Annotated in this window: 54 protein-coding genes and 1 tRNA gene (1 of these 55 cut by a window edge); 32 read left to right on the top strand and 23 right to left on the bottom strand. The window is 72.1% G+C overall.

Features of this window, described 5'->3' with window-relative positions:
- The 8 genes from ACZ68P_RS31000 to ACZ68P_RS30965 form a co-directional block, all read left to right on the top strand.
- A protein-coding gene (locus ACZ68P_RS31000) for a transglycosylase family protein (RefSeq protein ID WP_471012032.1) crosses the window boundary here: on the top strand, positions 1-35 show its end. The gene continues 661 nt to the left of window position 1, outside the view; only the last 35 of its 696 coding nucleotides appear in the window; its start codon lies beyond the left edge, outside the window; it ends in the stop codon at positions 33-35.
- A gap of 442 nt (positions 36-477) precedes the next feature.
- Entirely contained in the window at positions 478-1,764 is a 1,287-nt protein-coding gene (gene eno, locus ACZ68P_RS30995; RefSeq protein WP_365715901.1) for a phosphopyruvate hydratase, read from the top strand.
- A gap of 100 nt (positions 1,765-1,864) precedes the next feature.
- The gene (locus tag ACZ68P_RS30990) at positions 1,865-2,356 is read left to right on the top strand and encodes an FtsB family cell division protein (RefSeq protein ID WP_471012031.1); all 492 of its coding nucleotides are present in this window, start codon (positions 1,865-1,867) and stop codon (positions 2,354-2,356) included.
- A gap of 164 nt (positions 2,357-2,520) precedes the next feature.
- A complete protein-coding gene (locus tag ACZ68P_RS30985) occupies positions 2,521-3,057 on the top strand; it encodes a DUF501 domain-containing protein (protein WP_365715903.1) in 537 nt (178 codons plus the stop codon).
- The gene (locus ACZ68P_RS30980) at positions 3,054-3,977 is read left to right on the top strand and encodes a Ppx/GppA phosphatase family protein (protein WP_471012029.1); all 924 of its coding nucleotides are present in this window, start codon (positions 3,054-3,056) and stop codon (positions 3,975-3,977) included. Before ACZ68P_RS30985 ends, ACZ68P_RS30980 begins: the two co-directional genes overlap by 4 nt.
- A gap of 369 nt (positions 3,978-4,346) precedes the next feature.
- On the top strand, positions 4,347-5,735 hold the full coding sequence (locus tag ACZ68P_RS30975) for an NAD(P)/FAD-dependent oxidoreductase (protein ID WP_365715905.1): 1,389 nt from the start codon (positions 4,347-4,349) through the stop codon (positions 5,733-5,735).
- Between the two features lie 229 nt (positions 5,736-5,964).
- Positions 5,965-7,269, top strand: a complete 1,305-nt coding sequence (locus tag ACZ68P_RS30970) for a class I SAM-dependent methyltransferase (RefSeq protein WP_471012027.1) — start codon at positions 5,965-5,967, stop codon at positions 7,267-7,269.
- Positions 7,270-7,410: 141 nt separating this feature from the next.
- Complete coding sequence (locus tag ACZ68P_RS30965; RefSeq protein WP_471012024.1) at positions 7,411-8,655, top strand: phospholipase D-like domain-containing protein; 1,245 nt, start codon at positions 7,411-7,413, stop codon at positions 8,653-8,655.
- A 95-nt stretch (positions 8,656-8,750) separates the two neighbouring features.
- Here the strand turns inward: ACZ68P_RS30965 and ACZ68P_RS30960 are convergent, their stop codons facing one another.
- Together ACZ68P_RS30960 and ACZ68P_RS30955 are read right to left on the bottom strand one after the other, a co-directional pair.
- A complete protein-coding gene (locus tag ACZ68P_RS30960; protein ID WP_471012022.1) occupies positions 8,751-11,279 on the bottom strand; it encodes an ABC transporter permease in 2,529 nt (842 codons plus the stop codon).
- Between the two features lie 121 nt (positions 11,280-11,400).
- Complete coding sequence (locus ACZ68P_RS30955) at positions 11,401-12,135, bottom strand: ABC transporter ATP-binding protein (protein WP_471012132.1); 735 nt, start codon at positions 12,133-12,135, stop codon at positions 11,401-11,403.
- Between the two features lie 436 nt (positions 12,136-12,571).
- Here ACZ68P_RS30955 and ACZ68P_RS30950 point away from each other — a divergent pair.
- Positions 12,572-12,653, top strand: a tRNA-Leu gene (locus ACZ68P_RS30950).
- A gap of 141 nt (positions 12,654-12,794) precedes the next feature.
- The gene (locus tag ACZ68P_RS30945; protein ID WP_471012018.1) at positions 12,795-13,691 is read left to right on the top strand and encodes a Bax inhibitor-1/YccA family protein; all 897 of its coding nucleotides are present in this window, start codon (positions 12,795-12,797) and stop codon (positions 13,689-13,691) included.
- Positions 13,692-13,818: 127 nt separating this feature from the next.
- Here ACZ68P_RS30945 and ACZ68P_RS30940 read toward each other — a convergent pair whose 3' ends face one another.
- Complete coding sequence (locus ACZ68P_RS30940; RefSeq protein WP_365715911.1) at positions 13,819-14,049, bottom strand: DUF4287 domain-containing protein; 231 nt, start codon at positions 14,047-14,049, stop codon at positions 13,819-13,821.
- Positions 14,050-14,149: 100 nt separating this feature from the next.
- On the opposite strand from ACZ68P_RS30940, the gene ACZ68P_RS30935 reads away from it, so the two are divergent.
- On the top strand, positions 14,150-14,479 hold the full coding sequence (locus ACZ68P_RS30935; protein ID WP_471012014.1) for a hypothetical protein: 330 nt from the start codon (positions 14,150-14,152) through the stop codon (positions 14,477-14,479).
- Positions 14,480-14,559: 80 nt separating this feature from the next.
- Here ACZ68P_RS30935 and ACZ68P_RS30930 read toward each other — a convergent pair whose 3' ends face one another.
- The 3 genes from ACZ68P_RS30930 to ACZ68P_RS30920 form a co-directional block, all read right to left on the bottom strand.
- The gene (locus ACZ68P_RS30930) at positions 14,560-15,408 is read right to left on the bottom strand and encodes a hypothetical protein (RefSeq protein WP_471012131.1); all 849 of its coding nucleotides are present in this window, start codon (positions 15,406-15,408) and stop codon (positions 14,560-14,562) included.
- A 395-nt stretch (positions 15,409-15,803) separates the two neighbouring features.
- The gene (locus tag ACZ68P_RS30925) at positions 15,804-17,024 is read right to left on the bottom strand and encodes an acetyl-CoA C-acetyltransferase (RefSeq protein ID WP_365715914.1); all 1,221 of its coding nucleotides are present in this window, start codon (positions 17,022-17,024) and stop codon (positions 15,804-15,806) included.
- Between the two features lie 216 nt (positions 17,025-17,240).
- Positions 17,241-18,248: an SGNH/GDSL hydrolase family protein gene (locus tag ACZ68P_RS30920; protein WP_471012129.1), complete on the bottom strand. Its 1,008-nt coding sequence runs from the start codon at positions 18,246-18,248 to the stop codon at positions 17,241-17,243.
- Positions 18,249-18,368: 120 nt separating this feature from the next.
- Between ACZ68P_RS30920 and ACZ68P_RS30915 the strand changes: the two genes are divergently transcribed.
- Complete coding sequence (locus ACZ68P_RS30915) at positions 18,369-19,766, top strand: cystathionine beta-synthase (protein ID WP_471012012.1); 1,398 nt, start codon at positions 18,369-18,371, stop codon at positions 19,764-19,766.
- A 301-nt stretch (positions 19,767-20,067) separates the two neighbouring features.
- Here ACZ68P_RS30915 and ACZ68P_RS30910 read toward each other — a convergent pair whose 3' ends face one another.
- Complete coding sequence (locus ACZ68P_RS30910) at positions 20,068-20,475, bottom strand: hypothetical protein (RefSeq protein WP_471012011.1); 408 nt, start codon at positions 20,473-20,475, stop codon at positions 20,068-20,070.
- 119 nt (positions 20,476-20,594) lie between these two features.
- On the opposite strand from ACZ68P_RS30910, the gene ACZ68P_RS30905 reads away from it, so the two are divergent.
- Entirely contained in the window at positions 20,595-21,434 is an 840-nt protein-coding gene (locus ACZ68P_RS30905; RefSeq protein ID WP_471012009.1) for a MurR/RpiR family transcriptional regulator, read from the top strand.
- Between the two features lie 5 nt (positions 21,435-21,439).
- On the opposite strand, the gene ACZ68P_RS30900 is transcribed toward ACZ68P_RS30905, so the two are convergent.
- From ACZ68P_RS30900 to ACZ68P_RS30870, 7 genes are all read right to left on the bottom strand, one after another.
- Entirely contained in the window at positions 21,440-21,811 is a 372-nt protein-coding gene (locus ACZ68P_RS30900) for a hypothetical protein (RefSeq protein ID WP_365715918.1), read from the bottom strand.
- A 58-nt stretch (positions 21,812-21,869) separates the two neighbouring features.
- Entirely contained in the window at positions 21,870-22,274 is a 405-nt protein-coding gene (locus ACZ68P_RS30895; RefSeq protein WP_365715919.1) for a roadblock/LC7 domain-containing protein, read from the bottom strand.
- A 41-nt stretch (positions 22,275-22,315) separates the two neighbouring features.
- Positions 22,316-23,074, bottom strand: a complete 759-nt coding sequence (locus ACZ68P_RS30890) for a transcriptional regulator (protein ID WP_471012005.1) — start codon at positions 23,072-23,074, stop codon at positions 22,316-22,318.
- Positions 23,071-23,484: a hypothetical protein gene (locus ACZ68P_RS30885; RefSeq protein ID WP_471012003.1), complete on the bottom strand. Its 414-nt coding sequence runs from the start codon at positions 23,482-23,484 to the stop codon at positions 23,071-23,073. The genes ACZ68P_RS30890 and ACZ68P_RS30885 overlap by 4 nt, the downstream gene beginning before the upstream one ends.
- Before the next feature lie 199 nt (positions 23,485-23,683).
- The gene (locus ACZ68P_RS30880; protein ID WP_471012002.1) at positions 23,684-25,021 is read right to left on the bottom strand and encodes an APC family permease; all 1,338 of its coding nucleotides are present in this window, start codon (positions 25,019-25,021) and stop codon (positions 23,684-23,686) included.
- A 216-nt stretch (positions 25,022-25,237) separates the two neighbouring features.
- Positions 25,238-25,702: an SRPBCC family protein gene (locus ACZ68P_RS30875; RefSeq protein WP_471011999.1), complete on the bottom strand. Its 465-nt coding sequence runs from the start codon at positions 25,700-25,702 to the stop codon at positions 25,238-25,240.
- Positions 25,703-25,743: 41 nt separating this feature from the next.
- Positions 25,744-27,081 carry a type III PLP-dependent enzyme domain-containing protein gene (locus ACZ68P_RS30870; protein ID WP_471011995.1) on the bottom strand — a complete coding sequence of 446 codons (1,338 nt, stop codon included), beginning with the start codon at positions 27,079-27,081 and terminating at the stop codon, positions 25,744-25,746.
- Positions 27,082-27,184: 103 nt separating this feature from the next.
- Between ACZ68P_RS30870 and hutU the strand changes: the two genes are divergently transcribed.
- Genes hutU through hutI form a run of 4 tightly spaced genes read left to right on the top strand, consistent with a single transcriptional unit; the run spans position 27,185 to position 32,683 of the window.
- Positions 27,185-28,849, top strand: a complete 1,665-nt coding sequence (hutU, locus tag ACZ68P_RS30865; RefSeq protein ID WP_471011994.1) for a urocanate hydratase — start codon at positions 27,185-27,187, stop codon at positions 28,847-28,849.
- Positions 28,850-28,866: 17 nt separating this feature from the next.
- A complete protein-coding gene (locus tag ACZ68P_RS30860) occupies positions 28,867-30,057 on the top strand; it encodes an allantoate amidohydrolase (RefSeq protein ID WP_471012128.1) in 1,191 nt (396 codons plus the stop codon).
- A complete protein-coding gene (locus ACZ68P_RS30855) occupies positions 30,048-31,406 on the top strand; it encodes a formimidoylglutamate deiminase (RefSeq protein WP_471011993.1) in 1,359 nt (452 codons plus the stop codon). Before ACZ68P_RS30860 ends, ACZ68P_RS30855 begins: the two co-directional genes overlap by 10 nt.
- Before the next feature lie 17 nt (positions 31,407-31,423).
- Positions 31,424-32,683 (top strand): imidazolonepropionase, encoded by a 1,260-nt coding sequence (gene hutI, locus ACZ68P_RS30850; RefSeq protein WP_471011990.1) that lies wholly within the window; start codon positions 31,424-31,426, stop codon positions 32,681-32,683.
- 224 nt (positions 32,684-32,907) lie between these two features.
- On the opposite strand, the gene ACZ68P_RS30845 is transcribed toward hutI, so the two are convergent.
- Positions 32,908-33,816 (bottom strand): RNA polymerase sigma factor SigF, encoded by a 909-nt coding sequence (locus ACZ68P_RS30845; protein ID WP_471011989.1) that lies wholly within the window; start codon positions 33,814-33,816, stop codon positions 32,908-32,910.
- Between the two features lie 221 nt (positions 33,817-34,037).
- Here ACZ68P_RS30845 and ACZ68P_RS30840 point away from each other — a divergent pair, with 221 nt between their 5' ends.
- From ACZ68P_RS30840 to ACZ68P_RS30810, 7 genes are all read left to right on the top strand, one after another.
- Positions 34,038-34,406 (top strand): STAS domain-containing protein, encoded by a 369-nt coding sequence (locus tag ACZ68P_RS30840; protein WP_471011986.1) that lies wholly within the window; start codon positions 34,038-34,040, stop codon positions 34,404-34,406.
- 89 nt (positions 34,407-34,495) lie between these two features.
- Positions 34,496-35,080, top strand: coding sequence for an ATP-binding protein (locus ACZ68P_RS30835; RefSeq protein WP_471011984.1), 585 nt, complete (start codon positions 34,496-34,498; stop codon positions 35,078-35,080).
- A 286-nt stretch (positions 35,081-35,366) separates the two neighbouring features.
- A complete protein-coding gene (locus ACZ68P_RS30830) occupies positions 35,367-36,044 on the top strand; it encodes a peptidase (RefSeq protein WP_471011981.1) in 678 nt (225 codons plus the stop codon).
- A complete protein-coding gene (locus ACZ68P_RS30825) occupies positions 36,044-36,922 on the top strand; it encodes a COG1470 family protein (RefSeq protein ID WP_471011978.1) in 879 nt (292 codons plus the stop codon). The genes ACZ68P_RS30830 and ACZ68P_RS30825 overlap by 1 nt, the downstream gene beginning before the upstream one ends.
- Positions 36,919-38,106 (top strand): hypothetical protein, encoded by a 1,188-nt coding sequence (locus tag ACZ68P_RS30820; RefSeq protein ID WP_471011976.1) that lies wholly within the window; start codon positions 36,919-36,921, stop codon positions 38,104-38,106. Before ACZ68P_RS30825 ends, ACZ68P_RS30820 begins: the two co-directional genes overlap by 4 nt.
- A 14-nt stretch (positions 38,107-38,120) precedes the next feature.
- Entirely contained in the window at positions 38,121-39,548 is a 1,428-nt protein-coding gene (locus ACZ68P_RS30815; RefSeq protein WP_471012125.1) for a hypothetical protein, read from the top strand.
- A gap of 181 nt (positions 39,549-39,729) precedes the next feature.
- Positions 39,730-40,080, top strand: a complete 351-nt coding sequence (locus ACZ68P_RS30810; protein ID WP_471011974.1) for a hypothetical protein — start codon at positions 39,730-39,732, stop codon at positions 40,078-40,080.
- A gap of 81 nt (positions 40,081-40,161) precedes the next feature.
- Here the strand turns inward: ACZ68P_RS30810 and ACZ68P_RS30805 are convergent, their stop codons facing one another.
- Positions 40,162-41,667, bottom strand: a complete 1,506-nt coding sequence (locus ACZ68P_RS30805) for a peptide MFS transporter (protein ID WP_365715936.1) — start codon at positions 41,665-41,667, stop codon at positions 40,162-40,164.
- 427 nt (positions 41,668-42,094) lie between these two features.
- Between ACZ68P_RS30805 and ACZ68P_RS30800 the strand changes: the two genes are divergently transcribed.
- Both ACZ68P_RS30800 and ACZ68P_RS30795 read left to right on the top strand, forming a co-directional pair.
- On the top strand, positions 42,095-42,772 hold the full coding sequence (locus ACZ68P_RS30800) for a response regulator transcription factor (protein WP_365715937.1): 678 nt from the start codon (positions 42,095-42,097) through the stop codon (positions 42,770-42,772).
- A gap of 166 nt (positions 42,773-42,938) precedes the next feature.
- Positions 42,939-44,204, top strand: coding sequence for an ATP-binding protein (locus tag ACZ68P_RS30795; RefSeq protein WP_471011970.1), 1,266 nt, complete (start codon positions 42,939-42,941; stop codon positions 44,202-44,204).
- Between the two features lie 58 nt (positions 44,205-44,262).
- On the opposite strand, the gene ACZ68P_RS30790 is transcribed toward ACZ68P_RS30795, so the two are convergent.
- Positions 44,263-44,778, bottom strand: coding sequence for a GtrA family protein (locus tag ACZ68P_RS30790; RefSeq protein WP_471011967.1), 516 nt, complete (start codon positions 44,776-44,778; stop codon positions 44,263-44,265).
- Between the two features lie 163 nt (positions 44,779-44,941).
- Here ACZ68P_RS30790 and ACZ68P_RS30785 point away from each other — a divergent pair, with 163 nt between their 5' ends.
- Genes ACZ68P_RS30785 through ACZ68P_RS30775 form a run of 3 tightly spaced genes read left to right on the top strand, consistent with a single transcriptional unit; the run spans position 44,942 to position 47,816 of the window.
- Complete coding sequence (locus ACZ68P_RS30785) at positions 44,942-46,081, top strand: 5-(carboxyamino)imidazole ribonucleotide synthase (RefSeq protein ID WP_471011966.1); 1,140 nt, start codon at positions 44,942-44,944, stop codon at positions 46,079-46,081.
- Complete coding sequence (gene purE, locus ACZ68P_RS30780; RefSeq protein WP_471011964.1) at positions 46,078-46,617, top strand: 5-(carboxyamino)imidazole ribonucleotide mutase; 540 nt, start codon at positions 46,078-46,080, stop codon at positions 46,615-46,617. Before ACZ68P_RS30785 ends, purE begins: the two co-directional genes overlap by 4 nt.
- Positions 46,614-47,816 carry a dipeptidase gene (locus ACZ68P_RS30775; RefSeq protein ID WP_471011962.1) on the top strand — a complete coding sequence of 401 codons (1,203 nt, stop codon included), beginning with the start codon at positions 46,614-46,616 and terminating at the stop codon, positions 47,814-47,816. Before purE ends, ACZ68P_RS30775 begins: the two co-directional genes overlap by 4 nt.
- Positions 47,817-47,995: 179 nt before the next feature.
- Here the strand turns inward: ACZ68P_RS30775 and ACZ68P_RS30770 are convergent, their stop codons facing one another.
- From ACZ68P_RS30770 to ACZ68P_RS30750, 5 genes are read right to left on the bottom strand one after another with little or no spacing between them, the layout of a single operon-like run.
- Complete coding sequence (locus ACZ68P_RS30770) at positions 47,996-48,949, bottom strand: hypothetical protein (RefSeq protein ID WP_471011960.1); 954 nt, start codon at positions 48,947-48,949, stop codon at positions 47,996-47,998.
- Positions 48,946-49,911 carry a protein phosphatase 2C domain-containing protein gene (locus tag ACZ68P_RS30765; protein ID WP_471011958.1) on the bottom strand — a complete coding sequence of 322 codons (966 nt, stop codon included), beginning with the start codon at positions 49,909-49,911 and terminating at the stop codon, positions 48,946-48,948. The genes ACZ68P_RS30770 and ACZ68P_RS30765 overlap by 4 nt, the downstream gene beginning before the upstream one ends.
- A gap of 46 nt (positions 49,912-49,957) precedes the next feature.
- Positions 49,958-50,623, bottom strand: a complete 666-nt coding sequence (locus ACZ68P_RS30760; RefSeq protein WP_365715945.1) for a vWA domain-containing protein — start codon at positions 50,621-50,623, stop codon at positions 49,958-49,960.
- 35 nt (positions 50,624-50,658) lie between these two features.
- Complete coding sequence (locus tag ACZ68P_RS30755) at positions 50,659-51,144, bottom strand: hypothetical protein (protein WP_471011957.1); 486 nt, start codon at positions 51,142-51,144, stop codon at positions 50,659-50,661.
- Positions 51,141-52,565, bottom strand: coding sequence for a methyl-accepting chemotaxis protein (locus tag ACZ68P_RS30750; RefSeq protein WP_471011955.1), 1,425 nt, complete (start codon positions 52,563-52,565; stop codon positions 51,141-51,143). The genes ACZ68P_RS30755 and ACZ68P_RS30750 overlap by 4 nt, the downstream gene beginning before the upstream one ends.
- Positions 52,566-52,745: 180 nt before the next feature.
- On the opposite strand from ACZ68P_RS30750, the gene ACZ68P_RS30745 reads away from it, so the two are divergent.
- Both ACZ68P_RS30745 and ACZ68P_RS30740 read left to right on the top strand, forming a co-directional pair.
- On the top strand, positions 52,746-53,333 hold the full coding sequence (locus ACZ68P_RS30745) for a tellurium resistance protein (RefSeq protein ID WP_471011953.1): 588 nt from the start codon (positions 52,746-52,748) through the stop codon (positions 53,331-53,333).
- Positions 53,334-53,485: 152 nt separating this feature from the next.
- Positions 53,486-54,412 (top strand): membrane dipeptidase, encoded by a 927-nt coding sequence (locus ACZ68P_RS30740; protein WP_471011952.1) that lies wholly within the window; start codon positions 53,486-53,488, stop codon positions 54,410-54,412.
- A gap of 63 nt (positions 54,413-54,475) precedes the next feature.
- On the opposite strand, the gene ACZ68P_RS30735 is transcribed toward ACZ68P_RS30740, so the two are convergent.
- Positions 54,476-55,804 (bottom strand): UDP-glucose dehydrogenase family protein, encoded by a 1,329-nt coding sequence (locus ACZ68P_RS30735; protein ID WP_471011949.1) that lies wholly within the window; start codon positions 55,802-55,804, stop codon positions 54,476-54,478.
- A gap of 180 nt (positions 55,805-55,984) precedes the next feature.
- Between ACZ68P_RS30735 and ACZ68P_RS30730 the strand changes: the two genes are divergently transcribed.
- Positions 55,985-56,098, top strand: a 114-nt coding sequence (locus ACZ68P_RS30730; RefSeq protein ID WP_471012123.1) for an acyl-CoA dehydrogenase family protein, incomplete at its 3' end; no start/stop codon positions are given.

Genomic DNA, 56,098 nt, shown 5'->3' with positions numbered 1-56,098 from the left:
TGATCTACCCGGGCCAGCAGCTTCACCTGAAGTGAGCCCGGCGGCCCGTGTGAGTCCGGCGGCTTCCACGGGCCCCACGACCCTCCCGCGGTGACCACCCCGGTCCGGCGCGCCCTTCCCCCGTGCGCGTCGGACCGGGGTTCCGCGCGTCACGGGCCCGACGCCGACCCGCCCGGGCCCCGGCGTCGACCGCCTTTGGCTCCCGGCGCCGCCCGCCCGACCCGCCCGGCCCGCACCCCGTCGGCCCGACGCCGACCCGCCCGGCCCGCATCCGGGGGGCCCGCCCGAGGACCCGCCTCATTACTGTCCAGTAGTTCTGAGGTCGTCCGTCCCCATATGCATGCCCTTGGGTCCTTTTTCGTCCCAGCGGGCGGGCGCCCGGCGGGCTGGAGCCCCGGAGCCGGTTAGGCTCTTGCCGCAAGGCCAAAGAGACCCTGCACCGCATGCGTCACATCTAGCGTCACATCCCAGAAGGAGATGCTCGTGCCGTCCATCGACGTCGTCGTAGCCCGGGAAATCCTGGACTCCCGAGGCAACCCCACGGTCGAGGTCGAGGTCGGCCTCGACGACGGCAGCACCGGCCGTGCTGCCGTTCCGTCCGGTGCCTCCACCGGTGCGTTCGAGGCCCTCGAGCTTCGCGACGGGGACCCGAACCGCTACCAGGGCAAGGGTGTCGAGAAGGCCGTCCTCGCCGTCATCGAGCAGATCGGCCCGGAGCTCGTCGGCTACGACGCCACCGAGCAGCGGCTGATCGACCAGGCGATGTTCGACCTGGACGCCACCCCGGACAAGTCCTCGCTCGGCGCCAACGCCATCCTCGGCGTCTCCCTCGCCGTCGCGCACGCCGCCTCCGAGGCGTCCGACCTCCCGCTGTTCCGCTACCTCGGCGGCCCGAACGCGCACCTGCTGCCCGTTCCGATGATGAACATCCTGAACGGCGGGTCGCACGCCGACTCCAACGTGGACATCCAGGAGTTCATGATCGCCCCGATCGGCGCGGAGTCCTTCTCCGAGGCGCTGCGCTGGGGCACGGAGGTCTACCACACCCTCAAGTCCGTCCTGAAGACCAAGGGTCTCTCCACCGGCCTGGGCGACGAGGGCGGCTTCGCCCCGAACCTGGACTCCAACCGCGCCGCGCTCGACCTCATCCTCGAGGCCATCAAGCAGGCCGGCTACGTCCCGGGCAAGGACATCGCGCTCGCGCTCGACTGCGCCGCCTCCGAGTTCTACAAGGACGGCTCGTACGAGTTCGAGGGCAAGTCCCGCTCGGCCGCCGAGATGACCGAGTACTACGAGGAGCTCGTCGCCTCCTACCCGCTGGTCTCCATCGAGGACCCGCTGTTCGAGGACGACTGGGCCGGCTGGAAGGTCATCACCGAGAAGCTGGGCGCCAAGGTGCAGCTCGTCGGTGACGACCTGTTCGTCACCAACCCCGAGCGCCTGGCCCGTGGCATCGAGGAGGCGTCCGCGAACGCCCTCCTGGTGAAGGTCAACCAGATCGGTTCGCTGACCGAGACCCTGGACGCCGTCGAGCTGGCCCAGCGCAACGGCTTCAAGTGCATGATGTCCCACCGCTCCGGCGAGACCGAGGACGTCACCATCGCCGACCTCGCCGTCGCCACCAACTGCGGCCAGATCAAGACCGGCGCCCCGGCCCGCTCCGAGCGCGTCGCCAAGTACAACCAGCTCCTGCGCATCGAGGAGATCCTCGACGACGCCGCGGTCTACGCCGGCCGCAGCGCGTTCCCCCGCTTCAAGGGCTGAACGACCCCCCGCAGGTAGCTTCCGTACGTCCCCGCACCCGGTCCCGTACCGTGTGCGGGGACGTACGCGTGTGAGGGACGGACAGGGGAGGCGACACGACATGGCCGCGAAGGACCGGGACCGCTTCTCGACCGCGACCCGGATCAGACTCCTCGGGGAGCAGACCGCCGCCCGTGTCTACCGCTCCCAGACGCGCCGTCAGGCCCGCCGCTCACGCCTCACCGGCCGCGCGGCCTTCCTCGCCCTCATCGTCTGCTCGCTGGTCGTGGCGCTCGCCTATCCCATGCGCCAGTACGTCTCCCAACAGGGGGAGATCGCCGAGCAGGAGCGCCAGGCCGCCGAGGCGGCCGCCCGGGTCGAGGAGCTGCGGGACGAGAAGGCGCGGCTCCAGGACCCGGCGTACGTCCGCCGTCTCGCCCGGGAGCACCTGCACTACGTCCTTCCCGGCGAGACCGGCTTCACCGTGAACGACCCCGAAGCGGAGCGCGCCCGCCGCGCCGAGCAGGGGGCGGCCGACCGCCCGTGGTACTCCAACCTCTGGGACGGCGTCGACCGCGCCGACGCGCCCCGCGGGGACGCGGGCGCGAGATGATGGTGCGACGGCACACGCGCCGCACCCGCACCGCGCCTCACGTACGCATCGCGCATCACGCACCCCCTGGGGGACGCGCGCCGCGGACCGTGGAGCGCACGCGCACCGCACCGCGGACCGCGCCGCCCACCTCACCGCCCACCGACGAGAAGACAGACGCAGGCATGGAAACGCCCCCTCCGCAGACCGCACGCACCGAGCCCACCGAGGCGGACGTCGCCGCATTCGAGGCGCAGCTCGGCCGCCCGCCCCGCGGGCTGCGCGCCATCGCGCACCGCTGCCCGTGCGGCAACCCGGACGTCGTCGAGACCGCGCCGCGGCTCCCGGACGGCACCCCGTTCCCCACCACGTACTACCTGACCTGTCCCCGCGCCGCCTCCGCCATCGGCACCCTGGAGGCGAACGGGGTCATGAAGGAGATGCAGGCCCGCCTCGGCACCGACCCGGAACTGGCCGCCGCCTACCGGGCCGCGCACGAGGACTACATCGCCCGCCGTGACGCCATCGACGTCCTGGAGGGCTTCCCGAGCGCCGGCGGCATGCCGGACCGGGTGAAGTGCCTGCACGTCCTCGTCGGCCACTCGCTGGCCGCCGGCCCCGGGGTCAACCCGCTCGGCGACGAGGCGATCGCCATGCTGCCGGAGTGGTGGGCCAAGGGCCCCTGCGTCACCCCCTGCGAGGAGAAGGAGGGGACGGCATGACCGGCACCACCCGGGTCGCGGCCGTCGACTGCGGTACGAACTCCATCCGCCTCCTCGTCGCCGACGTGCACCCCAAGACCGGTGAGCTGACCGAGCTCGACCGGCGGATGACGATCGTCCGGCTCGGCCAGGGCGTCGACAGGACGGGGCGGCTCGCCCCCGAGGCGCTGGAGCGGACCTTCGCCGCCTGCCGTGAGTACGCGGCCGTGATCGAGGAGCTGGGCGCGCACAAGCTCCGCTTCGTGGCCACCTCCGCCTCGCGGGACGCGGAGAACCGCGACGAGTTCGTCGCCGGCGTGGTCGGGATCCTGGGCGTCGAGCCCGAGGTGATCAGCGGTGACCAGGAGGCGGAGTTCTCCTTCACCGGCGCCACGGCCGAGCTGGCCGGCGCGGACCGCTACCTGGTGGTGGACATCGGCGGCGGCTCCACCGAGTTCGTCGTGGGCGACCGCCATGTGGAGGCGGCCCGGTCCGTGGACATCGGCTGCGTGCGCCTGACGGAGCGGCACGTGCGCAGCGATCCGCCGGCGCCCGCCGAGATCGAGGCGGTCCGCGCCGACATCCGGGCCGCGCTCGACCTGGCCGCGCGGACGGTCCCGATCACCGAGGCCGGCACTCTCGTCGGGCTCGCCGGATCGGTGACGACCGTCGCCGCCATCGCGCTCGGTCTCCCGGAGTACGACTCCACCGCGATCCACCACTCACGGATCTCCCGCGACCAGGTCGCCGAGGTCACCCGGCGGCTGCTCGCGGCCACGCACGACGAGCGGGCCGCGATCCCGGTCATCCACCCCGGGCGGGTCGACGTCATCGTCGCCGGGGCCCTGGTGCTGCTGGAGATCATGGAGCGCACGGGGGCCCGGGAGGTCGTCGTCAGCGAGCACGACATCCTCGACGGAATCGCCCTATCCGTGGCATAACGGACACCCATCGGCGGCCCCGGCGAGAGGCCGTCGAGAAAGTTCGTGAAGTTCTTCACAAGGAAAAGCGCCCCGAGGGGGGCCAAGAGGGGTCTTGAGGGCCTCCGGACCCCCCGCCGGGGCGCTTTCGCAGGTGCGGAGCCCCGTTCGCACTCTGTTTCCATCGTGTGAACGCACCACGTGGTTCGGGGTTAACGACAGCTCTCCAGGCCAGTTCAACAGGGGTGAACAACGTGCGCCGTAACGCCCTGGTTCCTTTGCTGCATCATGACCTCGGTCACGTGGGCGGCGGAGTGTAGCAGAGGTGCCCGAAGTGCTTGTGAAGGGGCGCACGAGCGACCCCCCTCGGAGGGGTGGATACTCGATGGCATGAGCACCACGGAGCGTCCCAGGATCCTCGTAGTAGGCGGTGGGTACGTAGGCCTGTACGCAGCTCGACGCATTCTGAAGAAGATGCGTTACGGCGAGGCGACCGTCACGGTCGTCGACCCGCGCTCGTACATGACGTACCAGCCCTTCCTCCCCGAAGCCGCCGCAGGCAGCATCTCGCCGAGGCACGTCGTCGTCCCCCTGCGACGCGTCGTGCGCGGAGCCGAGGTGCTCACCGGCCGCGTCACCACCATCGATCAGGACCGCAAGGTCGCCACGGTCGCGCCGCTCGTCGGCGAGGCCTACGAGCTGCCCTTCGACTACCTGGTCATCGCGATGGGCGCGGTCTCCCGTACCTTCCCGATCCCCGGCCTGGCCGAGCAGGGCATCGGCATGAAGGGCGTGGAGGAGGCCATCGGCCTCCGCAACCACGTCCTGGAGCAGCTGGACAAGGCCGACTCGACGACGGACGAGGACGTCCGCCGCAAGGCGCTGACCTTCGTCTTCGTGGGCGGCGGCTTCGCCGGCGCGGAGACCATCGGCGAGGTCGAGGACATGGCCCGCGACGCGGCGAAGTACTACACCAACGTGAAGCGCGAGGACATGCGCTTCATCCTGGTCGACGCCGCCGACAAGATCCTTCCCGAGGTCGGCCCGGAGCTGGGCCGCTGGGGCAAGGAGCACCTGGAGAGCCGCGGGGTCGAGATCTACCTCTCGACGTCGATGGACTCCTGCGTCGACGGCCACGTCGTGCTGAAGAACGGCCTCGAGGTCGACTCCAGCACGATCGTCTGGACCGCCGGTGTGAAGCCGAACCCGGCGCTCGCCCGCTTCGGTCTCCCGCTCGGCCCCCGCGGCCACGTGGACACCTCCGAGAAGCTCCAGGTGCAGGGCACCGACTACATCTGGGCCGCGGGCGACAACGCCCAGGTCCCGGACGTGGCCTCCCGCAAGGCCGGTGTCGAGAACGCCTGGTGCCCGCCGAACGCCCAGCACGCGCTGCGCCAGGCGAAGGTCCTCGGCGACAACGTGGTCTCCGGCATGCGGGGCTTCCCGCAGAAGACGTACGAGCACTCCAACAAGGGTGCGGTGGCGGGTCTCGGCCTCCACAAGGGCGTCGCGATGATCGTCATGGGCAAGATGAAGATCAAGCTCAAGGGCCGTCTCGCCTGGTACATGCACCGTGGCTACCACGGCATGGCCGTGCCGACCTGGAACCGCAAGATCCGCGTCTTCGCCGACTGGACCCTCGCGATGTTCCTCAAGCGCGAGGTCGTCTCCCTCGGTGCGATGGAGACGCCGCGCGAGGAGTTCTACGAGGCGGCCAAGCCGGCTCCGGCGCCCGCCGCCGTCGCCCCGGCGAGCCAGGAGAAGGCCAAGGCCTCCTAGCCCGCCGCCCCGCCTCGCCGACACGCCGGCGAGACCCGGGGGAGACGTGGGCAATGCAGTACACGCAGTACCTCGCATGACCCGTAAGGGCCGTCCGCCATCCGTGGTGCGGGCGGCCCTTCGCGTGTTTTACCGAGTCGTTGTGCCACGGCGGGACTGGTTTCGCCTACAGACGGTGTTTACGTGGTGACGAACATTTCTGGGGCACGACATCACGGAGGTGTGCACCATGGCCGACGCCGCATTGCGGCTGACCACTCTCGCCGAGGAACTGCTGGGAGTCCCGCTCCCGGTGCGCCTGCGGGCCTGGGACGGCAGCGAAGCCGGACCCGCCGGCGGCCCCGTCCTGATCGTCCGCGAGCGCCGCGCCCTGCGCAGGCTGCTCTGGAAGCCCGGCGAACTGGGTCTGGCCCGCGCCTGGGTGGCCGGCGAGATCGACGTCGAGGGGGACCTGTACGACGTCCTGGACCGGCTCGCCGAATTCATCTGGGAACGCCCGGAGGAGACCCGTAGCGCCCTGGAGGCCGTACGCGACCCGAAGCTCCGGGCGGCCGCCGGCGCCCTGCTCAGGCTGGCGGGGCCGTTCCCGCCGCCGGCCCCGCCCGCCGAGGAGGTCCGCCGGCGCAGCGGCGCCCTGCACACCAAGCGCCGTGACAGACAGGCGATCAGTCACCACTACGACGTGGGCAACGACTTCTACGAGCTGGTGCTCGGACCGTCGATGGTCTACTCCTGCGCCTACTGGACCGAGGGCGGCACCCTGGAAGAGGCCCAGCGCGACAAGCTGGACCTCATCGCCCGCAAGCTCGACCTGAAGGAGGGCGACCGGCTCCTCGACGTCGGCTGCGGCTGGGGCTCCATGGCCATCCACGCCGCCCGCGAGTACGGCGCCCAGGTCGTCGGCATCACCCTCTCGCGCGAGCAGGCCGTCCACGCCCGCAAGCGGATCGCGGAGGAGGGTCTCGCGGACCGGATCGAGATCCGGGTGCAGGACTACCGCGACGTCAAGGACGGCCCGTACGACGCCATCTCGTCGATCGGCATGGCCGAGCACGTCGGCGAGGTGCGCTACCGCGAATACGCCGACACCCTGTACGCGCTCCTGAGACCGGGCGGCCGGCTGCTCAACCACCAGATCTCCCGCCGTCCCGCCCCGGACGAGGACGCCTACGAGATCGACGAGTTCATCGACGCGTACGTCTTCCCCGACGGGGAGCTGGCGCCGATGGGCCGCACCCTCGCGACCCTGGAGGACGCCGGCTTCGAGGTGCGGGACGTGGAAGCCATCCGTGAGCACTACGCCCTGACGCTGCGTCGCTGGGTGGCCAATCTCGAGAGCCGGTGGGCCGAGGCCGTACGGATGGTCTCACCGGGCCGGGCGAGGGTCTGGCGGCTGTACATGGCGGCCTCGGCCGTCTCCTTCGAGCGCAACCGGATCGGTGTGAACCAGTTCCTCGCGGTGAAGACGCCGGAGGGAGGGACGTCCGGCGTGGCCCTGCGGCCACGGGTGTGGAACGAGTCGCTCCAGCGTTGATACGTTCGGGACTTCGGGCCCGGGAAGAGGGGTGCCGGTACGAACCGGCACCCCTTTCCTTCCGGGGCAGAATTGTCATGCCTATGCCGCATGCTCCGGTATGCCGCATATGCGTCGTCCAGGTTCGAGGGGGAACCCACCGTGCACCGCCCGACCCGTCTGCTGCTCACCCTGGCCGCCACCGCCGGACTCCTGGCCACCGCGGCCCTGCCGGGCAACGCCGCCTCGCCGTCCGCCGCCCCGGCGGCCACGGCCGCCGTCACCGCCGCCGAGGCCGTGACCACCACCGCCACCTTCAACGACCCGGCCGGCGACAGCGCCGCGCAGAGCCGCATCCGCGACCACATCATCGGGCTGATCGACCAGGCACCGGCCGGCTCCGCCATCACCGCCGGCCTCTACACCTTCACCGAGGATCGGGTCACCGACGCGCTCTTCGCCGCCAAGACCCGCGGTGTCGACGTCAAGGTGGTCCTGGACCACACCTCCGTCACCATGGACGGCGGCGAGTACAGCCGTCTCGCCGAGCGTCTCGGCACCGACCGCACCCAGGGCTCCTGGGTCTTCGCCTGCCCGGCGGGCCGCGGCTGCATCGGCACCCGCAAGCTGCCCAACGACAGCGACGGCGCCATCAACCACAACAAGTTCTTCCTCTTCTCCTCCACCGGGGGAGCGAACGACGTCGTGGTGCAGACCTCGGCCAACATGACCAACCTCCAGCGCACCGACCTCTTCAACAACGCCGTCACCATCGTCGACAGCGGCCTCTACGCGATCTACCGCGCCTACTGGGCCGACCTGCTCGCCTACGGCACCTCCTCCACCGGTCTGAGCCACTACTACAAGACCCCGGAGAGCGGCCCGTACAAGGCGTACTTCTTCCCCCGCAAGGAAGCCGCCGGCACCACCTTCGACAACGACGCGTCCACCGACACGATCAAGCTGATCCTGGACAACGTCGGCTGTGCCGGCGGCACCCAGGTGCGCATGGCGGCCAACCTCTTCACCCGTGACGAGGTCGCCGCCAAGCTCGTCGCCCTGAAGAACGCCGGCTGCTCGGTGACCCTCGCCCACGACGGCGCGGCCGGCTCCATGAGCCAGGGCGTCGAGGACGTCATCTCCGGCAAGCTCACCAAGCGCGTCGAGTGCCAGGAGGACCGGGGGGCCGGCGTCGCCAAGGTCGGGCTCCACTCCAAGTACCTGCTCGTGGAGGGCACGTACAACGGCACGTCCGGCCGCAAGCTGGTCTTCACCGGCAGCCACAACTACACCTACCCGGCGCTGCGGGCCAACGACGAGACGCTCCTGAAGATCGAACACGCGACGCTGTACGGCCAGTACAAGGCCGACCACGACCGTCTGATGAGCTACTGCGAAGGCAGCTGACGGGCCGGCCGGGGCACGGACCCGGCCACCGGTACGGCTAAGGGCCGGGCACCCCCGCGGGTGTCCGGCCCTTCGCCGTGTCCGTGCCCCGGCCGCTACTCGGCCTTGATGGCGTTCAGCATGTTCAGCTTCGCCGCGCTGCGGGCCGGCCAGAGGGAGGCCAGCACGCCCACCAGCCCGGCGAGGAGGAGGAAGACGCCGATCCGGTCCCAGGGCAGCACCAGGGCGTAGCCCGGCAGGCTCGCCCGCAGGGTCTCGCCGACGGCCCAGCCGAGGAAGGCACCGAGCCCGATGCCGACCACCGCGCCGAACAGTGAGATGACCACGGCCTCCAGACGGACCATCCGCTTCACCCGGCGCCGGTCGAGCCCGACGGCCCGCAGCATGCCGATCTCCTGCTGCCGCTCGAACACCGACATGGCGAGGGTGTTCACCACACCGAGCACCGCGATGATCAGGGCCATCGCCAGCAGGCCGTACATGATGTTCAGCATCATGTTGATGACACCGCCGAACGAGTCGCGGATGTCCTTCTGGTCCATCACCGTGATGGCCGGGTTGTCGCCCAGCGCCTGGACGAGGGCCTTCTCCGCGGCCGCCGACTCGCCTCCGTCCATCTCCACGAAGATCTGCGGGATGTACGGCTTGGGGTCGTGGGCGTTCAGGATCTTCGCGTCGACGAGGACCGGGGAGACGAACTCGCTGTCCTCGAAGACCGCGCCGACGGTCAGCGAGCCCTTCTTCTTGTCGAAGTACTCCACCGGGAGGGCGGCGCCGACCTTCCAGCCCTGCTTGGTCGCCGTCTTCTCGGCGACGGCGATCCTCCCGTCCTTCAGGGAGGCGAGCGAGCCGTCGGTGACGCGCAGGTTGAGGACCTTCTCGACGTCACCGGGGGTGACACCGGAGACCGAGCTGAAGTCGCCCTTGATCTCCAGGTACCCGGCCTGCTGCGGCGAGACCGCCGCCACGCCCGGAGCCTTCTTCAGCGCGTCCAGGGCCGCCTGGCTCAGGCTGTCACCGCTGGCCATGCTGACCATGTAGTCGGCCTTGATCTGGTCGGTGGTCATCTTGTCCAGCGCGGCGCCGACCGTGACACCGAGTACGGACAGGCCGGTCACCAGGGTCAGGCCGATGGCCAGCGCGGAGGCGGTGGCGCCGGTACGGCGCGGGTTGCGGACCGCGTTCTGGCCGGCCAGCTTGCCCGCGACGCCGAAGGCGTTCAGGAGCGGCCGGGCGAGGGCGATGACCGGGCGGGACAGCAGCGGGATCAGCACGATCACACCGATGAGGGCGAGGAAGGCGCCGCCGCCGATGAGCATCCGGCCCTCGTCGCCGCCCTTGCCCGCGCCCGCGATGATGGAGGCCGCACCGAGGGCGGTGATCGCCGCACCGATGGAGTTGCGCACGACCAGCGACTTGGTGGTGGCCACCGCGTGGACGCTGCTCATCGCCGCCACCGGCGGGATCTTCGCCGCGCGACGGCCCGGCAGCCAGGCCGCCAGCATCGTGATCAGCACGCCGACGGCGAGCGCCGCGATCAGCGGCGTCGAGCCGATGACCACCTCGCCCTCCGGCACCTTCATGCCGAAGGCCGCCATGCCCGAGCGCAGGCCGATCGCGAGCAGCACACCGAGGCCGAAGCCGACGACGGAGGCGACCAGACCGACCAGACCGGCCTCGGCCAGCACCGAGCGGGTGATCTGCTTGCGCGAGGCACCGACCGCGCGCATCAGGGCCAGCTCCTTCGTGCGCTGGGCGACCAGCATCGTGAAGGTGTTGGAGATCAGGAAGACGCCGACGAACAGCGCGATGGCGGCGAAGCCGAGCAGCATCTGGTTGAGCGCGCCCAGACCGGCCTCGATGTCCTTGGCCTGCTCGTCGGCGAGCGCCTGCCCGGTCTGGGCCTCGCCGGCCTCGCCGACCACCGGCTCGACCGCGGCGAGGATCTTCGCGGCGTCGGCGCCCGGCTCGGCGGCGACGGTGATGTCCTGGAAGAAGCCCGGCTCGACGTACAGCTTCTGCGCCACGGCGGTGTCGAACAGGACCAGGCTGCCGCCCGCGCTCACGGCGCCGTCCTCGGTCGTGAAGACACCGGAGAGGGCGTACTCCTCCACCGGCCCGTTGGTGGCGACCCGGACGGTGTCACCGACCTGGTAGCCGCCCTTGTCGGCGGTGTCCTTGTCGAGCGCGATCTGGTCGTCCCGCTCCGGCCCCGCGCCGGCGGTGAACCGGTACGAGGGGTCCTTGCCGTCCTTGCCGGGGGCGAAGTTGGTGCCCTTGTTGGACCAGCCGACGCCGATCAGCTTGCCGTCCTTGTCCGGCACACCGGCGAAGCCGCCGACCCGGCCGGTCGCCCCGGCGACGCCGTCGAGGCGCTCGATCTTGCGCCGTACGTCCTCGGAGAGGCCCGGAGTCCTGTTCGGGTCGTCGGCGTCCGGCCGCGCGGTCACGGCGACGGCCACGTTGTCGTAGCTCTTGGCCGACTGGTTGCGGAAGGCCTGGGAGAGGGTGTCGGTGAAGACCAGGGTGCCGGAGACGAAGGCCACGCCGAGCATCACGGCGAGCACGGTCATCAGCAGCCTGGCCTTGTGCGCGAGCACGTTGCGCAAGGCGGTACGGAGCATGGGTGTGTCCTGAAGTGGGGCCGGCGGTTGCCTGCGGCGGGCCGGGCGGAGGAGAAGGCGGGCCCGGTCCGAAGGGGTCCGGGACGGGCCCCGTGAGACGGGGCGGGGCGGCGCGGCCGACTCAGCTGGTGCGGCCCTTGGCGTCGAACGCCTTCATGCGGTCGAGCACGCCGTCCGCCGTCGGGCTGAGCATCTCGTCGACGATCCGGCCGTCCGCGAGGAAGATCACCCGGTCCGCGTAGGAGGCGGCCACCGGGTCGTGGGTCACCATGACGACCGTCTGGCCCAGTTCCCGTACGGAATTGCGCAGGAAGCCCAGCACCTCCGCGCCGGAGCGGGAGTCCAGGTTGCCGGTCGGCTCGTCACCGAAGATGATCTCGGGGCGGGAGGCCAGCGCGCGGGCCACGGCGACGCGCTGCTGCTGGCCGCCGGAGAGCTGGGCGGGGCGGTGGCTCAGCCGGCCCGAGAGGCCGATCATGTCGATGACCCGCTCCACCCACTGCTTGTCGGGCTTGCGGCCCGCGATGTCCATCGGCAGCGTGATGTTCTCCAGCGCCGTCAGCGTCGGCAGCAGGTTGAACGCCTGGAAGATGAAGCCGATCTTGTCCCGGCGCAGCTGCGTGAGCTGCTTGTCCTTCAGGCTCCCGAGCTCCGTCTCGCCGAGCCGGACCGAGCCGGAGCTGAAGGAGTCCAGACCGGCGACGCAGTGCATCAGGGTCGACTTGCCGGACCCGGAGGGGCCCATGATCGCGGTGAACTCTCCCTGCCGGAAGTCGACGGTGACCCGGTCCAGGGCGACCACCTGCGTCTCACCCTGTCCGTAGACCTTGGAGAGCTCCGTGGCGCGGGCGGCCACGGCGGTGGCGCGGGGCACGGTGGAGGTGGTTGTCACGAGGGTGACTCCTGTCGGGACGGTGCGTTCGGGAACCACTCCATCGTGTCGAGCGGGACGGCCCCGGACGTCCGTCCACATGCCCGTTCCGGGGGCAGCCTGGAGTCGGACCGGGTGGGCCGCCCCTCCTCCTGAGGTATGACGGCGCCCCTGAGACGCCGTCCCGCGCCCCTCCGTCCCGGTACCCCGTGGGGGAATCCGTCACCGGGCGGCGACTTTCCGTCATTCCCGAGTGTGCGCCTTTGCGCCTGCGAGCCCCGTCACACTTCGTCAGATGGGCCCTCACCTGCACTGACACACCCTCAGGCGTCAATAAAATAAGACAACATCGGGTTGCCGTTCCGCTGAACGAGGGACGCGTCCCGATAGGCTCATGTGCCAACGCGGAGCCGCCCGCCATGCCCGGATGGTGGAATGCAGACACGGCGAGCTTAAACCTCGCTGGCCTTCGGGCCGTACCGGTTCGAGTCCGGTTCCGGGCACAGCTCCCCGTCTCCCGTCCGGTGGCGACCGACGGGTTCCTTAACGATCCTGGAAAGATCCTCCCCGAGCACTAGGGAGATTCTTTTGCTTCCGCATTACTCTTGACGCAAGGCCGCGCAGTGCGGCCATGGAGGAGTGAGATGAGGAGCAGTAACCCGGTCTTCTCGCGACGGGGGTTCAGCCGCGACAACGGCTACGCCGGCTTCAACGCGCAGCAGCCGCAGGCCGGGGGCCCCGCCGTCGGAACGAACCCGTACGCCGAGGGCGCGACGAACCCGTACGCGACGAACCCCTACGCCACCGACCCCCACGCCCCTGGCGCCCAGCTCGGCGCCCCGCCGCAGACCCGCGGCGACGTGATGACGATCGACGACGTCGTGAGCCGTACGGCCATGACGCTCGGCACGGTCGTGCTGACGGCCGTCCTGTCGTGGGTGCTCCTGCCCGTCGACTCGGCGAACATCGGCAAGTCCTACGGCATCGCCATCGGCGCCGCCCTGGTGGCCTTCGTCCTGGCGATGGTGCAGTCCTTCAAGCGCAAGGCCTCGCCGGCCCTGATCCTGGCGTACGCCGCCTTCGAGGGTGTCTTCCTCGGTGTGATCTCCAGCGCCGTCTCCACCTACATCTCCCCGGGTGTGGTGGTCCAGGCGGTCCTGGGCACGATGGCGGTCTTCGCCGGCGTGCTGATCGCCTACAAGATGCGCTGGATCCGTGTCACCCGCCGTTTCTACGGCTTCGTGATCGCGGCCGCCATCGGCTTCATGCTGCTGATGATGGTGAACCTCCTGTTCGCCGTCTTCGGTGGCGGTGACGGCCTGGGCTTCCGCAGCGGCGGCCTCGGCATCCTCTTCGGCGTCATCGGCATCATCCTCGGCGCCTGCTTCCTCGCCCTCGACTTCAAGCAGGTCGAGGACGGCGTGACGTACGGCGCCCCGCGCGAGGAGTCCTGGCTGGCGGCCTTCGGCCTCACCATGACCCTGGTGTGGATCTACCTCGAGATGCTGCGCGTGCTGTCGATCCTCCAGGGCGACGACTGACGCGCCTGCGGGTGCCCGGCACCCGCGTGGTCGTCCGACCGCGCCGGTGACCGTGTGACGAAGGGCCCGCCCGGCTTCTGCCGGGCGGGCCCTTCGCTTTCCGTTTCTCCGCGTCGGCGGGAGGTGGTCAGAGCAGTCTGCGGGCCGCTCGGCGGAGGTCGTACTCGTGGATGATCGCCTTCGCGTGGCTGTACGCGAGGTCGTGTTCGCCCCGGAGCCAGCTGACCTTCTCCTCGAAGCGGACGAGGGAGGGGCCTTCCTCCACGGCGCGAAGCCAGTCGGACACTTCACGACCGGTGCAGTGCGGGATGCGGGCAAGCAGATTTCGGTGGGTCTCTTCGGAGAAGACGTGGGACATCGGCGCCTCCGGACGCGTGTTGCCGTGTGCTCCTTCCCGACACCGTGCCCGAGCGGCGGCCCGTTGGCAACAGTCCCCGGAGGGCGCGTAGGGTCGCGGAGTGCTTGATACGAGTGAACTGACCGCCGCCGTCGAGCGCTTCGCCGACCGGCTGCGGGCCGCCCCGCAGAGCCGCCTCCAGCGCGGCGCCGCCGCCGAGGGACTGGCGCTGGCCAGGGATTTGGCGCACAGGGCCCAGCGGATCGAGGAGCCGGGGACCGCCGGGCGGATCATGCCGGACGCGGGAGTCTTCACCGTCGCCGACCAGCTCGTGGTCGCCGGAAACGATCTGGCGGAGATTCTGCGAACGGCCCCGGAGGGCACCCGCGAAGGGGACCTGAGCGAGGCCGTGGAGGTCGTACGAGAGGCGACGGGGCGGGCGGGGCTGTAGTCCTGGGGTCCCCGCGGGGCGGGGGCCCGGCGCGCGGTGCGCGGCCCCGCCGGGGTGTCGGGGCCGACGGGCCCCGGGCGTCAGAGCGAGGCGATGACGCGGTCCGCCAGGATGTAGACGTTCTCGTCCGCCTCGTCGCCGCAGGAGAACGTCAGGGCGTACGCGCCGGAGACGCCCGAGCCGCCCAGCAGGACGGGCGAGTGACCCGCGCGCAGGGCCTCCGCGAGGCGCTCGGCGGTCTCCCGGTGGCCGGGGGTCATGCACAGCGTGGTGCCGTCGGCGAACACGTACACGTCGAGCGTGCCGAGCGGGCCCGGGCGCACGTCGGTCAGGGCCGTGCCCGTGTTCGCGAGCTGCTCCAGGCGGGACACCGTGCGCTCGTGGTCGGTGACGACGGGTGTCTGGACCGGCACGAAGTCCGGGTGCGAGGGGTGGCGGCGACGGGCCGCGGCCAGCTCGGGGGAGTCCTCGGCGTACTCGTTGAGCTCCGGGAACTCCTCCAGGACGCTCTCCGGGCCGGCGCCGGCGCCGTCCAGGGCGGCGGCCTCGGCCTCCATCGCCTCCAGGGCCATGGCCTCCAGGCCCGCGAAGTCGCTCTGCCGCGGCACGTAGAAGGGGCTGTCCTCCACGGAGCCGGACAGGCCGCCGAGCAGGGAGGGCGCGTCGGCCGCGTCACGGGCCTCCTGCGCGGCCCAGAAGGCGCGCGCCTCGGCCAGCTCGCGCTCGCGCTCCTCGGCGAGCGCCTCGGCGACCGCCGCGCGTATCTCGGAGGCGGGCGTCTGGCGGGCGTGCGGGACGGACACCCCGTGAGCGGCGGTCAGTTCGCTACGCAGAGCGGCGACCTGCTTACGGAGACCGTGGGCGGCGTGCAGGGCGGCGGCGCCCACGGCCGTGGCGGCGGCCGTGGTCACCAGCAGGGCAAGAGACATGGCGCTCACTGACGTACTCCCGATTCGAGACGATCCCCCGACTTCCTACCTCAGCTTGGCGTGGGAGTGCGCTCCCTGTCAGTGCATTACGTCACGAAATGGACAGGTATTTGTGCCCGGTGTTTAGTCCTGAAACGGGTGTGACCTGCGGGAACGACTCTCCCCCGGGACGTAGGTCACATCCTGGGGGAGATTCGGTCACGGCTGGGACGCGGGACGGTTGGATCGGCGCCGGAAGGCCAGGGGAGCGCCGCCGCCGCGCGGAGGGCGGCCGACCCCTACCCTCCGCTACGGCTCAGCTCAGCCGCTCGGTCTCGTGCTCGCGCTGAGCTTCGCCACCGCTGCGGGCAGGCGCCGCCTTCGTGCCTCAGGCGACCCCTACCCTCCGCTACGGCTCAGCTCAGCCGCTCGATGACCATGGCCATGCCCTGGCCGCCGCCCACGCACATCGTCTCCAGACCGAACTGCTTGTCGTGGAACTGGAGGCTATTGATCAGCGTGCCGGTGATGCGGGCGCCGGTCATGCCGAAGGGGTGGCCGACGGCGATGGCGCCGCCGTTGACGTTCACCTTGTCCAGATCCAGACCCAGGTCCTGGTAGGACGGGATGACCTGGGCGGCGAAGGCCTCGTTGATCTCGGCCAGGTCGATGTCGCCCACCGTCAGGCCGGCGCGCTTGAGGGCCTGCTTGGAGGCCTCGACCGGGCCGAGGCCCATGATCTCGGGGGACAGGCCCGAGACGCCGGTGGAGACGATCCGCGCCAGCGGCGTCAGGCCCAGCTCGCGGGCCTTCGTGTCCGACATGATCACGAGCGCGGCGGCGCCGTCGTTGAGCGGGCAGCAGTTGGCCGCGGTGACCAGGCCGTCGGGGCGGAAGACCGGCTTCAGGCCCTGCACGCCCTCCAGCGTGACGCCGGCGCGCGGGCCGTCGTCGGTCGAGACGACGGTCCCGTCCGGGGTCGTCACCGGGGTGATCTCGCGCTCCCAGAAGCCGTTCTTGATGGCCTGCTCGGCCAGGTTCTGCGACCGTACGCCGAACTCGTCCATCTCCTGACGGCTGATGCCCTTGAGCCGGGCCAGGTTCTCGGCGGTCTGGCCCATGGCGATGTACGCGTCGGGGACGACGCCGTCCTCACGCGGGTCGTGCCACGTGGAGCCCTCGGAGGCGGCGACGGCGGCCGTACGGGCCTCGGCCTCGGCGAAGAACGGGTTGTGCGTGTCCGGCAGCGAGTCGGAGTTGCCCTTCACGAAGCGCGACACCATCTCGACGCCCGCCGAGATGAAGACGTCGCCCTCGCCCGCCTTGATGGCGTGCAGCGCCATGCGGGAGGTCTGGAGCGAGGAGGAGCAGTAACGGGTGATCGTGCAGCCGGGGAGGTGGTCCATCCCCATCTGGACGGCGACGATCCGGCCCAGGTTGTTGCCCTGCTCGCCGCCGGGGAGGCCACAGCCGAGCATCAGGTCGTCGATGTCCCGCGGGTCGAGCTCGGGGACCTTGGCCAGGGCGGCCTGGATGATCGTCGCGGTGATGTCGTCGGGGCGCAGGTCCTTCAGGGAGCCCTTGAAGGCCCGGCCGATGGGGGAGCGGGCGGTCGAGACGATGACGGCTTCGGGCATCACGGCTCCATGAGGGTGGCGGTGGTGATTCTGTCAGGACTGAAGGGGAAGTTACCCGTACGTACCGCACGGGTCACCGGCCTGGCCGTGTGATGAGGGCCTCTTTTCTAAGCGAGCGCTCAGTCAAGGCGGGGGGCGGGACGGGCGGCCGAGGGTGCCGGCGGAGGCCGGCCCGGGTGCGGCACCCGCCCTCCGCCGACCTCCCGCCCGACCTGATCATGGCCGATGTACGTCCTCGGAGGACGGCTCCGGCTCCGGCGCGGAGGTCTCCGGCAGGCGCCGCCGACGGCGGTGCTTCAGCAGAGCCCAAGGGGCCCGCGCCCCGGTGACCTCCGTGCCGGCCTCCCTGACCGCCTCCGCGGCCGCCTTCGCCACCGGCAGCATGTTCTCGCGACGGTCCGGCTCCAGGCGGTCGGTTTCCGGCCACACGCCGAGCGCCGCGCACAGCGTCGGCAGGACCGCCATCGCCGCCGTCGCGTAGCCCTCCGCCGACGGATGGAAGTTGTCCACCCCGAACATCTCCCGCGGGTTCGCCGCGAACTCCGGGCCGAGCAGGTCGCCGAGCGACACCGTCCGCCCGCCCTGCTCCACCACGACGATCGTCTGCGCCGCCGCCAACTGCCGCGACACCCGCCGCGCCAGCCAGCGCAAGGGCTGATAGACCGGCTCGATCGTCCCCAGGTCCGGGCAGGTCCCCACCACCACCTCCGCCCCCGCCGTCCGCAGCCGCCGCACCGCCGCCGCCAGATGCCGCACCGACTCCGTCGGCGGCATCCGGTGCGTCACGTCGTTCGCGCCGATCATGATCACGCACACGTCCGGCGGCCCCGTCGCGGCCGACAGCAACAGCGACACCTGACGTTCGAGATCGTCCGACCGCGCCCCGGGCAGGGCGACGTTCCTCAGGTCCACCGGACGCTCCGCCACCGCCGCGAGACCCGACGCCAGCAGCGCCCCCGGCGTCTGACCCGACCGGCGGACCCCCTGACCCGCCGCCGTCGAATCACCCAGAAGGGCCATCCGAAAAGGGGAGGAGCCCGGATCCGAGGTCGCGAACGAACGTCCGTACAGGCCCTCCGTCGCAGGTGGCAGCGGTGCCACCCCGCCACCCACCGACCTCTTCGCCAGCTGCACCTCGGCCAGGAGCACCCCCACCGCCGCCACACCGAGCAGCCCGATGCTCCCGCCGCCGTACGCGGCGCCCGCCGCGATCCGCCGTGCCACCCTCGCCCTCGACATGGGGGCAGTCACCTCCTTCAAGCCGTTCAGGGACTAACTGCCCCGTAACCCGCTCCGACTACGCATACGCTGGCCAACACCATTACGGAGACCCCGGAGATTACGGTGCAATTCCACGACTCGATGATCAGCCTCGTCGGCAACACCCCGCTGGTGAAGCTCAACAACGTCACAGCCGGCATTCAGGCGACCGTCCTGGCCAAGGTCGAGTACTTCAACCCCGGCGGCTCGGTCAAGGACCGCATCGCGGTCCGCATGATCGAAGCCGCCGAGGAGAGCGGTGCTCTCAAGCCCGGCGGGACGATCGTCGAGCCCACGTCCGGCAACACGGGCGTCGGCCTCGCCATCGTGGCCCAGCAGAAGGGCTACAAGTGCATCTTCGTCTGCCCCGACAAGGTGTCCACTGACAAGATCAACGTGCTGCGGGCCTACGGCGCCGAGGTCGTCGTCTGCCCGACCGCCGTCGACCCCGAGCACCCCGACTCGTACTACAACGTCTCGGACCGGCTCGTACGCGAGACCCCCGGCGCCTGGAAGCCCGACCAGTACTCGAACCCGAACAACCCCCGTTCGCACTACGAGACCACCGGCCCCGAGCTCTGGGAGCAGACGGACGGGAAGATCACCCACTTCGTCGCCGGCATCGGCACCGGCGGCACGATCTCCGGCACCGGCAAGTACCTCAAGGAGGTCAGCGGCGGCGCCGTCCAGGTCGTCGGCGCCGACCCCGAGGGCTCGGTCTACTCCGGCGGCTCCGGCCGGCCGTACCTCGTCGAGGGAGTCGGCGAGGACTTCTGGCCCAGCGCCTACGACCGCGACGGCACCGACCGGATCGTCGCCGTGTCCGACAAGGACTCCTTCCAGATGACCCGCCGCCTCGCCAAGGAGGAGGGCCTCCTCGTCGGCGGCTCCTGCGGCATGGCGGTCGTCGCCGCCCTCGAGGTCGCCCGCGAGCTCGGCCCGGACGACATCGTCGTCGTCATCCTGCCCGACTCCGGCCGCGGCTACCTCTCCAAGATCTTCAACGACGAGTGGATGGCCGACTACGGCTTCCTGGAGGACACCGAGTCCGCCACCGTCGCCGACGTGCTCCGCCACAAGGAGGGCAGCCTGCCCTCCCTCGTCCACATGCACCCCGAGGAGACGGTCGGTCAGGCCATCGAGGTCCTGCGGGAGTACGGCGTCTCCCAGATGCCGATCGTCAAGCCGGGCGCCGGCCACCCCGACGTCATGGCCGCGGAGGTCGTCGGCTCCGTCGTCGAACGCGAACTCCTCGACGCCCTCTTCACCAAGCGCGCCTCCCTGGAGGACGCCTTGGAGCGCCACATGAGCCCGCCGCTGCCGCAGGTCGGCTCGGGCGAGCCCGTCGCCGACCTCATGTCCGTACTCGGCGCGGCCGACGCGGCGATCGTGCTGGTCGAAGGCAAGCCGACCGGTGTGGTGAGCCGTCAGGACCTGCTCGCCTTCCTTGCCGGCGGAGGGGTCAAGGGCGTCGCCAAGTAGCCCGTGGGCGGGTGCTCCGGGCGTTCGCGAAAACGGTACGAGCGCGACACGCGACCGCAGCACCCGCTTAACACGCCTCCGGCACATTGGTCGTTGTCGGCGTCAAGGACTACGGAGCGGCTCCCGGACCTCCTCAGCACGCCGCGGACGCGGAGACCGGCCCTGACCCGGACCCGCGTCCCTCGCGGGGACCGCCGTCGTCCCGCCCCCCAGCGATGGGGGTGCGGCGGTCCCCGCGCAAGCTTTTGTTTTCTTGAGGGCTCGGCTCACTCGCCGAGGGGTGCACGGTGTCCGGTGGGCCCTAGAGGTCGTCCTTCTCGCTGCGGAGAGGGAGGCGGTCGCGGAAGGCGTGGACGGCGTTCACGCCCACGATGCCGAGCCAGGTCACGATCAGCCCCTCCAGATGCGCCTGATGGGCGGCGATGGCCGACAGCGGGACGGCGACGATCAGCGAGATGATCCCGAAGCCGAACCGCTCGCCGAAGCCCTCCGTCCCCGAGAGGGCCGCCGAGGGCCCGCCGCGCACCGCCGCCGTGCGCTGCTCCGCCAGCCGACGCCGGACCTGGCGGTCGATCGTGGTGTCCAGGCTCTGCTCCACCTTGCCGAGGAAGGACTCGATCAGGGCGGCCTCGTACTCGGAGCCCAGCTCGCGGCGGGCGTGCAAGGTGGCGTCCAGCTCGTTCTTGAGCTCAGGGTCGCGGGTATCCATGCTCGCCACGGTACGGAGCCACCGGCCGCGGGACAGTGGGGCCAGCCCCCGTCTTTCCTTGCCCTCCTGCATATCCTCATGCAGAGTTCGGGGTGAATGAATACGCGGAAGGGGACGGCGTGAGCGACAGCCCGGCCGGACGGCTGCAGGCGCTCTTCGAGGGCCACCGGCTGACACCGACACAGCGGCGCATCGCGCACTGCATGGTGCGCCGGGCCGCCGACGTGCCCTTCCTGTCCAGCGTGGAGCTCGCCGAGCTGGCCGGCGTCAGCCAGCCCTCCGTCACCCGCTTCGCCGTCGCCCTCGGATTCGACGGCTACCCGGCCCTGCGCCGCCACCTGCGCGAGGTCGCGCCCGCCGAGAAGACCGCGGGCGACCGCAGCGAGCACAACGAGTACCAGCAGGCCGTCCTCGCGGAGATCGAGAACCTGCGCCATCTCGCCGAGCTGCTCGCCGACCCCGGTCCCGTGGAGCGCGCCGGACGGCTCCTCGCCGCCTCCCGGCCGCTGCCGGTGCTCGGGCTGCGCGCCGCCTCCTCGCAGGCCCGGGGCTTCGCGTACTTCGCCGCCAAGGTCCACCCGGACGTCCGCCTCCTCGACGAGGGCGGCTCCATGCTCACCGACCGCATCGACGCGGCCGTACGGGCCGGCGCCACGGCCCTGCTCTGCTTCGCGCTGCCCCGCCATCCGCGAGAGGTCGTCGAGACCCTCGCGTACGCGCGGGACGCCGGGCTGACCGTCGTGACGGTCGCCGAGTCGGCGTTCGCGCCCGTCGCCGCCCACAGCGACCTGCTGATCCCGGCCGCCGTCGGCACCGGCCTCGCCTTCGACACGGCGTGCGCCCCGATGCTGCTCGGCCGGGTGCTCCTGGAGGCCATGGCGGACGAACTGCCCGACGCCCAGGCGCGTCTCGAGGAGTTCGACACGAAGGCGGCGGTCCGCGGCCTCTTCGTGGAGTGAGCCGATCAGACATCCAGTTCGGCCTCGATCTTCTTCAGCTGGTGCCGTGCCATCGCCAGGTTCGCCCGGTCCTTGCTCAGCGCCAGGTACAGGAAGAGGCCGTTGGTGCCCCGCCCCTTCAGCAGCCGGATCAGGTGGTACTGGGTGCCGAGGGTGATCAGGATGTCCTCGATGTCCTCCTGGAGGCCGAGCATCTCCATCGTCCTGACCTTGGCACGGACGACGTCGGTGTTTCCGGCGGCGGCCACGGTGAGGTCCAGGTCCTTGCCGCCGCCGATCGTGCCGAGGGCCATGCCGCTGGTGTAGTCGACGAGCGCGGCGCCGATCGCTCCGTCGATGGACGCGGCTTCCTTGAGGGCGGTCTCGGTGTTCGCCATGGGTGGGTACTTCCTTTTCGTATCCGGATGGGGTTGCGGGGGATGGGTCGGGATGTCGCTAAGAGGGGTGCCCGTTCGTGTCCTTGCGTTCCAGCGCCTCGTCGACGAGCTCGCCGATCCGCGCGCTGGAGCGCCGGGCCTCCAGGTGCAGCCGGCCCACGTTGATCCTGGGTTCGGCGAGCAGGGTGAGGACGGCGGAGCCGCCCGCCGCGTACGTGGCGACGTAGCCGCGCTCGCCCCGGACGAGCAGTTCGCGGAAAGCGCCCTGGCCGGTGGAGTCGGTGAGCCGCTGCGCGACGCCGAGGGCGGCCGCGGTCAGCGCCGCCACCCCCTCCGCCTCCGTGTCGACCGTGTCCTGCGCGAGCACCAGCCCGTCGGCGCTGGCGGCGAGTGCGCCGGTCAGCTGGGGCAGCCGGGCCCGCAGCCGTCTCAGCTCGCCGAGTACCTCGGCTTCTGCCGTCATCAGCTGTCTCCTCTCGGCGCGCAGGCGCAGGGCACGCCTCATCACAGGCTTGCCTCCAGGGCGTCACGGAGCCGGCGCAGCAGGGCGATGTCGGGGTCGGCCGCGAGATCGCCGACCCAGGTCGGGACGGTGGGTGGGGCGGCCGGCGGGGATTCGAGGGGGGTCTCGACGAGACCGGCGGCCGCGAGGCGCCGCACGTCGAGCAGTGTGTGGAACGCCGGGCGCCCGAGCGCCCGGGCGATGTCCGCGGGCGTGCGCGCCCCGTCGGCGGCGGCCAGCAGGGCCCGCTGGCGCGGGCTCACCGTCTGACCGGGAGAGGCGGGGCGGGGCACGACCGCGGTCCTGTCGACGGCGGCGTACGGCCAGACGGCGTCGAGCAGTTCACGCCGGCGTACGGTCTCGCGCTCGACGGCCTCGGCGGAGACCGGCCGCACCGTGCCGAACCAGTGCGCCACCCCGTACCGGAAGCGGGTCGGGCCGCTGCCGGGGGCGAGCACGAAGAAGGCCGCGTCGAAGACGGCGCCGAGGTGGCAGATCTCCAGCTCACCGTCGCCCAGCCGGCCGCTGTCGACCAGGAACCTGCCGACCTGGCGGCGGGCCCCGGCGCGGTCCACGGCCTCGTCCCAGCCCTCGCGGGGCAGTCGGCCGGCGGCGGTCAGCAGCACGTCGAGGCCGGGCGAGGCCGGGCTCTCGGCGTGCACTACCCGGCCGTCGACGAGGTAGAGCGTGCCGTGGTCGCGCAGCAGGGCGCCGGTGGCGCGCTCGGAGGCGAGGCGGGTGAGCATCGGTGAGACGGTCATCCGAGGACCAGCCTCTCGGCGAGGTCGCGCAGCCGGATCCTGGCGAGGGCCAGGTTGCCGGTGTCGCGGTCGAGCCACAGGTGGAGGAAGACGCTGCTGTCGAAGGACGTCTCGACGAAGCGCAGGACGTGGTAGCCGCCGCGGGTGGTGACGATCAGGTCCTCGACGGGCGGCCCCTTGGGCGAGGAGGACTCGGTCGGGGCGCCGGGGGCGGGAGCGGTGGCGAAGGAGTCGTACTCGGCGGCGGCGCGCGCCAGTTCGGCCGTCTCGGCGGCGGTCGTCTCGTGGTCGCCGACCGGCGATTCGCCCGCCGTGCCGAGCGCGAGGCCGCTGGTCCAGTCGACCAGCGAGGCCCCTCGGGCGCCCGGCAGGGTCATGGCTTCCAGCAGGCACTCGTCGATTCCGGGCACGCGGACTCCCCTCCCGATGCGGCGTGCGGACGTACGGCAGTGACCGTGACGTTACTGAACGTCGCGGGCCTCGGTCAGGCGTTCTGGCATTTTCCATCGGAACATGCCGCCCTCCCGATCGTTATGCCGTCCTGCGCGGCCTCGCGACGCCCGCCCCCGGGGCCGGGGGGGCTCGCCCCGCGGCCCCGGGAGCGCCCGCTCAGTCCTCCCGCCGGATCCGCAGCACGGCCTTGTTGACCGCCCACAGACCGATGCCGATGGCCACCAGCACTCCGGCCCGGATGTACACGTCCGCCGACCGGTCCGCGAGCGGGCCGGCCAGGATGACCGAGGTGATGGCGCCGACCACGGGAAGCGCCGTCGGGGTACGGAAATGAGCATGCTCCACCCGGTCCTTGCGCAGCACGAGAACGGCGATGTTGACCACCGCGAAGACGCACAGCAGGAGGAACGCCGTGGTGTCGCCGAGGCCCTCGATCTCTCCCGTGCAGACCAGGCCGATGGCGAGGAGGGTGACGAACACGATCCCGCTGAGGGGCGTGCGCCGGTGCTTCAGGACCTTGCCCATGACCCGGGGCAGGATCCTCTCGTTGGCGAGGCCGTAGCAGAGCCGGGACGCCATCATGATGTTGATGAGCGCGGAGTTGGTGACCGCGAACAGCGCGATCAGCGCGAAGAGTTTCGGCGGGAAGTCGACCCCGCCGGCCTTCACGACCTCGAGGAGCGGGCCGCTGGACCTCTCCAGGGTCTCGTGGTCGACGAGGAGCGAGGAGACCAGGGCGACCAGGACGTAGACGGTGCCGGTGACGGCCACGCCGGTGAAGATGGCCCGCGGGAAGGTGCGGACCGGATCCCGGGTCTCCTCGGCCATGTTGACGGAGTCCTCGAAGCCGACGAAGGCGAAGAAGCCGAGCGCGGTGGCGCCAAGCACGCTGGTCATCAGGGCGTAGCCGCCTCCCGACGCCTCGAACTCGCCGAGCCGGGACGGCTCTCCGTCGCCCGTGAGCACCGCCCAGGCGCCGATCCCGAGGATGACGAGGAGGCCGCTCAGCTCCACGAGGGTGAGCACGACGTTGGTCTTCACCGACTCCGACACCCCGCGCAGCGCGAGGCAGGCGAGGGCGACGAGGAAGACGATGGCGATGAGGGTGGGCGGGATCGCGTCGGTGAACTCGTGGAAGTAGTCCCCGCTGAACGCCCGGGCCGCCGCGCTCGCGGAGGAGAGGCCCGAGCACATCACCATGAAGGCGACGATGAAGGTGAGGAAGGGGACCTTGAACGCCTTCTGGGTGTAGAGCGCGGCGCCGGCCGCCTTCGGGTACTTGCCGACGAGTTCGACGTACGAGGCGGCGGTGAGCAGCGCGACGACGAAGCCGATCGCGAACGGCAGCCAGAGCGCGCCGCCGACCTTGCCCGCGACCTTGCCGGTCGTGGCGTAGATGCCGGTGCCCAGAATGTCGCCGATGACGAACAGGATCAGCAGCTTGGGCCCGATCACCCTTTTGAGGGCGGGCTGTTGGGACGCGTCTGCGGCCATGGGGACCCCTTTCCCGTGAGCGATGGGATGGTCCCTGCCCCCAGGGCCGTGATCTGATGCCGGGCGATCCGATGCCCGGCGACCCGTTTGCCGGCGCCCTGCCGCGCGTACCGGGCCGGGCGTCCCGCCCTGCCGCGCGCGCGTACGGGTCCGGACGGCCCGTCCTGTCACCCGTACGGACCCGGGCGCCCGCCCCGCCGTGTCGCGCGTACGGGCTCAGGCGCGGCGTTCCACGGAGGCGGCCACGTCGTCGAGGTCCTTGGCGAGGGCTCGGCTCACGGCCTTGGCGCCGAGGCCGCCGAGGAGGCGGGCGAGCAGGCCCGTCGAGCGGCCGGCGGCGGGAGTGGCCGAGAAGGTCATCCGTACCGTCGTCGCCCCGGCGCCGTCCGGCCTGAGCGCGATCTCCGAGACGTAGTGCATGCCGTGGGAGTCGGCCACCGTGACGTACCGGTCGGGCGGCTCGCTCTCGGTCACGGTCATCTCCTCCGTGGCCGCCTTGCCGAGCATCGTGCGGGTCTCCCGCCAGCGGGTGCCGACCCCGAAGCCGCCCTCGGTCAGCACCTCGACCCGGTCGACGCCGCCGAGGATCCGCTCCCAGCTCTTGAGGTCGGTCAGCGTCTCCCAGACCGGCCCGGGAGACGCCTGGATCCGGCGTTCGACGACGACGCTCTTGGTAGCCATGGGTCCATGGAAACACCGGGCACCGGCGCCCGCTCCCGTTGCTACGGCAGCAGGGCGTCGGGCCGGTCCCCGCCGGACTCGGCGACGATCTCGTCGAGCGTCTGGGGCCTGCGGACGGTCGTGAAGGAGACGGCGCCCTCCTCGTCGACGGTGAATCCGTGGATACCGGGCCGGGGCAGGCTGTTGTAGGCGTAGTGGTGGGCGAAGTAGTACGCGCCGGTGTCCGGCACGGCGACGATGTCCCGGGGCCGCAGGAGCGGCAGTGCCCGGCCGACGGCGAGCATGTCGCCGGCGAAGCAGGCGGGCCCGGCCACGTCCTGGACGACGTCCTGCGGGACGTTCGGGCCGGTGCGGGGCCTGCCGTCGGCGTCGTAGGCGAGGACGCGCAGCGGCCAGGACTCGGGGGCGTAGACCGTGCGGGTGGCGACCTGGACCCCGGCGTGGGTGACGGCGATGGGCCGCCCGCCGGAGGTCTTGGTGTACTCCACACGGGCCAGGATCGTGCCGTGCTTGGCCAGCAGGGACCGGCCGAACTCGGTCACGAGGGCGTAGCGCCCGTCGAGGAGGTCCGGGGCGGTCGCGGCGAGCAGCCGGGCGTATTCCGCGTAGGTCGGGGTCTCCTCGTCGGAGGAGAAGTTCACGGGCAGCCCGCCGCCGATGTCGAGGGTGTCGATCTGCTGCCGTCCGGCCTTGGCGTTGATCTCCTCGGCCAGCGTGTGGGCGGCGGCGACCCCTTCGGCCATCAGGGCGAGCGGGATGCCCTGGGAGCCGGTGTGGGTGTGCAGCCGGCTCATCCAGGGCCGGTCGAGGTACGCCTGGACGACGGCCTCGCGGGCGCCTTCGTCGCGCAGCGCGACCCCGAACTTGGAGGTGGCCGTCGCGGTGGACAGGGCGCCGATCGAACCGGCCCCGATCTGCGGGTTCACCCGCAGGCCGATCGGGCTCGCCGTCGGGGCGGAGGCGACGAGCGCGTCGATCCGGGCCAGCTCCTGCAGGTTGTCGGCGTTGACGGCGATGCCCAGGGCGAGTGCCTGGCGCAGGTCGGCGGGGGTCTTGGCGGGGGAGTCGAGGACGGTCCGGGCCGCCGGGACGCCGGCCGCCCGGGCCAGGGCCAGCTCGCCGGGGCTCGCGACCTCGGCGCCGAGCCCGGCGTCGTGCAGCAGGCGCAGGACCGGCACGAGCGGGGCGGCCTTCACGGCGAAGGCGTGCAGGACGGGGGCGTCGGTGACGGCGGCGAAAGCGGCGACGAGGGCGGCGGCGGAGGCGCGGACGCCCGCGGTGTCGAGGAGGGCGACGATCTGCTGCGAGGGGTCGGTGGGGGAGAGGAGGCCTTGCTCGACGGCGGCACGGACGGCCTGATCGCGACGGTGGGAAGCCATGACCCCATCCCACCACCGGGAGGTGGGCGGACGCAGCTGTTGACTACAGATATTCAGCAGTCCAGGATGTGAATAACTGAATCACATCGGAGGAGGCTGCCCCATGTCAGGACCCCGCCCCGTACGGGCCCCGCGCGGTACGGAACTGAGCGCCCTGGGATGGCAGCAGGAGGCTGCCCTCCGCATGCTGCAGAACAATCTCGACCCCGAGGTCGCCGAGCACCCCGACAAGCTGGTGGTCTACGGCGGCACCGGCAAGGCCGCCCGCGACTGGCGCTCCTTCGACGCCATGGTCCGCACGCTGCGCACGCTGAAGCAGGACGAGACGATGCTGGTCCAGTCCGGCCGTCCCGTCGGCGTCATGCAGACGCACGAGTGGGCGCCGCGCGTGCTCATCGCCAACTCCAACCTGGTCGGCGACTGGGCGAACTGGGAGGAGTTCCGGCGCCTGGAGCAGCTGGGGCTCACCATGTACGGCCAGATGACGGCCGGGTCGTGGATCTACATCGGTACGCAGGGCATCCTCCAGGGCACCTACGAGACCTTCGCGGCCGTGGCGGCGAAGAAGTTCGGCGGCACCCTCGCCGGCACCATCACGCTGACCGCCGGCCTCGGCGGCATGGGCGGCGCCCAGCCGCTCGCCGTGACGATGAACGACGGCGTCGCGATCTGCATCGACGTCGACCCGCGCGCCATCGAGCGCCGCATCGAGCACCGCTACCTCGACGTCAAGGCCGACGACCTCGCCCACGCGCTCGCGCTGGCGACCGAGGCGCGCGACGCCCGCCGCCCGCTCTCCATCGGCCTCCTCGGCAACGCGGCCGACCTGCTGCCGCGGATGCTCGCCGAGGGCGCCCCGATCGACATCGTCACCGACCAGACCTCGGCCCACGACCCGCTCTCCTACCTGCCGGTCGGCGTCGCCTTCGACGACATGGCCGCGTACGCCGCCAAGGACCCGGCGGGCTTCACGACCCGGGCCCGCGAGTCGATGGCCCGGCACGTCGAGGCCATGGTCGGCTTCATGGACGCGGGCGCCGAGGTCTTCGACTACGGCAACTCGATCCGCGGCGAGGCCCAGCTGGCCGGATACGACCGGGCGTTCGCCTTCCCCGGCTTCGTCCCCGCCTACATCCGCCCCCTCTTCTGCGAGGGCAAGGGCCCCTTCCGCTGGGCGGCGCTCTCGGGCGAGGCGTCGGACATCGCCAAGACCGACAAGGCCATGCTGGAGCTCTTCCCGGAGAACGAGTCCCTCCACCGCTGGATCAAGATGGCCGGCGAGCGGGTCCACTTCCAGGGCCTGCCGGCCCGCATCTGCTGGCTCGGCTACGGCGAGCGCGACCGGGCAGGCGAGCGCTTCAACGACATGGTCGCCTCCGGCGAGCTCGCCGCCCCCCTCGCCATCGGCCGCGACCACCTCGACTGCGGCTCGGTCGCCTCCCCGTACCGCGAGACCGAGGCGATGCTCGACGGCTCGGACGCCATCGCCGACTGGCCGCTCCTGAACGCCATGGTCAACGTCGCCTCCGGCGCCTCCTGGGTCTCCCTCCACCACGGCGGCGGCGTCGGCATGGGCCGCTCCATCCACGCCGGACAGGTCACCGTCGCCGACGGCACCCCCCTGGCCGGCGAGAAGATCCGCCGCGTCCTCACGAACGACCCCGGCATGGGCGTCATCCGCCACGTCGACGCCGGCTACGACATCGCCGAGTCCGTCGCGGACGACAAGGGCGTACGGGTCCCCATGCGCGAGGACGGCTCCGCGTGAGCGACTCCTTCCACGCCATGTGGCGCTCGCTGCGGCCCATCGGCCGCAGCGACGCCTCCGGGGGCTACCGCCGCTACGCCTGGACCGGCGCCGACGCCGACTGCCGGCTCTGGTTCCGGATGCAGGCGGAGGCCCGCCGGCTGAACTACGAGGTCGACCGGAACGGCAACCAGTGGGCCTGGCTCGGCGACCCGGCGGCCGGTGACGCCGTCGTCACCGGCTCGCACCTGGACTCCGTCCCCGACGGCGGTGCCTTCGACGGCCCCCTCGGCGTCGTGTCCTCCTTCGCCGCGCTCGACGAGCTCCGCAGCCGCAAGGCGCGGTTCAAGCGGCCCTTCGCCATCGTCAACTTCGGCGACGAGGAAGGCGCCCGCTTCGGTCTCGCCTGCGTCGGCTCCCGGCTCGCCGCCGGCCGGCTGACCAAGGAGCAGGCGTACCGGCTCCGCGACGCCGACGGCGTCACGCTCCCGCAGGCGATGGAGGCCGCCGGCCACGACCCCGAGGCCATCGGACCCGACCCCGAGCGCCTCGCGCGGATCGGCGCGTTCGTCGAACTCCACGTCGAGCAGGGCCGCGCCCTGGACCTCTCCGGCGACGCCGTCGGCATCGCCTCCGCGATCTGGCCGCACGGCCGCTGGCGGTACGACTTCGCCGGCGAGGCCAACCACGCCGGCACCACCCGCCTCGTCGACCGCCGCGACCCGATGCTCACCTACGCCGAGACCGTCCTCGCCGCCCGGCGCGAGGCCGAACTCGCCGGCGCCGTCGCCACCTTCGGCAAGATCGCCGTCGAGCCGAACGGGGTCAACGCCATCCCCTCGCTCGTCCGCGGCTGGCTCGACGCCCGCGCCGCCGACCAGGATTCCCTGGACACCGTCACGGCCGGCATCGAGACCGCCGCCCGCGACCACGCCACCCGCCACGGCATCGATCTCACCGTCGTCCGGGAGTCCTTCACCCCGGTCGTGGAGTTCGCCCACGCGCTCAGGGACGAGCTGGCCGGAATCCTCGGGGAGAAGACCCCCGTCCTCGGCACGGGCGCGGGACACGACGCGGGAATCCTCTCGGACTCCCTCCCGACCGCCATGCTGTTCGTACGGAACCCCACGGGCGTCTCGCACTCCCCGGCCGAGTTCGCGGCCGAGGACGACTGCGTGGCCGGGGTCCTCGCACTCGCCGACGTACTGGAAGGACTGGCGTGCAGCTGAGCACCGGCGCGCGGACGACGTACTGGCTGGAGCACGCCTGGCTCGACACGAACGTCGAGCCGGGCGTGGCCCTGGAGGTGGCGGACGGCCGGATCGCGGCGGTCCGCACCGGGGCCGGCGCCCCGCCGCCCGGCGCCGTCGTCCTGCGCGGCCTGACCGTCCCCGGCCTCGCCAACGCCCACTCGCACGCCTTCCACCGGGCCCTGCGCGGGACCGTCCAGGTCGGCTCCGGCACCTTCTGGACCTGGCGCGAGGTGATGTACCAGGTCGCCTCCCGGCTGACCCCGGAGACCTACCACGCCCTCGCCCGCGCCGTGTACGCCGAGATGGCGCTGGCCGGCATCACCGCCGTCGGGGAGTTCCACTACCTCCACCACGCGCCCGGCGGCACCCCCTACGCCGACCCCAACGCCATGGGCGAGGCCCTGATCGCCGCGGCCGCCGAAGCCGGCATCCGCATCACCCTCCTCGACACCGCCTACCTCTCCTCCGGCTTCGGCGCGGCCCCCGACCGGCACCAGCTCCGCTTCTCCGACGGCACGGCGGACGCCTGGGCGGAGCGCGTGTCGCTGCTGAAGGAGCGCGCGGGCGGCGGCGTCCGGATCGGGGCGGCCATCCACTCCGTACGGGCCGTCCCCGCCGGCCAGCTGGCCACGGTGGCCTCCTGGGCCCGGGAGCGGGGCGCGCCCCTGCACGTCCACCTCTCGGAGCAGACGGCCGAGAACGACGCCTGCCTCGCCGCCCACGGCCGCACCCCGACGCAGCTGCTCGCCGACCACGGCGTGCTGGGCCCGCTGACGACCGGCGTCCACAACACCCACCTCACCGACGCCGACATCGCGCTGCTCGGCTCCACGACGACCGGCACCTGCATGTGCCCGACGACCGAACGCGACCTCGCGGACGGCATCGGCCCGGCCGTCGCCCTCCAGCGGGCGGGCTCGCCGCTGTCGCTCGGCAGCGACAGCCACGCGGTCATCGACCTCCTGGAGGAGGCCAGGGCCATGGAGCTGAACGAGCGCCTGCGCACCCGCACCCGCGGCCACTGGACGGCCGCCGCCCTGCTGCGGGCCGCCTCGGCCGACGGCCAAGCGGCCCTCGGCTGGAGCGAGGCCGGCCGCCTGGAGGCGGGCGCCCTCGCCGACTTCACGACGATCGCCCTGGACTCCGTCAGGACAGCGGGACCGGTGCCGCGTCTGGCAGCCGAGACGGCGGTATTCGCAGCGTCGGCAGCGGACGTCCGGCACACGGTCGTCGCGGGACGGCCCGTCGTGGTCGACGGGGTGCACCAGTCCGTCCCGGACGTCCCCCGGGCCCTCGCCGACTCGATCGCCGCCCTGCGCGGCTGAAGGAGACACCCCTCACCATGAACACGGGCCCTGCGGCGACGAACAGCCCCGCGGCGACCTCCGCGCCGACGAGCACGAACAGCCCCGTGGCGAGGGCGGCCACCGCCATCGTCAACATCGCCAGCCTCGTCACCAACGACCCCTCCCTCGGTGATGGAACCCCTCTCGGCCTGATCCAGGACGCGGCCGTCGTCATCGACGGCGACCGTGTCGTCTGGGTCGGTGAATCAAGAAAAGCACCCGCCACTGACAACCGGGTCGACGCCGGCGGGCGGGCGGTGATCCCCGGCTTCGTGGACTCCCACTCGCACCTGGTCTTCGCGGGCGACCGCACCGCGGAGTTCAACGCCCGGATGTCCGGGCAGCCCTACGCCGCCGGCGGCATCCGCACCACCGTCGCGGCCACGCGCGCGGCCTCCGACGAGGCCCTCTCGGCGAACGTGGCCCGCTACCTCCGCGAGGCCCTCGCCCAGGGCACGACGACCTTCGAGACCAAGTCCGGTTACGGCCTGACCGTCGAGGACGAGGCCCGCGCCCTGCGGATCGCCGCCGCCCACACTGACGAGGTCACCTACCTCGGCGCGCACATCGTGTCCCCGGACTACGCCGACGACCCCGCCGCGTACGTCGACCTCGTCACCGGCGAGATGCTGGACGCCTGCGCCCCGTACGCCCGTTGGATCGACGTCTTCTGCGAGAAGGGCGCGTTCGACGGGGACCAGGCGCGGGCCGTCCTGACGGCCGGCAAGGCCAAGGGCCTGCACCCGCGCGTGCACGCGAACCAGCTCTCGTACGGCCCCGGCGTCCAGCTCGCCGTCGAACTGGACGCGGCGAGCGCCGACCACTGCACCCATCTGACGGACGCCGACGTGGACGCCCTGGCCTCGGGCGACACCGTCGCCACGCTGCTGCCCGGCGCCGAGTTCTCCACCCGTGCCGCCTGGCCCGACGCCCGCCGCCTGCTGGACGCGGGCGTCACCGTGGCTCTGTCCACGGACTGCAACCCCGGCTCGTCGTTCACTTCCTCCGTCCCGTTCTGCGTCGCGCTGGCGGTACGGGACATGGGGATGACCCCGGACGAGGCCCTGTGGTCCGCCACGGCCGGCGGCGCCGCCGCCCTCCGCCGCACGGACGTCGGCCGCCTCTCCCCGGGCGCCTACGCGGACCTCTCGCTCCTGGACGCCCCCTCCCACGTCCACCTGGCCTACCGCCCCGGAGTCCCCCTGGTGACCGACGTCTGGCGCCGCGGAGTCCTCACCGGCGCGCGAACCCGCTGACCCGGCGCCCGGTCCGACGGAGCCCCGCCCGCGGCCGCCGCTCCGGCGGCTCCGGCCGCGAACCCGCCGCCGCCCCGAGCATGAGCGGCGCGCGGCAGGGCAGGAGCAGTCGGGAGGAGTGTGTGCGAAAACGGCGGAAGGGCCCGTTCGGTCGGAACGGGCCCTTTCCGCAAGGCGTTTCGCGGCGGGCTTGCAGGCGTGCGGTCGGCGTCGGCGGCCGGCGCTCACTCCTCCAGGGTCAGCCCCTTGCGCAGCCGGCCCAGCGTGCGGGAGAGCAGCCGGGAGACGTGCATCTGGGAGATGCCGAGCTCCTCGCCGATCTCCGACTGGGTGAGTCCCGCGACGAAGCGGAGCGAGAGGATGCGCCGCTCACGGGAGGGCAGGGAGGCGATGATCGGCTTGAGGGACTCGATGTACTCGATGCCCTCGATGCCGTGGTCCTCGTAGCCGATCCGGTTCGCGAGCGCGCCCTCGCCGTCGTCGTCGTCGGGCTGCGCGTCCAGCGAGCTCGCGGTGTACGCGTTGCTGGCGGTCATGCCCTCGACGACCTCTTCGCGGCTCAGGTCGAGCTCCGCGGCGAGTTCGCTCACGGTCGGCGTGCGGTCGAGCCGCTGGGACAGCTCGTCGCCCGCCTTGGCGAGGTCGAGGCGGAGCTCCTGCAGCCTTCGCGGCACGCGCACGGACCACGAGGTGTCGCGGAAGAAGCGCTTGATCTCGCCGATGATCGTCGGCATCGCGAAGGTGGGGAACTCGACGCCCCGGGAGAGCTCGAAGCGGTCGATGGCCTTGATGAGGCCGATCGTGCCCACCTGGATGATGTCCTCCATCGGCTCGCTGCGGGAGCGGAACCGTGAGGCGGCGAACTTGACCAGGGCGAGGTTGAGCTCGACGAGCGTGTTGCGGACGTACGCGTACTCGTGCGTGCCCTCCTCGAGGTCGTCGAGGCGGGCGAACAGGGTCTTCGAGAGCGCCCGGGCGTCCAGGGCTTCGACCTGGTCGAAGGGCGGGATCTCGGGAAGGCCGAGGCCGGCGTCGGAGCCGAGACCCAGGACGGGATCGAGATCGTGGGTGGGGGGCTTGGTGATTGCCGACGGCGCGTCGGGGGTACGCGGAGCGTCGAGCCGGGGTGACATGGTCTCCTCCATCGTTCTTTCGCTGCGGTTTGCGGCGCCTCCAAAGCCGGTCGTGTCGGATGTCCTTTACTAGGCCTACCTGCTCGAAGGGGATCGTTGCAAGTGCCAATTGTCCCTTTTGTAGCGTTATATGGCGGAGGCCGGCTGCCATGAAGCGCGTTGACCTTGTATGGTTCGACGCACGTCAACCGGCATCCGCGAGAGCGAGAAGAGGCACGGGCATGGACCGCCAGAACGTCGGCAGCGCGCAGCCCGTACGGCTGCGGGTCGAGGTCCGCACCGTGGGGTCGAGCGAGATCCTCACTCCGGTGGGTGAGCTCGATCACCACACCGCCGACCTGTTGCGTACACCACTCGACGAAGCGCTCGACGCGGGCCGTTCACGGCTCGTGGTCGACTGCTCGCGTCTGGACTTCTGCGACTCCACCGGGCTGAACGTGCTCCTCGGTGCCCGGCTCAAGGCCGACGCCGCCGGCGGAGGGGTCCACCTGACCGGAATGCGGCCCGTGGTGGCGAGAGTCTTCGAGATCACCGGTGCGGACGTCGTCTTCACCGTGCACGACAGCCTCGCGGCGGCCCTCCCCGAGTGATTCGGGTGTTGTCAGGAAATGCCCGGGCAGAAGAGCCCAGGCTCGTGCGTTGTCTGGTGAATCGGTTGAATCGGTGAGGTGAAGCGCTGATGGACACTGCTGCCGGTGGCAGGGAGGTCGAGGAGCCCACGGGCCCCGACGCGGGTGCCGACGCGGGCGCCGCCTCCGGTGGCGCGTCCCCCTCGGCCGACGCCGCCCCCTCCGACGCCGACGGCAAGACCTTGGGTACGGACGTGATGACGGACAGTGCTTCCACCGGCGCCGACCTCGACGCGCGGACGCTCCCCCTCGGCTCCGCCAGCGGCACCGTCCCGCTGGCGCGCGACTTCACCAGGTCGGCGTTGTACGACTGGGGCTGGCTGCCCGCCGCCTCGGCCGAGGCCAGGGCCGCCGCCGAGGACGTCCTCCTCGTCGTCTCCGAGCTGGTCACCAACGCCTGTCTGCACGCCGAGGGCCCCGAAGAGCTCCGCGTGCGCCGGCGCGCCAAGGTGCTGCGCCTGGAGGTCGACGACCGCGGCGCCGGACAGCCCGCGCCGCGCACCCCGCACCGGGCCGGTCGGCCCGGCGGGCACGGCATGTTCATCGTCCAGCGGCTCTGTCTGGACTGGGGGATCGAGCGCACGCCCGGCGCCCCCGGCAAGACGGTGTGGGCCGAACTGGCCGCTCCGGCGTAGGCAGGCCGGACCTCCGCCTCCGCAAGGCCGTTCCGTACGGCCGACTCCCCCGCGGGCGCTTCCCGTACCGCCGGCTCCCCCCGGGTGCTTCCGCGCCACCGACTCCCGATCGACCGTTTCCGTACGGCTGTCTCCGCGGGACCGCGGGTCCGGCTGTGCGAGGCCGGCGTCCGCGGCGGCGTCCGCAGTTCGCCCGTCCGCGCGTCTTCCCTCCGCAAGGCCCCAGGCGTACCTTGACGCCCAATCTGATAAGCCGTCAGTAACTTCGCGGTGAGGGGTGCTCGAGGTGCCGTACCGGAGGAGAACAGCTTTCGCGCTGGCCATGGCGGCGGCGGGCTCGGTGGTGCTGGCCTCCGCCCCCGGCGCCCAGGCCGCCGTCGTGGACGTCGACTACGCCTGCGAAACGAAGATCGGCCCCAAGAGCGCCGTCTCGCCCGTCGACATCACGGCCGTCAGGAGCGGCGGCTCCTACACGATCACCATGTCCTTCGAGAAGGGCGTCTCCGACAGCCCCGTCGAGCTTCCCAAGGGGGTCATGACCCCGCGAGCGGAACTCCGGCTGGGAGGCGCCGACAGCGGCACGCTCAAGGTCAAGGGAACCCCCAACACGGTGGCGATCCCCCCGAACACCCCCATCAAGATCGGCCGGTTGACGGGTACGTACACCCCGAAGAAGAGCGGCGAGGTCACCTTCACGGCCGGAGTGCTCACCGTCCACGCCCTCGGCATGGACGCGGCCGTCTGCGCACCGAAGAACAGCCCCAAGCCCTCACTGGAGCTGGAGGTCACCGCCCCCGGCGGCTCCTCCGGCGGTGGCACCGACGAGACCCCCTCCTCGGGCGGCGGCGAACTGCCCAGGACCGGCCCGCTCGACTCCGCGACGGCGCTCGGCACCCTCGGCGGCACGGTGCTGCTGACCGGCGCGGCCGGAGTCCTCTGGCTCACGCGGCGCACGGCGCGCTGATGCGGGGAGCGTGGGCCGGCCGCCCGGCGCGGATGGTGGCCGCCGTCGCCGCGCTGCTGGGCGCCGTGGCGGCGGCGCCCCCGCCGGACTGGACGGCCGCCCCGGCCGAGGCGCGGCCGTACGTCTATGTGGAGGGCGAGGCAGGGAGCGTCCTCCGGGACACCCTGTCCCTGACCAACGAGGGGACGGCGCCGCTCACGGTACGGCTGAGCGGCCGGGGCGCGGCGTCCTTCGCGTTCGCCGCGCCCGCGGTGACCGTCCCGGCGCGGACACGGGCGGACGTGCCGTTCGCCGTGACCGTGACGGCGGACACCTCACCGGGCGACCACCGGGGCGTGGTCCTCGCGGAGGGTGGCGGCCGACAGGTGCGGGTGCCGGTGCACCTGCGGGTGAACGGGCCGAGCCTGGGGGCACTCACCGTCGAGGACGTACGGCTCGACGACGCGGGCACCCTGCACTACACGCTGGTCAACCGGGGCAACACCGTCCTCGCCCCCCACCTGGCCGTGCGCGCCCAGGGCGTTCTCGGCACGGTCCTCGACCGGCCCTCCCGCGCGCTGCCGGTCTCCCTGCGACCCGGCGAACGGCTCGCCCGCACCGAACCGTGGCCCGACCCGCCCACCCTCGACTCGGTGACGGTCGACCTGCGCGCCACGGCCTCCGGGGCCGCGCCGGTGACCGCCCGGGCCTCCGCGGTCTTCGTCTCCGGCGTCCCGGCCCTCACGGGAGTGCTCCTCGCGGTGGCGGCAGCGGCGGTGGCGACGGCGACCCGGGCACGCGCGGTCCGCCGCCGACGGGCCCCGCCGCCCGGGCCGGCGCCCCAAGAGCGGACGGATGCACGCCGGTTGGCCGAGGCGACGGCAGGAGAGAAGCGATGAGCGTGACGGTCCCTTCCCGGGCGGGCAGCCGTCGCAGGGCCGGCGTGGCGGTGTGGCTGTTCCTGACCGCGCTGCTGTGCGCTCTCCTGCCCACCACCCGGGCGTCCGCCGCTCCCGCCTCCGGCGCTTCCGTCGCCTCCTCCGTCCTTCCGTTCCGCATCGCGTCCCGTGTGCCGTCCGTCCGGGCGGACGGCCCCGGTCCCACGGTGTCCCTGTCGCGTTCCGAGGGCGGCAAGGGCGGCGAGATCACCGTCAGCGGGGCGAAGTGGAAGCCGGGGGCCCTGCTCATGCTGCTGATCTGCGGGCGGGCCGCACCCGGCAAGGGCGTCATCGGCGGCACCAACTCCTGCGCCAATACGGTCGGAAGAGCCGCCACCGTCGACGCCCAGGGCACCTTCAGCCGGAAGGTGCCGGTCGCCGAGCCGCCCGTGCCCTGCCCGTGCGTGGTGCACGTCGCCGGGGTCACCGGCGCGCAGGACGCCGTGGACGTGGCCTTCACCGTCGCCGGGCACCCCACCGCCCCTCTGCCCGAGACGACGGGCGACGGCAGGCTCGCCGTCCTGGCCTCCGCCCGTCTGAACGGCTCCAGCGGCGTCCTGGTCTGGTTCGGCGCCCCGCCCGCCCGCGAGATCGTCTTCACCGTCGGCAACCTCGGCAGCGCGCCCGTCAAGGATCCGGTCTTCCAGGTCGGCACCAGCCACGGCGTCTTCGCGCCGCAGTACGAGGAACGGCAGTGGCGCGGCACCATCGGACCCGGCAGGAAGGCCCTGATCACGCTGCCCGTCGAGCTGTCCGCGGGCGCCCACGGCGACTACCAGGTCTCGGTCAGGTACGCCGGGAAGGTCCTGGTCGAGCAGCCGTGGGGGGTCGGCCGGCCGTGGGGCGTGACCCTGTTCCGGCTGCTGCTGGCCGTGGTCGTCCCGGCCGCCCTCTTCCGTATCGGCATGGCGGTGGTGGACCGGGTACGGCCGGGCGCCGGCCCCGCGCACCGCCGGGCCGCCGGCGCCTCCGTGCGCGGCGCGTCCGCACGCCGGACTTCCCTGGCCCGGACTTCCGTACGCCGTCGTCCCGCGCGTACCTCCGGACCCGTCCCCGACGGGGACGGGACCACCACGGTCCTGCCGTGGTTCACCCCCGACTCCGCACCGTCAGAGAACAGCCCGACGACGAAGGGACATTCGTGAGCACGCAACGGAGGATGGGCGTGGCGGGAGTCGCGCTGATGCTCGGCGGCGCGGGGATCCTGCCGGCCGCCACCCCCGCCCAGGCAGCCGAGGTCTCGTTCGCGACCGAGTGCGTTCCACCGGCGATCTCCGGCCTGCCACCGGTGCGGGGCACCACCAAGGTGCAGATCACCGCGCCGGCGGAGGCCAAGGTCGGCGACGAGGTGGAGATCGTCTGGAAGACGGTCGCGGCCGCGTCCAAGAACCCCGACGTCCTCGACCTGGACAAGGACACGGTCAAGCCGACCGGGGTGGTCACGGTGGGCGGGGCGGCGAGCGCCACGCTGGCCCTGGAGGGGCCGCGGCAGAACCCGCCGATCCCCAAGAACAGCCCGATGGTGCTGCCGGACATGAAGGGCAGGCTGAAGCTGGAGAAGGCGGGCGAGATCACGCTGACGCCGGACAAGTACACGATCAACGTCTCGAAGCCCCTGTCGACGGACACGAAGTGTTCGCCGAAGGAGGCGGTGCCGGTCGGGGCGACCATCAAGGTGTCGGCGGGCGGGGGCGGTTCGACGTCCGGCGGTTCGACCTCCGGCGGTACGACCACGTCGGGTGGTACGACCACCTCCGGTGGTACGACGACCTCGGGTGGTTCGACCACCTCCGGTGGTACGACGACCTCGGGTGGTTCGACCACCTCCGGCGGTACGACGACCTCGGGTGGTTCGACCACCTCGGGTGGTTCGACCACCGGCGGCTCGACCACCTCCGGCGGGTCCACCTCCGGCGGCGGAGGCGGGCAGACCGACTTCCCCGGAAAGGAGGTCGCGGTCCAGTTCGCGTGCCAGTCGCCCGGTCCGGCGAACATCACCTCCAAGGTGACCGTCAACGCCAGGAAGAACGGCGGCACCTACGACCTCACCGTCAAGACCGCCAAGGGCGTGATGGACAGCCCCGCCCCGCTCCCCGCCGGAGCGCTGAAGCCGTCCATGGCGGTCAAGCTCGGCGGCGCGGACAGCGGGTCGGTCAACGTCGAGGGCCCGGCGAACTCCGCGCCGCTGGAACAGGGCAAGCCGGTCGACCTGCCCGACATGAAGGGGACGTACAAGCCGGGCGCCACCGGCAAGGCCACCCTCGCCCCCGGCACCCTGACGATCAACGTCTCGCTCGGCGGCACGCCGATCGTGATCCCCTGCCGGGTCAAGGGGAGCGTCCAGGCGTCCCTCACCCTCGACACGACCGAGCAGGCGGGCGGCGCATCGGGCGGCAGCAGCAGCGGCGGCGGTGACGCGGGCGCGGGCGGCGGCACGGGCGGCTCGGCCGGCTCCGGCGGCGGCCTCGCCGACACCGGCGCCGAGGACGAGGGCGCCCTGCGGGCCCTCGCCCTGGTGGCGGGCACGGTGATCCTGCTCGGCGGAGCGGTGTTCACCTTCACCCCGTGGGCCAGGCTCAGGCGCTGACGTAGGCCGAAGGCTCAGATGTTCCTCATGTCCCCTGGTAACTCCTTGTGAGGAGGGAGGTCCGGATGGTTGTGTTCGTCCGGGCGCCCGAACGATGGGCGCCCGCGAACCGACCTGCCTGACCAGCAGGGGAGCGATGCGTCGGGCCCGGCGAGGGCCCGACGCGCAGAAGGGAACGAAGATGCGCTGGGGGAAGAAGTTCGCCGCGGGATCACTCGCTGTGATGCTGGGCGTCGGTGGAGCGGGCCTGATCGCCGCGTCTCCCGCTCAGGCGGCCGGAAAGTACACCTGCAAGGCCTACGCCTCCATGGACAGGATCGGCCGGCCCACCGCCTACTCGACCTGTAAGGCGGGTGGCGCCAAGGGTGTGAGCAAGCACCGGGTCGTCATCAAGTGCGACCAGGTGCAGGGCGCCCGCGAGCACGTCATGACCTGGACGCTGTACGGCTCCTGGGTCGGACCCGGCCAGAAGTCGAACGTGCACTGCGGCACGAAGAACTTCCTGCGCGGGTTCAGCGTGCAGACCAAGTGACCGCGCGGCGGTAGGAAGAGGTCCGGCCCGGCACGCGACGCGTGCCGGGCCGGACCTCTTCCCACCGTGGGGAGGGACGCGTCAGCGCACGTCGCCCATGAGCGCGCGGATCTTCTTGCCCGCCGTCATGAACGCGAGGCCCGCGGCGACCGCCACGACCGCCCACAGGGTGTAGTACATGGCGTCACCCAGCGGCTTGTTGAGCTTGGTGGTCCAGCCGTTCAGCGCGTTGCCCGTCGCCGTGGCCAGGAACCACAGACCCATGATCTGGCCGACGAACTGCTTGGGGGCCAGCTTCGTGGACAGGGAGAGACCGACCGGCGAGAGGCACATCTCGCCGATGGTCTGGACGAGGTAGACGCTCAGCAGCCAGAAGACGGTGACCTTGCCGGTGTCGCTGTTCGCCGCGGCCGCGCCGGCGAGACCCATGATGGCGAACGAGCCGCCGATGAGGAGCATCGCGAGAGCGAACTTCATCGGAGCGCTGGGCTCGCGGTTGCGCTTGGCGAGCTTCACCCACAGCGCGGCGAAGACCGGCGCCAGGACGATGACCATCGCCGGGTTCACCGACTGGTACCAGGACGCCGGGAACTCCCAGCCGCCGATCATGCGGTCGGTCTTGTTGTCGGCGAAGAGGGTGAGCAGCGAGCCCGACTGGTCGTAGATCATCCAGAACAGGACGGCGGTGGCGAAGAACCACGCGAACGCCTTGATCTTCGGCTTGTCCTCGGCGGCCAGGGCGGGGTTGCGGTACATCGCGACGAAGTACACGACGGGCACGACGATGCCGAGGACCGCGAGGACGTTGACGATGTGCTCTATGTCGTACGTGCCGAGGACGATGTCGGCCAGGAGCGCGGCGACGGCCAGACCGCCCCAGAGCAGGACCTTGCGCAGCGCGCTGCGCTTCTCCTCGGGCGTCGCCGGGGTGCCCGGCTCCTTGCCGACGTCACCGAGGTGGCGGGAGCCGAGGATGTACTGGAGGACCGCCAGGGTCATGCCGATACCGGCGACGGCGAAGCCGAGGTGCCAGTTGACGTTCTCGCCGAGGTAGCCGACGACCAGCGGAGCGGCCATGCCGCCGATGTTGATCGACATGTAGAACAGCGTGAAACCGGCGTCGCGGCGGGCGCTCGGCTGGCCCTCGTAGAGGCCGCCGACCATGGCCGAGATGTTCGGCTTCAGCAGGCCCGTACCGGCGGCGATGAGCGCGAGGCCCGCGAAGAACGCCGTGTCCGACGGGATCGCCAGGGTGAAGTGGCCCAAGGCGATGACGATTCCGCCGACGAGGACCGCCTTGCGCGCGCCCCAGAGACGGTCGGCGACCCAGCCGCCGGGCATCGCGGCCATGTAGACGACCGCGTTGTAGACGCCGTAGATGGAGGCGGCCAGCGCCTCACGCCCCTCGAGAGGGCCGTCGAGCACACCCGCGACCAGGTAGAGGACGAGGATGCCGCGCATTCCGTACCAGGAGAAGCGCTCCCACATCTCGGTCATGAAGAGAGTGGCCAGGCCGCGGGGGTGGCCGAAGAACGTCTTCTCGGAACCGGGGGTTCCGGACGAAGTCGTCGTCAGGCTGGACGCCATGTCGATCCTTGCTCTGTCGGGACGCGCGCCTTGTGAGCGTGGTGCGCCCGGTGGGGGAGGCCGGCACCGGCGAGGGGCGGTCGCACCCCGCCGGGATCCACGCCCCGTGACGCTGCATCGCGTCCCGGGACCCGGCCCACAGGTCGTTCGCTGTCCTTGAGGCCGGCGAAGCCCACCTCACGCAGAAAAGAGACCCTTGGTGCGCGAAGCAGCCAAAGGTCCCCGATTACCGCAACAGACGTCTCGCCACCATACGACACGACAGGGGCGGATATGGAAGGACTTGAGAGATGGATCACAGGTGTCGAGGGAACCACATGACCATGATCGAAGGTCATCAGCAGGTTAGCCGCCCTGATGCCCAGGGGCGACCCTCACCCGGCGCATCGGGCCCCTGGCCACGGGCCGTGCGGACTACCATCACCCCATGACCCGTGTACTGCTCGCCGAGGACGACGCATCCATCTCGGAACCGCTGGCCCGCGCCCTGCGGCGGGAGGGGTACGAGGTCGAGGTGCGGGAGGACGGGCCCACCGCCCTCGACGCCGGACTCCAGGGCGGAGTCGACCTCGTCGTGCTCGACCTCGGGCTGCCGGGCATGGACGGACTCGAGGTCGCCCGGCGGCTGCGCTCCGAAGGGCACGCGGTCCCGATCCTGGTCCTGACGGCCCGCGCCGACGAGGTCGACACCGTCGTCGGCCTGGACGCGGGCGCCGACGACTACGTCACCAAGCCCTTCCGCCTCGCCGAACTCCTCGCCCGCGTCCGGGCCCTGCTCCGGCGCGGCGCCACCGAGCCGGCCGTCGCGCCGTCGACGCACGGCGTGCGCATCGACGTCGAGTCGCACCGTGCCTGGATGGGCGACGAGGAGCTCCAGCTGACGGCCAAGGAGTTCGACCTCCTCCGGGTCCTGGTCCGCGACGCCGGACGGGTCGTGACGCGCGACCAGCTGATGCGGGAGGTCTGGGACACGACCTGGTGGTCGTCGACGAAGACCCTCGACATGCACATCTCCTGGCTGCGCAAGAAGCTGGGCGACGACGCGGCCAACCCCCGCTACATCGCCACGGTCCGGGGCGTCGGCTTCCGCTTCGAGAAGAGCTGAGCCCGAGTCGAGCCCGAGTCGACGGGCCCGAGCCCGAGTCGACGGGCCCGAGCCCGAACCGGAGGCCGAGCCCGAGCCCGAGTCGGCGTCCTGGTCGGCGTCCCGCCCGGAGTCGGAGTCGTAGGCTCGGGGCGGCAGGACCCCCCACCCCCGCCCGGAGGGCACCGTGCGCCGCAGGCTGATCAACTCCACGCTCGCCGTGGTGCTCGTCGTCATCGCCGTGTTCGGGGTCTCCCTCGTCCTCGTCGAGACGCGCACCATCTCCAGCAGCGCGCAGGAGAGCGTGGACTCCGAGGCCCTGCGCCTGGTCGCGATCGTCGACAGCCGCCTCATCGGCGGGGAGCCCGTCAACCCCGACATCCTCGCCGAGCAGAGCGGCGCCAAGCGGTACGCCCTCATCGAGATCCCCGGCCGGAACCCCATCGAGATCGGCGCCCGTCCCGAGGGCAGCGTCATCCGCGCCACCGCCGACGGCGAGCGCGGCGAGACCGTGACCGTCGAGGAGTCCCGGTCCACCGTCACCGCCGAGGTCGGCCGCACCCTGCTGATCATCGGCGCGGTGGCCCTGCTCGCCGTCGTGGCCGCCGTCCTGCTCGCCGTACGGCAGGCCAACAAGCTGGCCTCACCCCTCACCGACCTCGCCGAGACCGCCGAGCGCCTCGGCTCGGGCGACCCGCGCCCGCGCCACCGGCGGTACGGAGTGCCCGAGCTGGACCGCGTCGCCGACGTCCTTGACGCCTCCGCCGAGCGGATCGCCCGGATGCTCACCGCCGAGCGCCGGCTCGCCGCCGACGCCTCGCACCAGCTGCGGACACCGCTCACGGCCCTGTCCATGCGCCTGGAGGAGGTGGCGGTCGCCGACGACCTCGACACCGTCCGGGAGGAGGCGACGATCGCCCTGACCCAGGTCGAGCGGCTCACCGACGTCGTCCAGCGGCTGCTCACCAACTCCCGGGACCCCCGGACCGGCTCCGCGATCGCCTTCGACCTCGACGAGGTCGTCAAGCAGCAGATCGAGGAGTGGCGCACCGCCTACCGGGGCGCCGGCCGGGCCATCGTCCACTCCGGCAAGCACGGCATGCGCGCGGTCGGCACGCCCGGGGCGGTCGCCCAGGTGCTTGCCGCGCTGATCGAGAACTCGCTCATGCACGGCGGCGGCACCGTCGCCCTGCGCACCCGGGTCACCGGCAACCAGGCCGTGATCGAGGTCACCGACGAGGGCCCCGGCGTCCCCGCCGACCTCGGCGCCCGGATCTTCGAGCGGACCATCAGCGGCCGCAACTCCACCGGCATCGGCCTCGCGGTCGCCCGCGACCTCGCGGAGGCGGACGGCGGCCGGCTCGAACTGCTCCAGCAGCAGCCGCCGGTGTTCGCGCTCTTCCTCAGCCGCGAGGTCAAGAGCCACGCGGACCACGAGCGCCCGGTCCGCTGACGCCGGTCACACGCGGGTCACACGCGGGCCGACGCCGGTCACACGCGGCGGACGCGGGTCACACGCGGTCGGGCTGCTTCCTGACCGCCTGCCGGGGAGCCTGCTCCAGGAACGATTCCGCGGTCTGGACGGCTTCCCGCGCCGGCAGCGTACGGAAGACCCACGTGCGGTACGACCAGAAGCGGAACAGCGTGGCGACGCCGATCCCGAGAAACTTGAAGACGTTGCTCTGCAGCGGGGTGTCCCAGCCGAAGCCGTACGTCGCCGCGTACAGCACACCGTTCTGGATCACCATGCCGACGACGCTGAACAGGAAGAAGAGCGACAGCTCCTTCGTCCGGCTGCTCTTGTCCCGGTCACGGTAGGTGAAGTAGCGGAACCCCACGTAGTTGAAGGCGATGGCGACGACGGTGGCGATGACGCTCGCCCGCACGACCGGAAGGTCGGTGAGGTGGCGCACGAGGTTGAACACCCCGAGGTCCACCAGGAGCCCGACAGCACCGACCGCGCCGAACTTGGCGAACTCGCGGGTGAGCCGGTCAAGCCGCACACGCAGTGCGCTCTGTTCACTCATGGTGATCGCTCAGCCCCGTCCGTCGGATGATGTCAACCCAGCCATGCTAACCAGCCCGTCTCCGACCCGCCCCTGGACATCGCGAAGCAGGGGAAAACCGGGTGGTCCTGTGCCAAAGCACAGGTGGACGAGGGCTCGCCGATGGTGCGGATACCCTAAGAGGGTGACGTTCCCGGTAGTCGGCATGGTCGGTGGCGGTCAGCTCGCCCGTATGACCCACGAGGCGGGCATCCCCCTCGGCATCAAGTTCAAGCTCCTCAGTGACACCCCGCAGGACTCGGCGGCCCAGGTGGTGAGCGAGGTCGTCATCGGCGACTACCGCGACCTGGCTACGCTGCGTGACTTCGCGCGCGGCTGTGACGTGATCACCTTCGATCACGAGCACGTCCCGACCGAACACCTGCGGGCCCTGGAAGCGGACGGCATCCCCGTCCGGCCGGGGCCCGACGCGCTGGTGCACGCCCAGGACAAGGGGGTGATGCGCGCCCGGCTCGACGAAATCGGCGCGCCGAGCCCGCGCCACCGCATCGTGGCCGATCCGGCGGACGCGGCGGCCTTCGCCGCCGAGGTCGGCGGCTTCCCGATCATCCTGAAGACCGTGCGCGGCGGCTACGACGGCAAGGGCGTCTGGTTCGTCCGTACGGAGGCCGACGCCCACGACCCGTTCCGCGCCGGCGTCCCGGTCCTCGCCGAGGAGAAGGTCGACTTCGCGCGCGAGCTGGCCGCGAACATCGTCCGCTCCCCGCACGGCCAGGCCGTCGCCTACCCGGTCGTCGAGTCCCGTCAGGTCGACGGCGTCTGCGACACGGTGATCGCGCCCGCCCCCGACCTGTCGGACGAGCTGGCCGGCCAGGCACAGGAGCTGGCGCTGCGGATCGCCAAGGAGCTCGGGGTCGTCGGCCATCTGGCGGTCGAGCTCTTCGAGACCACCGACGGCCGGATCCTCGTGAACGAGCTGGCGATGCGCCCCCACAACTCCGGCCACTGGACCCAGGACGGCGCGATCACCTCGCAGTTCGCCAACCACGTCCGGGCCGTCCTCGACCTCCCGCTGGGCGACCCGCGGCCGCGCGCGACCTGGACGGTCATGTGCAACGTGCTGGGCGGGGACTACCCCGACATGTACTACGCCTATCTGCACTGCATGGCCCGCGACCCTCAGCTGAAGATCCACATGTACGGCAAGGACGTGAAGCCCGGCCGCAAGGTGGGGCACGTCAACACCTACGGCGACGACCTCGACGACGTGCTGGAGCGCGCGCGTCACGCCGCCGGCTATCTGCGAGGAACGATCACCGAATGAGCCCCGAGCGTCCCGAGAGTCCCGTCGTAGGCATCGTCATGGGGTCCGACTCCGACTGGCCGGTCATGGAGGCCGCGGCCCAGGCCCTGGACGAGTTCGAGATCGCGTACGAGGTCGACGTCGTCTCCGCCCACCGCATGCCGCGCGAGATGATCGCGTACGGCGAGCAGGCCGCCGGGCGCGGTCTGAAGGCGATCATCGCGGGCGCGGGCGGCGCCGCCCACCTGCCGGGCATGCTCGCCTCCGTCACCCCGCTGCCCGTCATCGGCGTGCCGGTCCCGCTGAAGTACCTCGACGGCATGGACTCGCTGCTGTCCATCGTGCAGATGCCGGCCGGCGTGCCGGTGGCCACTGTCTCGGTCGGCGGCGCGCGCAACGCCGGTCTGCTCGCGGCCCGGATGCTCGCCGCGCACGACCCGGAGCTGCTGGCCCGGATGCGGGAGTTCCAGCAGGAGCTCAACGACCAGGCGACCGAGAAGGGCAAGCGGCTGCGGGCCAAGGTCGAGGGCTCGGAGTCCTTCGGATTCGCCAAGTGAGCGCGGCGGACCGGCTCGCGGAGGCGCGCGAACTGCTCGCCTCCGCTCCCGTCGTCGACGGACACAACGACCTGCCGTGGGCGCTGCGCCAGCACGTCCGCTACGACCTCGACCGCATGGACATCGCGGCCGACCAGTCCGGAGCGCTCCACACCGACCTGGCCCGGCTGCGGGCCGGCGGCGTCGGGGCCCAGTTCTGGTCGGTCTACGTCCCCTGCCACCTGACCGGCGACGACGCGGTCAGCGCCACCCTGGAACAGATCGACGTCGTCGACCTGCTCCTCGCGCGGTACGCGGCCGACCTCGCCCCCGCGCTCACCGCGGACGACATGGAGGCCGCGCGCCGGGAGGGCCGCATCGCCTCCCTGAAGGGCGCCGAGGGCGGCCACTCCATCAACGGCTCCCTCGCCACCCTGCGCGCGCTGCACACCCTGGGCGTGCGCTACATGACGCTCACGCACAACGACAACACCCCGTGGGCGGACTCGGCGACCGACGAGCCGGGCGTGGGCGGGCTCTCGGCGTTCGGTCACGAGGTCGTCCGGGAGATGAACCGCGTCGGCATGCTCGTCGACCTCTCGCACGTCGCCGCGACGACGATGAGGGACGCCCTCGACACCTCCGTCGCGCCGGTGATCTTCTCGCACTCCTCGTCCCGGGCCGTCTGCGACCACCCGAGGAACATCCCCGACGACGTGCTCGAACGCCTCGCGGCCAACGGGGGCGTGGCGATGGCGACGTTCGTCCCGAAGTTCATCCTGCCCGCCGCCGTGGAGTGGACGAACCGGGCCGACGAGAACATGCGGGCCCACGGTCTGCACCACCTCGACACCACCCCGGCGGCGATGCGGATCCACCGCGCCTTCGAGGCGGAGAACCCGCGGCCGGTCGCCACCGCCGCCACGGTCGCCGACCACCTCGACCACATGCGCGAGGCCGCCGGCATCGACCACATCGGCATCGGAGGGGACTACGACGGCACGGCGTTCACCCCGTCCGGTCTGGACGACGTCGCCGGCTATCCCCACCTGATCGCGGAGCTGCTGTCCCGCGGCTGGTCGCACGCCGACCTCGCCAAGCTGACCTGGTCCAACGCGGTCCGCGCGCTGCGCGACGCGGAGGCGGTCTCCCGCGACCTGCGGGCGAGCCGGGGGCCGTCGATCGCGACGATCGAGTCACTGGACACGCCGGCCGGCTGACCCCCCACCGGCCGCCGGCCCCACGCGGCGACGGCGCCTCGCCCGTTCGCGGGTACGGGGGCGGCGCCTTGCCCGTCGGGTTCGGAGGGGGCACGCCCGTCCCGTACGGGCAAGGGCGGCCTGGCCCGTCCCGCGCGGTCCGGTACGGGAGCGCCTCCCTCCCCCCTGGGGAAAGGCCCCTAGTCCCGCAGCGGGATGGTCCCCCGCTCCCGGTTCCCGCCCCCGTCGAACCTGGAGCGGTCCACCACCGGACGTGCGGCCGGCCGGGTCGCGATCAGGCGGATCGTGTCCCGCCCGGCGAGGGCGGTGCGCCACTGGCCCAGGTCCGGCCGGGTGCCGTACGCCCCGTCCGCCATCGCCCACAGCCGCCGCACCGCCGCCGTCCGGCGCTCGTCGAGCACTCCGGCGACCGGGTCCAGCGGTTTGTCGGGGGCGGCGTAGGCGTCCTGGGCGAGCACGCGGCCGATCATCAGCGCGGCCTTGTAGCGGTCGCTGTCGACGGTGACCGAGCCGGGCGGGGCGTGCGGGTCGAGCCAGTCCGGGGTGTCCGCCTGGTCGAGCACCGGCGGCCGGCCGGTGATCCGGATGCCGTCGCAGTCGAGCAGATGGACGGAGGGTCCCGGGTCCAGGGACCACAGGACGTTCGCCTGCGACAGGTCGCCGACGACGAGCCCCATGGCGTGCAGCCACTGGAAGAGTTCCACGATCGCCACGGTCAGGGCGTGCCGCTCGGCGGGGGAGGGCTGGCGGACCCCCTGCCAGGCGGTCTTCGGCGCGCGCAGCAGGTACGACAGCTCGATCAGCTTGCTGTCGCCCTTGCCCGTACGCCAGCTCATGGTGGCGGGCGCCCGGCGCATCAGGAAGCCGGTGACCCGGCCGCCGTCCACCACCCGGCAGAGCGGCCAGGCGGCCTCCCGGTCGAGCCGGTCCCGCTCGGCCGGGGCGAGCGCCTGGCGCAGCGACACCAGCGAGGCGAGGGCGTCCCCGTCGACCTTGTGCGGTTCCAGGTACTTCTTGAAGAGCAGGCCGCCCGGACCGCCCACCTCGTGGACCTCGCCCTGTCCGCCGACCGACAGCCTGCCCAGCATCTTCAGGGAGGCCTGGGTGACATCGGCGCCGTCGTGCGCGCTCACGCCGGTGCCTCCCACAGGACGGCCGCCGTGCGGTCGTCGTCGTACGACTTGACCCGGTACTGCACCTGCCAGAGGAAGTCGGCCGGCTCGGGCACGGTCCCCCCGCCCCAGGCGGTGCGGAGGAAGTCCCGCATCTCCGGCTCGCCGGCCAGCGGCGTGGACAGGCCGTCGGTGGCGAGGACGAGCACGTCCCCCGGCCGGGTGCTGATCAGCCGGGTGACGGCGGTCCCGGACAGCGGCAGGGCGGCCGTCCTCGTGTCGATGACGGCCGGCTCGGCGCCGCTGTCGGCGTCGGGCCCCGGCGCGGGCTCGGTGACGGTCAGGTCCCAGCGGCCGTCGCTGAGCAGCGCGGTACCGCCGTCGCCCACGGCCAGGAAGCCGCGGGTGCGGACGGCGGGGTCGAGCGGCACGAGGAGGACGCGCAGGGTGGTGGCGTAGCCGGCGGGCTCGTGCGAGGCGCGTTCGGCGGTACGGGTCAGGCGCGCCGCGATCCACTCCGCCGCCATGTCCGCGAGCGCGGCGAAGCGGTCCGCGTCCCCGGTCACCAGGCACTCGTGGAGCTCCTCGGCGTAGCGGGCGAGGATCCAGGCGGCCCAGCGGCAGGCGTGGTTCGACCCGACGTGCGAGAGGCGCGCCGATCCGACACCGTCGGCCACGGCGAGCATCAGCAGCTCGGCCCCCCCGGGTTCGCCGAGCAGGCTCACGCCGAGCGCGTCCTGCCGGGGCTCGCCCAGGTAGCGGTGGGAGTCACCGCGTACGGACGCGGCCCGGACCGTCAGCGGGCCGTGCGCGGCGCCGTCCAGCACGATGTCCGGCAGTACGGCGGCAGTGGGGTCGTCCGACACCCGGGGCAGCGCCTGCGGCACCGGCGGATAGCTCGGGGGCTTGCGGCCGCTGTGCGCGGGGACCCCGAGGGCCGGGGGCGCCGCCGGGGGGTTCTCCTGCTCCTGCTCCTGCTCCATCGCCGTCCTCGTCCTCGTCCTCGTTCTCGTTCCTCGTCTCTCGTCCTCAGAGCTTGTCGAGCGACACGGTCGCGAAGCCGGGCACGGTCTCGTCGACGGTGAGGGTGAAATCGGACCCGCCGTTCGCCGCGATGCTGCTCGCCGAGCGCACGATCGACCGGGTCAGGCTGGAGGCGAACTCCCGCAGGGCCTGCGCCGCCGACACCTGGCTGTTCTGCTGCATGAAGGCGCGGAAGTTGGCCACGTGGGCGATCGTGCCCTCCTCGGCGTCCCCGATGCCGAAGGCGATGATCTTCGGGCAGTAGCGGGACTCCGTCAGCTCCTTGTACGCCTGGTGCCAGTCGTCGTCGGTCGGGATGCCGTCCGACATGAAGAACGCCACCGGCCGGTACACCTCGTGCCCCTCGGCCTTGAGCGCGGCCACGTCCGTCTCGATGCAGCGCAGCAGCGTACGGAAGGCGTTCCCGTACGAGGTGAGACCCCCGGCCGCGAGGGCGGGTACCTCCTCGATGTCGCTGAGGTCGACGAGCGGCTGGAGGACGTTCGCCTCGGTGGAGAACCCGATCAGGCAGAACCGGGTCTTGTCGGCCACGGTCGGGTTGGTGCTGATCTCGTGGTGCAGTTCGGGCAGGGTCGAGTTGAGCGTGTCGAGGTTGTCGCCCGCCATCGACCCCGATTCGTCGCACAACAGGTAGAACGGGAGAATCTGCACGGCTTGCTTCCCTCCGGGTGGGGGATCGGTGGACGTCAGTAGGTGTAGAAGTAGATCTCCAGGTCGGCGTGCCCGCCCGAGGCCCCGCCCTTCCAGAAGTCGCGCGTGGTGGCCCCCGCGAACATCTGCGGACGGGCCTTCCCCAGCAGGGAGTTGACCTCGTGGGCGTAGTCGCCGCCCGCGCCCGGGTCGGAGTGCCGCCCGAAGGTCAGGACGAACGCCGCCTGCCGCCCCTCGTACCGTGCGGTCACCGCTCGCAGCCGCGCCTGGATCCGCGCCGTGTCGCCGGGGGCCGCGTCGATGGAGACCTTCACGGGCGTACGGGTCACGGCACGCGGGCCCTTGGGGCGGGCGCTCTTCGACGGCCCGGGCTTGGCGCTCCCGGAGGCCTTCGGCGGGGCGCCCGCCTCGGCCGCGAGCGGGTCGCCCTGGTCGCCCATGGCGACGAGCGCGAGCACCAGCAGCATGTCCGCGAAGAGCCAGCCGGCCAGGTGCAGCGGGTTGAACCGCGGCGCTCTCACCGGGCGTCCGCCCGCGGCGGCACGGCGTCCTGGGGTGTGCCCTGCGGGGTGTCCCGGGGAACCGCGGGCAGGGGAGGACGCGGCGCGTCGTGCGGGGCGGCCGCGCGCCCGTGGCCCTCCGCCGCTCCGCGGCCGTACCCCGTGCCGTTCCCGGAGGCGTCCGGCGCGGCGGTCCCCGGGACGACGGGTGCGGGGGCGGGCCCGTAAGGCTCCGTGCCCTGCGGCCCGGGCGCGGGGGAAGCGGGGAGCGACCGCAGGGCCTCGACGGCGTCCCCGAACCGCTCGGCCACCCGCCCGAGGGCCTCGGTCTGCGCGACGAGCCTCCCCAGCAGCTCCCGCGCCTCGTCGCTGCCGCGCGCCGTGGCCTCCACGACCTCCGTCAGCCGGCCCAGGACCTGCGCGGAGACGTCGCCGGTGACCTCGATGCCGGTCGTGAAGGAGCGCTGCGAGGCGGCGAGCACCGTCACGGAGTCCTCCACCCGTTCACCGGCCCGGTCCAGGACGTCCCGGACCTCCCCGCTCATCTCCCGCACGTCCTCCAGCGCCTTGCGGACGGTCGCCCCGCTGCCGCTGACCGCCGCCTCGATCTCCTTGGTGTTCCCGCGCACGGCGTCCTCGATCCGGCTCGCGGCCGACTCCAGCGGGCGGACGGAGGTGTCGATCCCGGCCAGCCGGCGCTCGGCCTTGTCCACGGAGTCCCCGACGAGCAGGGCGGCCTGGGTCAGCTCCCGCTGGGTCGTGGCCGCCGTCTCGCCGAGCCGGTTCAGGGTCGCCGCGGACCGGGTCAGTTCGGCCGCGAACCGCTGCGGCGAGGCCATGCGGTGGTCGTTGAGGTGGAGCTGGGCCTGGGTCAGCACCGGGACGAGCCGCCGGAGCAGGGCGTCGGCGCGCCGACGCCCGTCCTCCGCCCGCCGGGCGAGGCTGGCCTTGCGCCAGCCGTGCAGCAGGACCAGGGCGAGCAGCACCAGGATCGCGATCGTGGCGAACAGGGCGACGTGGCCGAAGGTGAAGAAGCCGGTCAGGCGGCCCTCGAACCCGGACTGCCACAGCTGGAGGAAGGGCCGGCCGGCGGCCTTCGGATCGGCTCCGGTCAGGGCCCCGTACGCACTGGTCGCACGGGTGAGGCCGAGCCAGGTCAGCGCCAGGGGGACGAAGACCAGGCCGCCGAGCACCGTCTCGAGCCAGCCCCAGGCCGCGTGCTCCTGCTCCGGCGCGCCGTCGTCCACGCTCTCCGGGCGGGCGTAGGCGTGCAGCAGATCGAGGTCGGCCCATGGGTCGAGCAGCCCGGAGTCGTCCGCGGCCCGCAACGCGTCCGAGAGCGCTCTGAGTTCGTCGGCGCGGGCGGACAACTCCGCCTCGGCGGACAGTTCTTCGATCTGCCGGGCGACCGAGGAACGGTCCGCCGGAGCCCGCACGGGCATGCCCACCCCCACACAAGAGAACAGGGGGGCCGATGGTCCGCGCAGTACGCTCCCCAGCGCGAACGGAACACCGTTCGTCTTCCCCCGAAGGGAACCGATCGTAGCCCACACCGCTACTCTGCGTCCCAGTGAACTCGTCTTCCCGGGGGGCCTGTTGTGCGTGCCGACCGTCCGCGCGGAGTGATCCGTCTCAAGCAGCCGGCCGAGCCGCTCCTGACCCGGACGGCGCCCACCGCCCAGGTGTCCGGGCGCGGAGTGCTCCAGGCGAACCTGAACTGGTCCGCCGGGACGGGCGCGGACCTGGACCTGGGCTGCATGGTCGCGCTCACCGACGGCGGCGCGCACGTGGTGCAGCCGCTCGGCCGGCTCTTCGGCTCGCTCACCGAGGCCCCGTACGTACGGCTCGACGGGGACGACAGGACGGGGGCCTCCTCCGACGGCGAGACGCTCCAGGTGAGCCTGGAGCACCGCGCCCTCTTTCGCAGGCTGCTGGTCTTCACCTACGTCTACGAGAGGGCGGTGGACTTCCGCAGTCTGGGCGCGGCGGTGACCGTCACGGCGCCGTCGGGCGGCTTCCGGATCCTCCTCGACGACGCCCCGGCCGGGGCGCTGGGCTGCGCGATCGCCCTGATCGAGCCGGCCCCGGGAGGAATGACGGTCCGCCGTGAGGTCAGCTGGTTCATGGGCACCGAGACGCACGGGCCGCAGCCGCAGATGGACCGGGCGTACGGCTTCGGCATGGAGTGGGTCGTGGGCCGCAAGGACTGACGGGCGGACCCGCCGAGGCGCGACCGGCCGCCCGTCCGTCCCTCGAACGCGCCGTCCACCGCGACCCGTGCGGGCGGCGGTGGCACGGTGGACGGTACTGCCCCGCCGCGTCCGGCGAGGCGGTACTGCCGCACCCGAGTTCGGAGTCCCCCATGGCAGACCTGCTGGACGACGCCCCTGCCCTCTCGGCCGCTTCCCCCGCCGTCGGTGAGCTCGATTCCGCCGGACCTCCGCCGGTCCCGGACGAGGAGGAACGCGCCCGCGCCCTGCTGGCCGCGTACCCGGTCGTCGAGGGGTACGCCGACCTGTCCGAGATCCCCGATCCCGAGGACCTGCCTCCGCTGCGGGCGCCGGAGGTGGCGGCGCAGTTCTGGTCCCTGCACCCGGAGCCCGGCGAGGACCCGGTGGTCGAGACGCTGCGCCGGATCGACACCGTGCGGACCCTCGTCGCCGCGTGTCCGGAGGACCTCCGCATGGCGCGGACGACGACGGAGATCGACGACGCCCGCAACTGCGGCCGGGTCGCGGCCCTGCTGGGCCCGGCGAGCGCCGTGGCCCTCGGCGGCTCGCTCGCCACGCTCCGGGCGTACCACGAGCTCGGCGTCCGGGCGATCACGCTGACCGGTTTCGACCGTTTCACCCATCAGGCGGTACGGGAGATGAACCGCCTGGGCGTCCTCGTCGACCTCTCGGGCGCCGCCCCGGACACGCTGAGGAGCACGCTCGGGACCACCAAGGCCCCGGTCCTGCTGACCCGTGCGGAACCGGAGGCGCTGCCGGACGACGTGCTGGCCCTGCTGGGCAAGAACGGCGGCGTGTGCATGGTCCCGCTGACGGACGGCGCCGCCGCCACGGCCGACGCGCTGGACCGGCTGCGGACCCTGGCCGGACCGCGTTCGGTCGGCCTCTCCCACAGTCCCGCCCCGCACACCGGCTATCCGGCCCTCGTCGCGGAGCTGCTCCGGCGCGGCTGGGAGGAGGAGGACGTCCAGGCCCTGACCGGCGGCAACGTGGCCCGCGTCCTGCGCGAGTCCGAGTTCCACTCCCGCGCCAAGCGCCTGCGCCGTCCTCCCGCCTGACGGGGCCGCGCCCCGGGGAGTGCCCGGAAAGGACGGCGGCCGCCGTCCTTTCCGGGCGCGAGCTCAGGCGCGGGGGCGGCCCATCGCCCGGTAGACCCAGCCCGCCTCGCGCCACCGGCTCGCGTCCAGCGCGTTGCGGCCGTCCAGGATGACCCGGCTGGTGACGACCTCGCCCAGCTCCGCCGGGTCCAGGGCGTCGCGGAACTCGCGCCACTCGGTCAGGTGCAGCACCACGTCCGCGCCCCGGGCGGCCTCCAGCGCCGTATCCGCGTACCCGAGCGTCGGGAAGAGCCGGCGGGCGTTGTCCATGCCCTTCGGGTCGTAGACCGTCACCTGGCCGCCCTGCAGATGGATCTGGCCGGCCACGTTCAGCGCGGGCGAGTCCCGTACGTCGTCCGAGTCCGGTTTGAACGTCGCGCCGAGCACCGCGACCCGCTTGCCGAGGAACGAGCCGTCGCCCAGGGCGTCGCGCGTCATCGCGACCATCTGGCCGCGCCGCCGCATGTTGATGGAGTCGATCTCCCGCAGGAAGGTCAGCGCCTGGTCCGCGCCCAGCTCGCCCGCCCGCGCCATGAACGCCCGGATGTCCTTCGGCAGGCAGCCGCCGCCGAAGCCGATCCCGGCCCGCAGGAACTTGGATCCGATCCGCTCGTCGTAGCCGATCGCCTCCGCCAGCTTCGCGACGTCGCCGCCCGCGGCCTCGCACACCTCCGCCATCGCGTTGATGAAGGAGATCTTGGTCGCCAGGAAGGAGTTGGCGGCGGTCTTCACCAGCTCCGCCGTCGGGAAGTCCGTCACCACGAACGGGGTGCCCTCGCCGACCGGTCCGGCGTACACCTCGCGCAGCGTCTTCTCCGCCCGCTCGCTCCGCACGCCGGCCACGATCCGGTCCGGACGCAGGGTGTCCTGGACGGCGAAGCCCTCCCGCAGGAACTCCGGGTTCCAGGCCAGTTCGACGCCCTCGGGCAGCAGCCCGGCGAGCCGCTCCGCGGAGCCGACCGGGACGGTCGACTTGCCGACGACCAGCGCGCCCGCGCGCACCACACCGGCGAGCGAGGCGAAGGCCGCGTCGACGTACGACATGTCGCACGCGTACTCACCGTGCTTCTGCGGAGTGTTCACGCAGACGAAGTGCACGTCGCCGAAGGCGCCGACCTCCTCCCAGGAGGTGGTGAACCGCAGCCGCCCCGTCGATCCCTCGATCCCGTGGGCGTGCCGCGCGAGGAGGTCCTCCAGGCCGGGCTCGTACATCGGCACCTTGCCCGACGCCAGCATCTCGATCTTCTCGGGGACGACGTCGAGCCCGAGGACCTCGAAGCCCAGCTCCGCCATGGCCGCCGCGTGTGTCGCGCCGAGGTAGCCGGTGCCGATCACGGTGATCTTGAGGGCCATGCGGGACTCCATGTGCGTGCAGGCGGAAAATGCCTGCCCGAGCATAGTCGGGGCGCGTGCGGACGCGGTGCGGCCGGGCGCGGGCTGTCGCAAAGCTCACCTGGTGGCGGAGGACCGGCACGCCCTAACATTCTGGTTACTTAACGGTAGTTAGCGTTTGTTCTAGGGGAGTTCCAGATCATGGGCAAGGACTTCGACTTGTACCGCCCGTCCGAAGAGCACGAGATGCTCCGGGAGACGGTCCGCGCGCTGGCGGAGGCGAAGATCACGCCGTTCGCCGCGGCGGTGGACGAG

Source organism: Streptomyces sp. NPDC036822 (assembly GCF_055609145.1).
This window is presented reverse-complemented; position numbering and strand designations above follow the sequence as displayed.

What these genes read in the sequence shown, in the direction of transcription:
- eno (WP_365715901.1), top strand. Translation starts at nt 478, where the DNA reads ATGCTCGTGCCGTCCATCGACGTCGTCGTAGCCCGGGAAATCCTGGAC.
- ACZ68P_RS30990 (WP_471012031.1), top strand. Translation starts at nt 1,865, where the DNA reads ATGGCCGCGAAGGACCGGGACCGCTTCTCGACCGCGACCCGGATCAGA.
- ACZ68P_RS30985 (WP_365715903.1), top strand. Translation starts at nt 2,521, where the DNA reads ATGGAAACGCCCCCTCCGCAGACCGCACGCACCGAGCCCACCGAGGCG.
- ACZ68P_RS30980 (WP_471012029.1), top strand. Translation starts at nt 3,054, where the DNA reads ATGACCGGCACCACCCGGGTCGCGGCCGTCGACTGCGGTACGAACTCC.
- ACZ68P_RS30975 (WP_365715905.1), top strand. Translation starts at nt 4,347, where the DNA reads ATGAGCACCACGGAGCGTCCCAGGATCCTCGTAGTAGGCGGTGGGTAC.
- ACZ68P_RS30970 (WP_471012027.1), top strand. Translation starts at nt 5,965, where the DNA reads ATGGCCGACGCCGCATTGCGGCTGACCACTCTCGCCGAGGAACTGCTG.
- ACZ68P_RS30960 (WP_471012022.1), bottom strand. Translation starts at nt 11,279, where the DNA reads ATGCTCCGTACCGCCTTGCGCAACGTGCTCGCGCACAAGGCCAGGCTG.
- ACZ68P_RS30945 (WP_471012018.1), top strand. Translation starts at nt 12,795, where the DNA reads ATGAGGAGCAGTAACCCGGTCTTCTCGCGACGGGGGTTCAGCCGCGAC.
- ACZ68P_RS30940 (WP_365715911.1), bottom strand. Translation starts at nt 14,049, where the DNA reads ATGTCCCACGTCTTCTCCGAAGAGACCCACCGAAATCTGCTTGCCCGC.
- ACZ68P_RS30930 (WP_471012131.1), bottom strand. Translation starts at nt 15,408, where the DNA reads ATGTCTCTTGCCCTGCTGGTGACCACGGCCGCCGCCACGGCCGTGGGC.
- ACZ68P_RS30925 (WP_365715914.1), bottom strand. Translation starts at nt 17,024, where the DNA reads ATGCCCGAAGCCGTCATCGTCTCGACCGCCCGCTCCCCCATCGGCCGG.
- ACZ68P_RS30910 (WP_471012011.1), bottom strand. Translation starts at nt 20,475, where the DNA reads ATGGATACCCGCGACCCTGAGCTCAAGAACGAGCTGGACGCCACCTTG.
- ACZ68P_RS30900 (WP_365715918.1), bottom strand. Translation starts at nt 21,811, where the DNA reads ATGGCGAACACCGAGACCGCCCTCAAGGAAGCCGCGTCCATCGACGGA.
- ACZ68P_RS30895 (WP_365715919.1), bottom strand. Translation starts at nt 22,274, where the DNA reads ATGACGGCAGAAGCCGAGGTACTCGGCGAGCTGAGACGGCTGCGGGCC.
- ACZ68P_RS30890 (WP_471012005.1), bottom strand. Translation starts at nt 23,074, where the DNA reads ATGACCGTCTCACCGATGCTCACCCGCCTCGCCTCCGAGCGCGCCACC.
- ACZ68P_RS30880 (WP_471012002.1), bottom strand. Translation starts at nt 25,021, where the DNA reads ATGGCCGCAGACGCGTCCCAACAGCCCGCCCTCAAAAGGGTGATCGGG.
- ACZ68P_RS30875 (WP_471011999.1), bottom strand. Translation starts at nt 25,702, where the DNA reads ATGGCTACCAAGAGCGTCGTCGTCGAACGCCGGATCCAGGCGTCTCCC.
- ACZ68P_RS30870 (WP_471011995.1), bottom strand. Translation starts at nt 27,081, where the DNA reads ATGGCTTCCCACCGTCGCGATCAGGCCGTCCGTGCCGCCGTCGAGCAA.
- hutU (WP_471011994.1), top strand. Translation starts at nt 27,185, where the DNA reads ATGTCAGGACCCCGCCCCGTACGGGCCCCGCGCGGTACGGAACTGAGC.
- ACZ68P_RS30860 (WP_471012128.1), top strand. Translation starts at nt 28,867, where the DNA reads ATGTGGCGCTCGCTGCGGCCCATCGGCCGCAGCGACGCCTCCGGGGGC.
- hutI (WP_471011990.1), top strand. Translation starts at nt 31,424, where the DNA reads ATGAACACGGGCCCTGCGGCGACGAACAGCCCCGCGGCGACCTCCGCG.
- ACZ68P_RS30845 (WP_471011989.1), bottom strand. Translation starts at nt 33,816, where the DNA reads ATGTCACCCCGGCTCGACGCTCCGCGTACCCCCGACGCGCCGTCGGCA.
- ACZ68P_RS30840 (WP_471011986.1), top strand. Translation starts at nt 34,038, where the DNA reads ATGGACCGCCAGAACGTCGGCAGCGCGCAGCCCGTACGGCTGCGGGTC.
- ACZ68P_RS30835 (WP_471011984.1), top strand. Translation starts at nt 34,496, where the DNA reads ATGGACACTGCTGCCGGTGGCAGGGAGGTCGAGGAGCCCACGGGCCCC.
- ACZ68P_RS30825 (WP_471011978.1), top strand. Translation starts at nt 36,044, where the DNA reads ATGCGGGGAGCGTGGGCCGGCCGCCCGGCGCGGATGGTGGCCGCCGTC.
- ACZ68P_RS30820 (WP_471011976.1), top strand. Translation starts at nt 36,919, where the DNA reads ATGAGCGTGACGGTCCCTTCCCGGGCGGGCAGCCGTCGCAGGGCCGGC.
- ACZ68P_RS30815 (WP_471012125.1), top strand. Translation starts at nt 38,121, where the DNA reads ATGGGCGTGGCGGGAGTCGCGCTGATGCTCGGCGGCGCGGGGATCCTG.
- ACZ68P_RS30810 (WP_471011974.1), top strand. Translation starts at nt 39,730, where the DNA reads ATGCGCTGGGGGAAGAAGTTCGCCGCGGGATCACTCGCTGTGATGCTG.
- ACZ68P_RS30805 (WP_365715936.1), bottom strand. Translation starts at nt 41,667, where the DNA reads ATGGCGTCCAGCCTGACGACGACTTCGTCCGGAACCCCCGGTTCCGAG.
- ACZ68P_RS30800 (WP_365715937.1), top strand. Translation starts at nt 42,095, where the DNA reads ATGACCCGTGTACTGCTCGCCGAGGACGACGCATCCATCTCGGAACCG.
- ACZ68P_RS30790 (WP_471011967.1), bottom strand. Translation starts at nt 44,778, where the DNA reads ATGAGTGAACAGAGCGCACTGCGTGTGCGGCTTGACCGGCTCACCCGC.
- purE (WP_471011964.1), top strand. Translation starts at nt 46,078, where the DNA reads ATGAGCCCCGAGCGTCCCGAGAGTCCCGTCGTAGGCATCGTCATGGGG.
- ACZ68P_RS30765 (WP_471011958.1), bottom strand. Translation starts at nt 49,911, where the DNA reads ATGGAGCAGGAGCAGGAGCAGGAGAACCCCCCGGCGGCGCCCCCGGCC.
- ACZ68P_RS30750 (WP_471011955.1), bottom strand. Translation starts at nt 52,565, where the DNA reads ATGCCCGTGCGGGCTCCGGCGGACCGTTCCTCGGTCGCCCGGCAGATC.
- ACZ68P_RS30740 (WP_471011952.1), top strand. Translation starts at nt 53,486, where the DNA reads ATGGCAGACCTGCTGGACGACGCCCCTGCCCTCTCGGCCGCTTCCCCC.
- ACZ68P_RS30735 (WP_471011949.1), bottom strand. Translation starts at nt 55,804, where the DNA reads ATGGCCCTCAAGATCACCGTGATCGGCACCGGCTACCTCGGCGCGACA.